This window comes from Pseudomonas sp. FG98 (assembly GCF_057808595.1).
On sequence record NZ_JBMDIJ010000028.1, the window covers coordinates 1 to 56551 of the forward strand.

Genomic DNA, 56551 nt, shown 5'->3' on the forward strand with positions numbered 1-56551 from the left:
ATCCACTACCGCAATCGCGGGTAAACCCGCTCCCACAGGGGGAGATGCAAGGCTTACAGTTCGCGGATCACGCGGAAGCCGATCCAGTCGCCACGGGCATCGATGTACACGTTGTTGCGGTTGCCGGAGCGGGAGAAGATCGGTGCTTCGCCCCAGTCGTTGCCGCGGATCTGCACCTTGTTGCAGCCCGCTTCCTTCCAGGCGCTGCCGTCGGTCGGCGCGCCGACATAGCTGTCGTGATAGCAGTCGGCGACCAGCTCGTAGACGTTGCCATGCATGTCGTAGACGCCGAAGTCATTGGGCGGATAGCTGCCCACCGGCGAGGTGAAACTGTAGCCGTCCTTTGGCCCGTAGACGTTGGCGTGGCGGCTGATTTCGTATTCGGCGTCCGGGTCCAGGGGGAACGGGAAGGGGCCGGTGCTGCCACCTCGGGCGGCGTATTCGCGCTCGGCCTCGCTGACCATGCGGTAGTGCTTGCCGGTCTTCTTCGACAGCCAGGCCACGTAGGTCTCGATGTCGTGGTAGCTCATGCACACCGCCGGCTGCTTCGGCCCCTGTTTGTAGCGCGGCTTGCTGGCCTTGCATTCGCGGCCAGGGCGGGTGTCGCCATCGGCGATCTTCACCCCGGACTCGCGGATATAGGCGTCCCATTCCCCGGCGGTGACCTGGAAGCGGCTGATGGCGAAGGGTTTGGCGAAGGTCACCTGGTGCAGCGGGCCTTCATCCGGTTGGCGACCCAGTTCGTCGTCCGGGGTGCCCATCATGTAGCTGCCGGCCGGCAGCACGACCATCTCCGGGCAACTGCTCTTGCAGTCGCGAAATACCGTGCCGGGTTTGTCGCCCGCCGCCACGGCGGGCAGGCTGGCGGCACCGAGCAGGGCGGCGATCAGGCCGGTGAGTTTCAGGCGGGAAAGGGTAGGGGTCATCGCAAGGCCTTCTTTCAGAGTTTCTTGATCAGCAGGGCCATGGCCCGATCGATTTCCTGCTCGTTGTTGAGCAGGCCCGGGGCCAGGCGGATCACCGGGCCGACGTCGCGGTTGACGGCATCGGACATCACCTTGTTGTCCGCCAGGTAGGCGGCGACGGCATCCGGGTCGCGGTCCTTGATCCGGAAGAAGGTGAAGCCTGCGGAAAACTCGCGACTGCGCGGGGTCACCAGTTGGATCTGCTTGTGCTCCAGCAGGCGTTCCTTGAGGCGGTCGTTGAGCTGGTGGATGCGCTCCTGCACCTCGGCCTTGCCCAGTTGCAGGTGCAGCTCGAAGGCCTTGCCCATGGCCCAGCGGTGCTCGAAGGCGTGGTAGCCGCCGGGGGTCATGATGGTGGCGAAGTCTTCGTCCTGGGAGAAGGTGGCGATGGTCGGGGTCAGCGGGCCCATCTGCTCCGAGGCGGCGCAGATGATCCCGGTGCCGCGCGGGCCGAACATCCATTTGTGGGTGCCGGAAATGAAGTAGTCGCAGTTGAAGTCGGCGAAGCGCTTGTTGTCGACACCGAAGCCGTGCACGCCGTCGACCACGTAGATGATCCGCCGCGATTCGTCGCGGTCGCGGTTGTGCCGGCGGACGATTTCGCCGATTTCGCCCACCGGCAGTTTCACGCCGCTGCCGGAGTGCACCCAGGTCATGCCGAGCACGCGGGTTTCCGGGCGGATGGCCTGGTCGATGGTGGTCAGCACCTGGTCCTTGGAGATTTCCCACGGGTGCTTGAACAGGCGCAGCTTGCGCACCTGGGTGCCCTGGTGGCGGCTGCGGAAGCCCAGGGTCTTGTGGGTGGAATAGTGCTCGTGTTCGGTGGTGAGGATTTCCTGGTCGGCGGCCACCTGCAGGCCACCGTAGATCATGCCCAGGCCCTCGGTGGTGCTGCCGGTCAGGGCGATCTGCCGCGGGCGCACTTCGAGATAGCGCGCGGCCCAGTCGCGGACCTCGCCTTCGCGCTTCCATTCGTACTGGCTTTCCCAGTCCATCAGTGCTGCCGGGTTGCGGTCGATTTCATGGCGGTAGAAGTCGATGGCCTCCTGCACCGGCCGCGGGTGGGCGGTGATCAGGAAGTTGGCGAAGTGCGCGGTATCGCGGTCCAGGGGGAACAGTTCGCGCAACTGGCGCCATTTGTCCGGTCCCTTGAACAGTGGTGTGGCGCTGCCTGCTTCGGCGGCGCTGGCCAGGGAGTTGACCAGGGGCAGGCCGGCACCAAGGATGGCGGCCTGCTTGAGAAAGGTACGGCGGTCGGTCATGGCGGGTGCGGTCCGGTTCAAGGCGTGATGGCAGCGACGGGGCGGGCGCTTTTCTGCACCTGTTCCCAGACCCGCAGGAAGTTGCCGCCCCACAGCTTGGCGATATCCGCCTCGCTGTAGCCGCGGGTGAGCAGTTCGGCGGTGATGTTGCGGATCTCGCTGACATCCTTCCAGCCGGCCAGGCCGCCGCCGTCGTTGAAGTCCGAGGCGATGCCGACGTGGTCGATGCCGATCTTCTTCACCGCATAGTCGATGGCGTCGCCGAACTCCTTGAGCCCGGCCTTGGGTTCCTTGTCGACGATGCCGTAGAGGTTGCTGGCGTAGTCGCCGAAGCGCGCCTCGGGCCAGATGGCGATCACCGCGTCGCCGGGCATCAGGGCGTTGGCCAGGCCTTGCAGGGGCTGCAGGTCGAAGCGCGCGCGCAGGGCTTCGAGCTTGTCCAGGGTCGGTTGGCTCAGCGGCCGCAGGTAGGTCGGGAAGCCGACGATCTGCACCACGCCGCCGCTGTCCTTGATCAGTTGCAGTTCCTTGTCGCTGAGGTTGCGCGGGATATCCACCAGCGCCCGCGGCGCCGAGTGCGAGGCCACCAGCGGCGCGCGGCTGAGCCGGGCGACCTGCTCCAGGGCCAGGGTCGACATCTGCGACACGTCGATGATCACCCCGAGGTCGTTGAGCCGGGTCACCGCCTGCTTGCCGATCGGTGCCAGGCCGCCGAGGGCGTCGGCGGTGTCGTTGAAGAACGGCAGTGGCCGCGACGAGTCGGACCAGGCGTTGTTGCCCACGTAGTTGAAGCCGAACATGCGCATGCCGCGGGCGGTCCACAGGTCCAGCTGGCTGAGGTCATCGCCCAGCGGGTAGGCATTGAGCATGCTGATGAAGATGGCGAACTTGCCTTCGCCGTGCAGGCGGCGGAAATCGTCCGGGGTGTAGGCGATGCCGACCTGGTTGGGGAAGTCGCGGACCATGCCGGTGATGATCTTGTAGCGGACTTCCTGCTGGTGGCGCGCCTCGTCGACGAAGCCCGGGGTCGGCCGGTGCGGCGCGTTGGGGCCGTTCCACAGTTCCGGCCAGCCGAAGACGGTCAGCGCTGCGCCGGAGAGGCGCCCGCGCCCGGCCTTGACCAGGTCGAACTGGCCGGGCCCGTCCTTGTCCGCTTCGCGCCCGGCACTGCCGAAGTCCAGCGGCACGGTGATATGGCTGTCGAAGGAAATCATGTGCTCGTGCAGGGCATTGGCCTGCTCGACGATCTTGCGCGGGTAGCCGGCATCGTTCTTCCAGTACAGCCAGCCGGCGGCAGCGGCGCCGATGCCGAGCGCCAGGGCCAGCGGCAGGCCGATGTACAGGGCTTTGCGGGAGCGGGGTTTGGTCATTGCCATCTCGGTCCGTTTCCAGGAGGACGATCCTGCCGGGACACGGGCAGAGATCGGTGTCAGGGGAAGGACGAAGACGGGGCGGGGAAATTTATCCCGGGATGCACGCCTAAAGTTTTATTTGTAACGGCCGATGTCCTGTTCAGATCCCTTATCTCAGGACGTTTTTTCTCATGGCCGATTACCTCAGCGCACTGGCATCGAATCTGTCGATCAACGGCACCCACAGCAACGTGACCAACAAGACCAACGTCGATGGTCAGGCGGTGGCCGCCGAAGGCAGTGTGAAGGCCGATCTGTCCACCGTGCGCAGCGACGGCAAGCCGGCCGCGACGGCGTCGGACAGCAGCGAGTCGAGCGAGTCCCAGGAAATCAAGCAACTGCGCGAGCAGGTCAAGAAGCTCCAGGAGCAACTGGCCGAGCGGCAGAAGGAGCTGCAGGAGGCGATGTCGAGCAAGGGCGACGAGCAAGCCAAGGCCGTGCGCGTGGCGGCGGCCCAGGCGGCGGTAGCGACCGTTACCGGGCAACTGCTGACGGCGACCTCGGCATTGCTGCAGGCGCTGACCGAAGCGGGCGACAGCAGCGCCGGCAGCACGGTCAACACCACCGCCTGATCTGGCGCGCAAATAAAAAGGCCCGGCTTGCATGCCGGGCCTTTTCGTTTCAGTCCACCTGCGGCCGGTTCTGGCTGCGTTCGGCCTTGTAGCGTGCCGCCACCGCCGGTGCCGGCTTGGTCGCGCCGGTCTCCAGCCACTGGCGCATGCGGCTGGCATCGGCGAAGTGGGTGTACTTGCCGAAGGCATCGAGGATCACCATCGCCACCGGACGATTGTCCATCTTCGTCAACAGCACCAGGCAATGGCCGGCATCGTTGGTGAAGCCGGTCTTGGTCAGCTTGATATCCCAGTTCGGCTTGTTGACCAGGTGGTCGGTGTTACGGAAGCCCAGGGTGTAGTTGGGCTTGCGGAAGGCCACGGTCTTCTCGCGGGTGGTGCTCAGCTCGCTGAGCAGCGGGTAGTTGCGTGCGGCCAGCAGCAGCTTGGTCAGGTCGCGGGCGGTGGAGACGTTGCTCGGCGACAGGCCGGTCGGTTCCACGTAGCGGGTGCTGTTCATGCCGAGGGCCTTGGCCTTGGCGTTCATCGCCTTGATGAAGGCACCGTAGCCGCCCGGATAGTGGTGGGCCAGGGTCGCGGCGGCACGGTTTTCCGAGGACATCAGGGTGATCAGCAGGGTTTCCCGGCGGCTCAGCTCGCTGCCCAGGCGCACCCGCGAGTACACGCCTTTCATTTCCTTGGTCTGGGCGATGGTCATGGTCAGCATCTCGTCCATCGACTGCTTGGCATCGAGCACGACCATGGCGGTCATCAGCTTGGTCACCGAAGCGATCGGGCGAACCATGTCGGGATGGCTGGAGTAGAGCACCTGGTTGGTTTGCAGGTCGACCAGCATGGCGCTGCCGGAGGCCAGATGCAGTTTGGACGGGTCACGCTGGGCCTGGGCGGCGGGTTGAGCGACGGCGTTGGCAGTGACGCCGGCGGTACCAGTGAGCAACAGCAGCAGACTCAGAATCGAAAGGGAGGTTTTCACGTAGGTGCTCACTAAAAGAAGGTATGTCGTTGGCTATGCAAGGATTTTTATTTTTCTAAGCGTGACATTGTGGAGTATGGCTTATGCAGTGTCGAATGCCTTATGAATAAAGGGCGCAAGGTGAAAGATGTTTAATCCTCCGGCAACTCTGTCTTTTCCCGGGTGCTGTCGTTTCGCAGCGATGACCGGGTTTTTGGCAGTGGCAGCGCCGGGCGGCGTGGGAGCTAATATGAAAAGCCCTGCTATAAGCAGGGCATTTCATTCAGATTCCGTATATTGAATTGAGAACCGCTTCGGCAATGACTTTGTGAACATAATCATTGGGAGTCTGAAGGCCGTTTCCAGTGAGATCGTAGAATCTTTTGTTTTTCGATATCCCGTCCCACACCGATGTAGTGTCGACAGTGGTGATGTTCTCGTTCGATATGGCTATGTCTTTCAGGGCGGCGGTGTAGCGATTGATGTATTCGTTGTGATGGATTTTCGAACTTGGATTTGCCCGGATAGGACTCACCAGCACGAATGCGGTGGCAGGATTTTTTGCCCTGACGCTCTTGATGACATTTTCGATATTGGCCTTGTACTTTTCTGGCGCAATGTTGTAGCTGTCGGTCATCCCGAATGCCAGGACTATCAGGTCGGAGCTCTGGTCATTGAGCCTGGTGTCAACCCACCAACCGGCATGCGAGGAGTTGATTTGCGGTTCGGAGTTGTTTCGATACAGATATTTGCCGGGACGTGTTTTCTCCACGCTCGACATCACAAGATTCACATATCCATGGGTACTGTTCGTGCCATAGGTGATGGCGTCGCCGAAGAACGTGATGCGGATCTTTCGGTTCGGGTATTTCTTTTCCAGGTTCTTTACGAAGCCGGTGGTCTTGATGTAGTAGCTTTCTGTCTTCTTGTAGTTGATGGAGTACTGGTATTTCTTGAACTCTTCGGTGATTTTTACGCCGGTTTTAGCGCTGTCCGCGAGTGAGGGTGCAGTAAAGCCGTAGGGCGCGCCCTTGATCTTCGACCCCGGCAGGATGGTTATTCCACGATCCGTCACCGAATAATCCTTGCCTTCTACATAGGTCTGCCCCAAGGGTTGGCTATAGACGGACTCAATCGACGCGGGCTTGAACGATGTCCTGTACTCGCTGGGGAAGTCATCGCTCACGAAAATGGTTTCGCCGATCACCTGGTCGCCCCGGAGCGGCAGTTTATCCAGCCTTTCCTTTTCTGATATTTGCTTGTTGCAGTACGGAGTATTGCACTCCTCGAACGCCTTCCCTTTTTTTACGTCCTCGCTGTGTGCCGACGTGCAGAATGTCAAGGCCAGGAGAAGTGCTATCGATTTATTTCGCTTCATGCGCTACCTGCAAATTAATCAGCGTTTCTTTCAGAAAAACTCGCGGATTCTATCAGGGCGCGGTCGGGCGTGGCGAGTTGGGTTCAGGGCTGAACGGGCAATAAAAAGCCCCGCCATGAAGGCGGGGCAAGGGGAGGTGTGCGGAGCAACGCACAAGGGAAAGTCGGGGGACCTAGGCCTCGAACGACTCGGCGGCGATATCGCGCGCCTTCGCTTCGGCATCCGGGAGCGACAGGATCGGACCGCCGATCTTCTCGCCATCGCGTACCAGGTACCAGCAGACCAGCAGTCCGACATCCCTCAAGGCGGATGGAACGGCGCTGCCGACGACGGACATGATGCTGATAGTGGCCATGGTGAGTGCTCCCTCTGGGGTCATGGCTGCTACCTTACGTTCCGCTTCGGCTGCGGTGAAATCAGTGTTCTCAATAGTGTTCATTGATGAAATCCACTACCAGCGCGGCGGTCCGTAATAGACCGGTGGCGGGCCGTAGTAGCGACGGTAGTGCGGCGGCGGCACCGGCACATAACGCTCTACCACCGGGTACGGTTGGTAGTACACCGGTTGTGGCGGCGGCTGGTAATACACCGGAGCCGGTGGTGGCGGTGGGTAGTAGGCCGGGGCCTGTTCGACGACCACGGTACGGTCGCGGCCACCGGAGACGGCGGCACCGACCACGGCACCCACTACGGCTGCACCGATGACCGGACCCGCGCCCCAGCCACCGCCGCCATGGGCGGAGGCTTGTCCGGACAGGGCCAGGGCACCGATCAGCAGGGCGATACCGGGGATATGACGATTCATGATGACTCCTCGCAGGGCATAACACCGCCCGTAGAACGGGTCGGGGATACCACTATGACCACTATTTCAAAAGGTTTCGCCGGGGTGTTTGGTAAAGGTTTTGTAAGGGCCGATCAGCGGTCGTGAGCCGGCTTGGGCATACTGTGCGCTTTCGTGGTTTTCCGGAGTACGTCATGACCCCCAGCAAAGACACCGTCCTGTGCATGTCCCTGGCCGGCCGCCCCGGCACCTTCGGCGTGCGCTTCCACAATCACCTGTATGAGCAACTGGGGCTGGATTACTACTACAAGGCCATGACCACTGCGGACCTGCCGGGAGCCATTGGCGGGATCCGCGCACTGGGAATCCGTGGTTGCGGGGTGTCGATGCCGTACAAGGAGGCCAGCATCGCCCTGGTGGACGAGCTGGACCCGTCGGTAGCGGCCATCGATTCGCTGAACACCATCGTCAACACCGACGGCCATCTCAAGGCCTACAACACCGACTACATCGCCGTGCGGCAATTGATCGACGAGCATCGGCTGGATCCGCGGCAGCCGTTTGCCTTGCGCGGCAGTGGCGGCATGGCCAAGGCGGTGGCCTGTGCGTTTCGTGATGCCGGGTTTGCCTCGGGCACCATCGTTGCCCGCAACGAAACGGCGGGGCGGCGGCTGGCGGAGCAGTGTGGTTATGAGTGGTGCGCCGAGGTGGGGGACTTGCGTCCGGCATTGCTGGTGAATGTCACGCCGATCGGCATGGCGGGCGGAGCGGAGGCCGAGCAACTGGCCTTTGCCGAGGAGGTGATCGAGGCGGCCGGGGTGGTCTTCGACGTGGTGGCAATGCCGGCCAGGACGCCGCTGATCGCCGCCGCCGAGGCGCGGGGCAAACCTGTGATCACCGGTCTGGAGGTGATTGCCTTGCAGGCGCTGGAGCAGTTCGTGCTGTACACCGGAGTGCGGCCGAGTCGGGAGCAGGTGGAGCGGGCTGTGGTGTTCGCCCGGGGTTAGGCGCCGCCAAGGCAACGCGGACCTTGTGGGAGCGGGTTCACCCGCGATTACGTCGGTGAATCCACCACCGCTATCGCGGGTGAACCCGCTCCCACAGAGTGCTCATCGCTCGCTTACTCGAGCCGGGCCAGGCGCTCTTCCAGCGCCGCGATCCGTGCCTCCAGCGCTTCGATCCGCTCCGCCGAAACGCCACTGGCCGCCCGCTCGGGGCCCTGCTGGCGCGCCGCGAGAATCGCTTCGATCTCCTCCGCATCGCCCAGGGCATGGGTGTAGCGGTCTTCCCGCTGCCCGGCCTGCTTCGGCAGGTGCAGGGCAAGGTCGCGGGCGATCAGGCGCTCCAGTTGATGTAGAACCTCGTCGGTATCGGTGAATTCATGCATGCGCTGGCTGCGGGTCAGCAGCTCGTTGAGCGTCTGCGGCCCGCGCAGGAACATCAGCCCCATCAGGATCAACTGCGCTGGTACCAGCTCCAGGCCCTTGTCCACCCGCTGTTCCCAGCGGTCGGCGCGGCTGCCCATCTGCAGGCGCACCAGGCCCTGGCCTTCGAGGTTGCGCAGGCTCTGGCCGATCTGGCCCTGGGTCAGGTTCATCACCGGTTCGCGGCTGGTCTTCTGGTTGCAGGCCAGCATCAGCGCGTTGAGGGTCAGGGGATAGGTTTCCGGATTGCTCGCCTGTTTCTCGATCAGCGAGCCGAGGATGCGCACTTCGGCGGGAGTGAAGCGGGCAGTGGCGGAAGTATCGTGCTCGTCGGACATGGCCCTGTCTCTTTACGGGAAAAGGGTCCTAGCCTAGGGGCGCAGGCGGGTAAAACACAAGCGACCGATGGCGCGTGGCCACCGGTCGCTATCGGTATCAGGCGCGGCGTGCTTCGGCCTGGCAGGCGGCGGCGGTGAAGAGCACGTCGGTGGAGGAGTTCAGCGCGGTTTCCGCCGAGTCCTGCAGGACGCCGATGATGAAGCCCACCGCCACCACCTGCATGGCGATCTCGCTGGGGATGCCGAACAGGCTGCAGGCCAGCGGGATCAGCAGCAGCGAGCCACCGGCCACGCCCGAGGCGCCGCAGGCGCAGACAGCCGCGACCACGCTGAGCAGCACGGCGGTCGGCAGGTCGACGGCGATGCCCAGGGTATGGACCGCGGCCAGGGTCAACACGGTGATGGTGATCGCCGCACCGGCCATGTTGATGGTGGCGCCGAGCGGGATGGACACCGAGTAGGTGTCTTCGTGCAGCCCGAGTTTCTCGCTCAGGGCCAGGTTGACCGGAATGTTGGCCGCCGAACTGCGGGTGAAGAACGCGGTGATGCCGCTTTCACGCAGGCACATCAGGGTCAGCGGGTAGGGATTGCGGCGGATCTTCCACCAGACGATCAGCGGGTTCATCACCAGCGCGACGAACAGCATGCAGCCGATCAGCACCGCCAGCAGGTGCAGGTAGCCGAGCAGGGCATCGAGGCCGGACTGCGCCAGGGTCGAGGCGACCAGGCCGAAGATGCCCAGCGGGGCGAAGCGGATCACTACGCGAACGATCAAGGTCACGCCGTTGGACAGGTCATCCAGCACGGTACGGGTGGTTTCGCCGGCATGGCGCACGGCGACACCCAGGCCGATGGCCCAGGCCAGGATGCCGATGAAGTTGCCGCTCATCAGGGCGTTGACCGGGTTGTCCACTGCGCTGAGCAGCAGGCCTTGCAGTACTTCGGTGATCCCGCCTGGTGCACTCATCTGCGCTTCGCCGGTGCTCAGCACCAGGGTCGAGGGGAACAGCATGCTCCCCACTACCGCGACTACTGCCGCGCCGAAGGTGCCCCACAGATACAGGGCGAGGATCGGACGGATATGGGTTTCCTGGCCGTGCTTGTGGTTGGCGATCGAGGCCATGACCAGGATGAACACCAGGATCGGTGCTACCGCCTTCAGGGCGCTGACGAACACCTTGCCGACAAAGGCCAGGCTGGCGGCGGCCTGGGGCGCGACCAGGGCGAGGGCGATACCGGCCACCAGGCCGATGAGGATTTGCAGCACCAGGCTGGTGCGATTGAGCAGCTTCAGAACAGGGGTCATAGGTGGATGGCCGGACGAAAAAGGGCGGGACTGTACCACACCTGCACCACTCGGTACCCGGAGCCCGTCCGGCGGTAGTGGCCGGGTCAGGCCAGCGGCCAGTTGAACAGCTCGCGGCGTGCGCCCTCGGTGATGGCGACAATGCCCGGGTGCTTGACCTTGCGCTCCACCGAGATGGCGTAGAACGACTCGGTCACCGCATCGGTCTGGCCGATCAGTTCGACGTCGTATTGCCGGCAGACTTCCTCGGCAATCACGCTGGGGGCGATGAAGATGCCGCTGCCGGACTTGCCGAAGGCCTGCATCAGCGCGCTGTCATCGAATTCGCCGACGATCCGTGGCTGCAACTGCTGCTCGGCGAACCAGCGCAGCAGACGGTTGCGGACCATGGTTTCCTGGCCAGGGATCAGCAGCGGCGCATGCTGCAGGCAGGCGGGGAAGGGCAGGGGCTGGCGTGCTTTCAGCTCCGGGGTGGCGAGAAAGCTGATTCCGCATTCGCCGAGCTTCTGGCTGTAGCCCTTGATATCCAGGTGACCGGGCATCGGGCTGTCGGAGATCACCAGGTCCAGGCGCTGGATCGCCAGGTCGGCGAGCAGGCGTTCCAGCTTGTCCTCGCGGCAACTGATGCGCAGCGGCTCGGCCAGCTCCATGGTGGGAGCAATCAGGCGGTAGACGATGGACTTGGGCACCACATCGGCCACGCCGACGCGGAACAGCACCTGCTGGTCCTTGGGCTGGGCCCGCAGCATGGCCTCCAGTTCGCCGCCGATCTGGAACATCTGCTCGGCGTAGGACAGCGCCTGGCGTCCGGTCTCGGTCAACTCCAGCTGGCGACCGACGCGCTGGAACAGCTCGATGCCGTAGGTCTGTTCCAGCAGGCTGATCTGGCCGCTGATGGTTTGCGGGGTGAGGTTCAGCTGTTCACAGGCGCGGACAATGCTGCCGGTCTTGGCCACCACCCAGAAGTAATGCATTTGCCGGTAATTGAGCATGGCCGGTCTCTATTCGGAAAAACCGAAGTATAACCGCTGAAAATACGAATTTTTCTGAAGTTTTCCGCTCTCTAGAATGCCTGCCATTGCGGTGCCATCTGTCGTGGCACCGACGACATTCCAGTGAGGACGACATGCTCCATATCAAATCCATCGGTACACCCCTGGTCCTGGTGCTTGCCCTGTTCGCCATGAGCGGCTGCGAGCAGGCCGAGAAATCCGCCCAGCAGGTGCTCAACCAGGCCGCCGAGTCGGCCAAGCAGGCCATCGACAAGACCAACGAAGCGGCCCAGCAGGCGTTGAGCGAAGCCACCGGCTCGGAGAAATCCGAGAAGGAAGAAAGCAAGGACACTGACGGTCAGAAAATCTGACCTATTTTTTCAATAACCAATAATCAGGATCTGATTCATGGAATACCTGTTGGAACTCGCTGCAAGCCCGACCGCCTGGGTCGCCCTGGCCACCCTGGTGGCCATGGAGATCGTCCTGGGTATCGACAACCTGATCTTCATCTCGATCCTGACCAACAAGCTGCCCGTGGAGTACCGCTCCAAGGCTCGCCGCATCGGTATCTCCATGGCCCTGATCATGCGCCTGGCGCTGCTCAGCACGGTGGCGTGGATCGTCCAGCTCACCGAGCCGGTGATCGACATCCTCGGCAAGAGCTTCTCGTGGAAGGACATGATCCTGATCGCCGGTGGTCTGTTCCTGCTGTGGAAAGCCACCAAGGAGATCCATGAAAGCGTGGACCCGCGGGCCAAGGAAGAATCCGCAGCCTCGTCTACCATTACCCTGGGCTTCGCAGCGGCCATTGGCCAGATCCTGTTGCTGGACATTGTGTTCTCCATCGACAGCATCATTACCGCCGTGGGCATGACCGAACACCTGCCGATCATGATCATCGCCGTGATCAGCGCCGTGATCGTCATGCTGGTAGCTGCCGATCCGCTGGCCAAGTTCATCAATGACAACCCGACCGTGGTGATGCTGGCCCTGGGCTTCCTCATCATGATCGGCATGACCCTGATCGCCGAAGGCTTCGGCGCCCACGTACCGAAAGGCTACGTCTACGCGGCCATGGCCTTCTCCACCGCGATCGAGGTGCTCAACATCATGTCGCGCAAGGCTCGCCAGCGTCGCGAGGCGGCCGAGGGCTGATAACCGGATCTGTTGCGTGCTGTAGTTTGGGGGCTCCGTTTGGAGCCCCTTTTTTATGGGGCTGGATCAGTGCGCGTTGGCGTGGCGGCGAGGCGCCCGGTGATGCATCGCAGCGGCAGGCTTGACCGGTGCATGCGGGGCCTGGTGATGCAGGTGGTGACGGCGGGCGATGCGCAGCACGCCCCACAACATTGCAGCGGCTACGCTCAGCCAGGCTGCGATCAACATGAAGATAACCATGGTCAGGCTCATGGGTGCCTCCTTCTTCTCTACAGGCGGGACCTGTAACTCAGACACCTCATCAGTCTAGACGCTCAGTTATTTCAGGCTATTGACCGAAGGTCCAAGGCTCAGACCGCTTTGTTCCAAGCCGGGCGCGGGCTATACCGATGCCGTCCGTCGGCCTATGATCGCCCCTCAAGGCCGGGCGCTGTCTGCCTGGCGACCGTTCAAGCGAGGACTCATGCCGATCCTTTCCACCTCTTCGCGCCGCCTGCTGGCGGCCTGTCTCGTCGCTGGCAGCCTGGCCGGTTGCGCCAGCCAGCCGTCTTCCGATCTCAAGCAACTGCCGCAGCGGGTCGAACTCAGCGCGGTACCGTTCTTCCGTGGCAATGCCGAGCAGAGCGCGCCGATGGCCCTGGCCGCAGTGCTGTCCCAGCAGGGCGTGCGCATCACCCCGGGTTTGCTGGGCTTGCCCAAGCAGCCGGAAAAACTGCAGGCCGGCGTGGAAAACGCGGCACGCCAATACGGGATGGTGGTGTATCCGCTGGAGGCCCGCCTGTCGGCGCTGTTGAGCCAGGTGGCGGCGGGGTATCCGGTACTGGTGCGCTACCAGGAAGGTTCGGCGTTCTGGAGCGAGCCGCGTTACGGACTGCTGGTGGGCTTCGATCGTTATAAGGAACGGGTGCTGCTGAGGGCGGGCAATAGTCGGCGGCTGCCGATGGATTTCGACTCGTTCGAATCGGCCTGGAAGAAGGAAGGGGGCTGGGCGGTGCTGGTGCAGCAGCCGAAGCAATTGCCGGCCGGGGTGGATCGGCAGCGTTGGCTGAAGGCAGCCAATGAACTGGCGGCGGCGGGGCAGGAGCAGGCAGCGCGGCAGGCGGTCGAGGCGATCGGGCGCTGAGTCTTGAGGTGTTCTTGAGGGCCTCATCGCCGGCCACGCCGGCTCCCACAGGTTGCGGTGGGTGCCGGCGTGGCCGGCGATGCGGTGCCGGGTGCGTTAAACGCCCAGGCGATCGCGCAGGCTGTAGTACCAGGCACCGATGGCACTGAACGGCACACGGAACATCTGACCACCCGGGAACGGGTAGTGCGGCAGTTCGGCGAAGGCGTCGAAGCGCTCTGCCTGACCACGCAGGGCCTCGGCCAGGACCTTGCCGGCCAGGTGGGTATAGGTCACGCCGTGGCCGCTGCAGCCTTGCGAGTAATAGATGTTGTCGCCGATCCGGCCGACCTGCGGCAGGCGCGACAGGGTCAGGAGGAAGTTGCCGGTCCAGGCGAAGTCGATCTTCACGTCTTTCAGTTGCGGGAAGGCCTTGAGCATCTTCGGCCGGATGATCGCTTCGATGTTCGCCGGGTCACGGGCACCGTAGACCACGCCGCCGCCGAAGATCAGGCGCTTGTCGCTGGTCAGGCGGTAGTAGTCGAGCAGGTAGTTGCAGTCCTCGACGCAGTAGTCCTGGGGCAGCAGGGTGCGCGCCAGCTCGTCGCTCAGGGGCTCGGTGGTGATCACCTGGGTGCCGCAGGGCATGGACTTGGCCGCCAGCTCCGGTACCAGGCCGCCGAGATAGGCGTTGCCGGCGACGATGATGAACTTGGCCCGGACCCGACCATTCGGAGTGTGCACCACCGGGTTGGCACCGCGCTCGATGCGCACGGCCGGGGACTGTTCGTAGATCTTGCCGCCCAGGGATTCCACGGCGGCGGCTTCGCCCAGTGCCAGGTTCAGCGGGTGGATATGGCCGCCGCTCATGTCGAGCATGCCGCCGACATAGTTGTCGCAGGCCACCACTTCGCGGATGCGCTTAGCGTCCATCAGTTCCAGTTGGGTATGGCCGAAGCGTTCCCACAGGCGTTTCTGCGATTCCAGGTGACCCATCTGCTTGCTGGTCAGGGCAGCGAACACGCCACCGTCCTTCAGGTCGCACTGGATGTTGTACTTGGCCACGCGCTCGCGAATGATGCGTCCGCCTTCGAAGGCCATTTGCCCGAGCAGTTGTGCCTGGCGCGGACCGACGGTGCGTTCGATGACATCGATGTCGCGGCTGTAGCTGTTGACGATCTGCCCGCCGTTGCGGCCCGAGGCACCGAAACCGACCTTGGCGGCTTCCAGCACGGTGACGCTGAAGCCGTTCTCCAGCAGGAACAGGGCGCTGGACAGGCCGGTGTAGCCGGCACCGATGACGCAGACATCGGTTTGTACTTCTTCCTGCAGGGCAGGGCGCTGCGGCACCGGATTGGCCGAAGCGGCGTAATAGGATTGTGGGTAAGGAGTGGCGGCCATGGTGGCGGTACCTCGAATCTGTGGCTTTGTAATTGTGTGTTTTGTATTTTTTACGGATGCGCCAATCCTATCAACAATAATAAACACCCGCCAGCCGGGCTGACGAAATCGCTCCAGTGCCGGGTAGTAATTAAAAAAATTCTATTATTCAGTGGTTTAGCTGAAAAAAGCGGTTGACACACTTTGTCGAACGCGTAGAATGCCGCCTCACAGCAGGCACATAGCTCAGTTGGTTAGAGCACCACCTTGACATGGTGGGGGTCGTTGGTTCGAGTCCAATTGTGCCTACCAAATATCACGAGAAGGGCGATCCGCAAGGATCGCCCTTTTTGTTTTCGGCTTCAGCTGCGTGCCACTCAGGCAGTCATCTCGACCCACTCATGCTCATTGCGCCCGAACACCGCAGACTCGTCGGCTTTCGCGCTGGGCTCGACGATCACCGGGCCGAAGCGCACCTCGATGAACGCGCAGTAGCACGCCCGCATCGCCACATCCGCTGGCCCGGGCACGGCTTCCAGGCCTTTCTTTTCCCAGTTGGCAATGGTTTGAACATCGACCCGCAACAGGGCTGCCAGCTCGCTTTGGACAAGATCCTGCTCCTTTCTCAGGAAGCGGAACTGATGACCGGACATGGGCGTCCTCTGGCCGAGGATATCTGCGGCGATGGTCCGGTGCAGACCATCGATGTCTTCGATGACGATGCCGTCGCCATATGGGCTCTCGACCATCTTGTAGCCGTTTTTCAAGAAGATGCCGGTCAGGCCGCAGCCGGTGTATTCGTACATTTCAAACCTCTCACGCTACATGTCTCGAGCTGCTGGTTCGTCCGTCGAGGCTAGCGCCTCACTCCATGGACCTATAATTTTTATAGGTTGATTTATGCTAGCCCGCAATTGAGGGCCGTCAACTGCCAACTGATTGCCAGTAATTGCTTGTCTTCAGGAGAAGGTTCACCTTTAAGTTTTCGACAGATCTTTTGAAGTCGCTGATTCCTTTGCAGATTTTCTTCAAATGAAGTGTTGACAGCCTCAACCAGATGCGTAGAATGCCGCCCCACAGCAGGCACATAGCTCAGTTGGTTAGAGCACCACCTTGACATGGTGGGGGTCGTTGGTTCGAGTCCAATTGTGCCTACCAAACATCACGAGAAGGGCGATCCGAAAGGATCGCCCTTTTTGTTTTGGGCGATTTTTCCATCGCTCTCTTTCAAGGCGCCTCAGGGCGCCTTTTTTGTTTCCGTCTCCTGTCCCTTGCTTCATACATTTGTATAGCCAGGCCGACCCGCGCCCGGATTTTGTCGATGTTCACCCTCCTTGCACCTGCCTAACCTTCCGCCGAGGCAGCGTTGATTCAATAACAACAAGGAGACAACCAATGCCTGTACAAACCGAGCATGACCCGCGTTTAAAGCGTGCACTCAAGACGCGACATATCAGCATGTTGGCCCTCGGCGGCGTGATCGGCGCCGGCCTGTTCGTCGGCTCCAGTGCCGTGATCGCGTCCACCGGCCCTGGTGCCTTCATTACCTACGCCATCACCGGCCTGATCGTCGCCCTGGTGATGCGCATGCTGGGGGAGATGGCCGCGGCCCATCCGTCCCAGGGTTCCTTTGTCGACTATGCCAGGCTGGCCTTCGGCCGCCCCGCCGGCTATATGACCGGCTGGCTGTACTGGTATTTCTGGGTGATCGTCGTCGGCTTCGAAGCCGTGGTCGGCGGGCAGATCATCAATGGCTGGTTTCCCGACCTGCCGGTCTGGGTCATCGCCCTCGGCCTGATGGTCGGTATGACCCTGCTGAACCTGATGTCGGTGCATTCCTTCGGTGAGGCCGAATACTGGTTCGCCGGGATCAAGGTGGTGGCCATTATCGTCTTCCTTGCGGTCGCCGGTGCCTGGGCCTTCAAGCTGTGGCCGGGCTCCACCGCCAGCTTCGCCAACCTGACCGACCACGGCGGTTTCCTGCCCCATGGTATCGGCTCGCTGTTCACCGGCGTGGTGGTGGTGATCTTCTCCATGACCGGCGTCGAAGTGGCGACCCTGGCCGCCGCCGAATCGGAAGATCCGTCGCGCAATATCCGCAAGGCGGTCAACACGGTGATGATGCGCATCCTGGTGTTCTTCGTGCTGGCCACCTTCTTTATCGTCGTGGCCCAGCCCTGGACCGAGATCGTTCCCGGCAAGTCGCCCTTCGTCACCACCCTGGAGCGCATCGGCATCCCCGGCGCCGGCGACATGCTGACCCTGGTGATCCTGGTCGCGGTGCTGTCGGTGCTCAACGCCGGCCTGTACACCTCGTCGCGTCTGCTCTACGTGCTGGCCTCCAATGGCGAGGCGCCGCGCTGGATTGCCGCTACCAGCCGCCGCGGCGTACCGGTGCGCGGGGTGATCGCTTCGACCCTGGTCGGTTACGGCTGCGTGGTGATCGCAGCACTCTGGCCGGACACCGTGTTCCAGTTCCTGATCAACTCCTCGGGCACGGTGTTCCTCTTCGTCTACCTGATGATCTGCCTGTCCCAGCTCAAGCTGCGCCGCCGCTGGGTCGCCGAAGGCTCGCTGAAGTTCGCCATGTGGGCGCACCCGGTGCTGCCGCTGCTGGTGACCGCGACCATCATCGCCGTACTGGTGAGCATGGCCTTCGACCCCTCGACCCAGATCAGCCTGCTGCAATGCGTGATCGCCATCGTCGCCATCGCCGCCTCCTACCTGGTGTTCCGGGTCTCTGCGGGCAGCTCCGCGGCGACCATCCAGCCCGCGAAAAACGCTTAACCACGCCGTATCGGACAGCGCCCCCGAGCCTGGGGGCCGTCAATGGGAAGCCAACAGCATGTCAGCGAAACTTGATTTGACCCATCTGCCCAACAAACCGCTCTGGTTCGAAGCAGGCCCGTCCCGCGAGCGCCTCGGCAGCGCGGTGGAGGCCGACATCGCCATCGTCGGCGCCGGCTACACCGCACTGTGGACCGCCTACTACCTGCTCAAGAGCGACCCGTCGCTGCGCGTGGTCCTGGTGGAAAAGCGCGAAGTCGGTTTCGGCGCTTCCGGGCGCAACGGTGGTTGGGCGTCGGCGATCTTCCCGATCTCCCTGACCCGAGTGGCCGAGATGTACTCCCATGGCGCGGCCCTGGAACTGCAGGAAGCGATGAACCAGACCGTCGACGAGATTGGCCGCGTACTGGCCCTGGAAGGGGTCGAGGCGGACTACGCCAAGCAGGGTTTCCTGTCCCTGGCCCGCAGTGCGCCACAGATGAACCGGGCACGGGCGGCGGTTGAGGCTTCGGCGCGGTTCGGCCTGCCGCAGCAATGGCGGACCTTGGAGGCCGGTGAAGCCTTCACCAGGGTCGGTGCCCAGGATGTGCTTGGTGGCCTGTACACCGAACACTGCGCGCTGATCCACCCCGGCAAGCTGGTGCGCGGCCTGGCCAGGCTGGTCGAGAGCATGGGCGCGAAGATCTATGAAGGCTCCGAGGTCACCGAGCTGAGCCCGGGCCTGCTGCGCACCGCCCACGGTTCGGTCAAGGCCGAGACCCTCGTGCGCGCCACCGAGGCCTTCACCTCGCAGCAGCCGGGTCACTCGCGCTTCGTCATCCCGCTGTACTCCCTGGTCCTGGCCACCGAGCCGCTACCTCTGGAACTGCGCCAGCGCCTCAACCTCGACCAGCGCCTGGCCTTCAACGACATGCGTCACCTGCGGGTCTACGGCCAGGTCACCGCCGAGGGCCGGCTGGTCTTCGGCGGGCGTGGTGCCCCGTACAAATGGGGATCGGGCATGCCGGAACAGGCGGACCTGGTGGACAGCACCCACGCCAAGATCCACGAGACGATGCTGGAGTTCTTCCCGGCCCTGGCCGACACCCGCATCACCCATCGCTGGGGCGGTGCCCTGGGGGTGTCCCGCGACTGGTGCCCGACGGTCAGCATCGACCGCGACAAGCGCATGGCCTGGGCCGGCAACTACGTGGGTGACGGTGTCGCCACCAGCAATCTGGCCGGGCGCATCCTGCGCAACCTGATCCTCGATCGCGACGAAAAGATCAACCATCTGCCCTTCGTCAACCACCGCTCCCCGCTGTGGGAGCGCGAGCCGCTGCGCTGGCTGGGTATCAACAGCGGACTGGCTGTCGCCTCGCTGAGCGATATCGAAGAGCGCTTGACCCATCGACCATCCCGCACCGCGATGCTGCTGGAAAAGCTCACCGGCGCACACTAAGAGGAGAATCCCGTGACTGCTTTCACGATCATCAAAGGCACCACCCTGCAGGCCATGCCGCTCAACCCGGCGGGCCAGCGCGCCGGCGCCGACCAGGGCGACCCGCAGATCGCCACCCAGCGCCTGGCCCCCGAGGCCGTGGGCAGCCTCGGCGTGTGGGAGTGCCAGCCGGGTGGCTGGCCGGTAGTCAACCGGCCTGATACCGAGTTCACCTACATCCTGTCCGGCCGCGCCAACCTCACCGACGACGCCAGCGGCGTGGTGGTCGAGGTGAGCGGCGGCGACCTGATCATCCTGCCGCCGGGCTGGACCGGGCGCTGGGATGTGCTGGAGACCGTGCGCAAGGTCTACGCGATCTACTGATCTTCCTTTTCACCCGGCTGGCGGGCCACGGGCCACGCACCCTGGTCCGCCGGCCACTTGCAGAGAACAAAAAGCATGACTTCGACCATCGCAAACTGGATTTCCGGCGCTATCGCCACCACCACCAGCGGCCAGCAACTGCCGGTCTACAACCCGGCCACTGGCGTGATCAGCGCCCAGGTGCAGCTGTCCGCACAACAGGACGTGGAGGCCGCCGTAGCCTCGGCCAAGGCCGCGTTCCCGGCCTGGAGCAACCTGCCGCCGCTGCGCCGCTCGCGCATCCTCAATAAATTCCTCGCCCTGCTCAACGAACACCGCGACGACCTGGCCCGGCTGATCACCGCCGAGCACGGCAAGGTGTTCACCGATGCCCAGGGTGAAGTCACTCGCGGTATCGAGATCGTCGAGTTCGCCTGCGGTGCGCCGCAGTTGCTGAAGACCGACTTCACCGACCAGGTCAGCACCAATATCGACAACTGGACCCTGCGCCAGCCGCTCGGCGTGGTCACCGGTATCACCCCGTTCAACTTCCCGGTGATGGTGCCGATGTGGATGTTCCCGGTGGCCCTGGCGACCGGCAACACCTTCGTTCTCAAACCGAGCCCGATCGATCCGAGCCCGAGCCTGTTCATCGCCGAACTGCTCAAGCAGGCCGGCCTGCCGGACGGCGTGTTCAATGTGGTGCAGGGCGACAAGGACGCGGTCAACGCGCTGATCGAGCACCCGGACGTGCAGGCGATCTCCTTCGTCGGCTCGACCCCGATCGCCAACCACATCTACGAGACCGGCGCCCGCCACGGCAAGCGCGTACAGGCCCTGGGCGGGGCGAAGAACCATCTGGTGGTGATGCCCGATGCCGATATCGACCAGGTCGTCGACGCTCTGATCGGCGCGGCCTACGGTTCGGCCGGCGAGCGCTGCATGGCGATCAGCGTGGCGGTGTTCGTCGGTGAGGAAACGGCGGAAAAGGTCATGCCCAAGCTGATCCAGCGCACCCGCGAGCTGAAGGTGCTCGACGGCACCAACCTGGATGCCGAGATGGGCCCGATCGTCACCCGCGCAGCCCTTGAACGCATCACCGGCTACATCGAGCAAGGCGTGAAGGAGGGTGCCACGCTGCTGGTGGATGGTCGCGGGTTCAATGGTGAAAGCGCCGGTGAAGGTTGTGGTGACGGCTTCTGGCTTGGCGGCACGCTGTTCGACAACGTCACCCCGGACATGCGCATCTACAAGGAAGAGATCTTCGGCCCGGTGCTGGCGTGCCTGCGGGTCAAGGATTTTGCCGAAGCGGTCGAGCTGATCAACGCCCACGAGTTCGGCAACGGCGTCAGCCTGTACACTCGCGACGGCCATATTGCCCGCGAGTTCGGCCGGCGCATCCAGGTCGGCATGGTCGGCATCAATGTGCCGATCCCGGTGCCGATGGCCTGGCACGGTTTCGGCGGCTGGAAGAAGAGCCTGTTCGGCGATATGCATGCCTACGGCGAAGAGGGGGTGCGCTTCTACACCAAGCAGAAGAGCATCATGCAGCGCTGGCCGCAGGGCACCGAGAAGGGCGCCGAGTTCGCCATGCCGACCAGCAAGTAAGCTGCAGGAAGCAGCAGGCGGTCAGTTAGTCCTCCATTTGGGGCTGCTTTGCAGCCCTTCGCGAGCAAGCTCGCTCTCACCGATTCCGTGGGAGCGAGCTGGCTCGCGAAGGGTCGCAGAGCGGCCCCAAATCGCTCAGATCAGCTCGGTATTGCGCCCGGCCTGGATGGCAATCCAGAAGCGGGCGATGCCCTGGGTGGTGGTCGGCTTGATGGCGGTGAGCTGCTCCACCAGCTTGAGCCGGTAGACCAGGGTCTGGCGGTGGATGCCCAGGTCGAGGGCGGTGGCTTTCCAGTTGCCGTCGTTGTCGAGGAAGGTGATCAGGGTGCTCAGCAGTGCCGCACCCTGGGTGCGGTCGTGCTCGATCAGCGGGCCGAGATAGCGACCGACCAGGGCGCGGGCTTCGGCCAGGGACTTGGGCGCCATGATCAGTCCGGTTTCCGCCTCGCCGTAGCGCAGTACTCCATTGCCGGTCTCACGTGCCTGGGTCAGGGTCAGACGCGCCTGGCGCACGCTTTCGCGAAAACCGGTGGCGGCGGCAATGGCACCGCTGACGCCGACGACGGTGCCGTCGCCCAGGTGGCTGCGCAGGGTTTCCAGCAACGCATTGTCGTCTTGGCAGATCGCCAGCAGCAGTCCCTTGTCTTCCAGTAGCAGCGGGCCAGCCAGGTGCAGGGCAGGGGCCTGATGCAGTTCGGCGGCGCTCCAGGGGCCGCTGTCGCCTGGCTGGATCGCCACGGTCACCAGGCTGCCGCCAAGGCCGCGTCGCTCAAGAATCGGTCGGGCCAGGCTGAACTCCGTCTCGTTCTCCAGCAGGCTGCGCAACAGCGCCGCGCCTTCCTCGCGCTGTTGGTCGCGGTGAATCATCAGGCGTTCCAGCTCGACGCCGAGCAGACCCACCAGGGAACGCACCAGGATCGAGTCGTCGGCGCTGCGCTGGGCCTTGCGCGTCATCAGCAGGTTGGCCCGGGCGCGTCCTGGAATCGGGATGCGTTCGAGCGGCCCGCTGGCCTTGCTGGCGGTGGCAACGATGGTGGCGCCGCTGACCGCGTCTTCAAGGCTCAGGCCAAGGCCGAGGGCCTCGCCGAGAAGGTTCAGGCGCCCGGCCATGTCCGGGGCCTTGCGCAGGGCTTCGGCGTAGGTCTGGAACAGCCGTTCACTGGCATTGAAACGCTCGCGCTGGGCCTGCAGCACGCTTTCGATCACATGGTGGGAGAGCTTGACGAACTCCAGCTCGAAGCTGGCATGCAGCACCGGGAACAACAGGCGGTCTGCGGCCTCCAGCAGGCGCCCGCTGAGGGCCGGCGCGTCGGCGCGGGGGGCGACTACCAGGGCGCTGGGGTTGCTCTGCACCAGTTGCTCCAGCCAGGCCACCTGATCGTCTTCACCGGCTGGCAGGCCGAGGCCGGTGGTCATCACCAGGTCGCCGGGGGATACCCAGCGCCACGGGTCGGGCAGGTCCACGGTATGCGCCCAGGTGATCAACCGGCCGGTGCCGCCCAGGCCGGCGACGGCCTGCAGCTTGAGCAGTTCGATATCGATCAGGTCCTGTACCGTGAGCATGTTCTGTCATCCGCGGTGCCGAGGCGCGGCATGCGCTCGAAAGGCCTGCGCATGATCGCAGATGTGCTGTGGCATGGCGTATTGGGCGAGGGGATTTTTTGCGCGGAAAAAAAGGGGCGACTCACCAACGAGGCCGCCCGCAAAGGGAAATCAAGGGACGCGGATCAGTTCCACGCCACTCTGCACCAGCTCGAAGCGATCCTCGCCGAGGTGGTTGACCCGATCGCCGATAGCCAGGCGATAGGTGGTAATCGGCAATGAGGCGGCACTTCCATCGGCCTGCAGGGTGGCTTCCTGAAACTCATGCACGGGATAGATGCGTCCTTCGGCGTCCCGTGCATGAAATTGCCCGACCAGTACTGCTGTCATTTCGGTTATGACCTCTGAAAAAGATAATCTGCGTGGTTCATAGACCCTGTTGCCCTGTAGGAAGTTTTGTAGGAACAGGAAAAAAACCTGACGCCCAGTTCCCATCATCTATAACTGTCTATTCCCTTATTCACGCAGGTGGTGGTGGTCATGAGTCAGGTTTATACGGTCGCGGTGCTGGTTGGCAGTCTGCGCAAGGCGTCCCTGAATCGCAAGGTGGCCCAGGCGCTTGCCGAACTGGCGCCGTCGAGCCTGAAGTTGAAGATCGTCGAGATCGGCGACCTGCCGCTGTACAACGAAGACATCGATGTGGATCCACCAGCGGCGTACAAGACTTTCCGCGAACAGATCAAGGGCACCCAGGGCCTGCTGTTCGTCACCCCGGAATACAACCGCTCGGTGCCGGGTGCGCTGAAGAACGCCATCGACGTCGGTTCGCGGCCTTACGGGCAAAGCGTGTTCAGTGGCAAGCCGGGGGCGGTGATCAGCGTATCGCCGGGGGCGGTGGGTGGTTTTGGCGCCAACCATCATCTGCGCCAGTCGCTGGTGTTCCTCGACGTGCCGTGCATGCAGCAGCCGGAGGCGTATGTCGGCGGGGCGGCGAGCCTGTTCGACGAGCAGGGCAAGCTATCGGAGAAGGCACGGCCGTTCTTGCAGGGGTTTATCGATAGTTATGCCAAGTGGGTGGCCAGGCACCAAGGCTGATTTTGGGGCAACACTGACCCTGTGGGAGCTGGCTTGCCAGCGATAGGGCCGGCGCAGACGAAATCCTTGTCAGCGCCGGCCCTATCGCTGGCAAGCCAGCTCCCACAGGGGCCAAGGTGGGCCAGAGAACGCTTTATACCGACTGCGGCATTTCCCCCGCCGCCAGGCGCCGGTTGATATCCGCCACCACCTCCGGCAGCTCGTTGATGGTGTCGATCAGGTAGTGCGGGCGCGAACTTTCGAACAAGGCGTGAATGCGCTTGCGCTCGCTGGCCAGCTTCTCGCCATCAAGCGCTTTGTAGCCTTCGTAGGTCAGCCCCAGGGCATTCCCCGAGCACACCAGCGCCACCGTCCACATTCCGGCACGACGCCCTTCGAGGATGCCCGGCACGGTGTCGTCGACCTTCACGCAGGCCGCCACGTCATCGATACCCAGGGCGATCACGTTGGCCAGGGCCTGGGCCGGCCAGGGGCGGCCATTCGGGGTTTCGTCGGTAGCCACCACATGGTCGGCGACGTAGCCATTCTTCTCGGCCAGTTCCACCACCTTGTCCATGACCACCTTCGGGTAGCCGGAGCAGGAGCCGATCTTCAGGCCGTCGCCGCGCAGCCGGGTGATGGTGTCGAGGGCGCCGGGAATCAGCGCCGAGTGGGTGGCGATCTTTTCGATCTGCAAGGGCATGAAACGGTTGTAGATGGCGGTGACGTCATCGTCGCTTGGCGTCCGGCCGAACACCTTGCGGTAGCGTTCGGCGATCTGCGGCTGGTCGCACAGGGTGCGGATATGGTCCCACTTGCCCATGCCCATCGGCCCGCGGGCTTCGTCGATGGAGACCTGGACGTCGAACTCGGCGAAGGCCTCGACGAAGATCTGCGTCGGGGCGAAGGAGCCGAAGTCGACGACGGTGCCGGCCCAGTCGAGGATCGCGGCTTGCAGCTGTTGCGGGTTGCTGTAGTTCATTGCTGGGTTTCCTGTGCGAATTCGAGTGGGGACTTCAGATTTCCGTGACATTCATTTCGTGCAGCACCTGCGCCACCGCATCCACCGCGGCGTGCATGCCACCCTCGCCGACGCAGCCAATGCAGCCGACGCGGAAGGTTTCCACCTGGGTCAGCTTGCCCGGGTAGAGGATGTAGCCCTTGGCCTTGACCCGCTCGTAGAACTCCTTGAACTGGTAGCGGCTGTCCCGCGGGGCATGGAAGGTGACGATGATCGGCGCCTGTATTGCCTCCGGCAGGAAGCTGCGAAAGCCCAGCTCGGCCATGCCGGCCAGCAGCGCCTGGCAGTTGTCGGCATAACGCTGGTGACGGGCCGGCAGGCCACCTTCCTCGTGGTATTGCAGCAAGGCTTCGTGCAGCGCGGCGACCACATGGGTTGGCGGGGTGAAGCGCCATTGGCCGGTCTTGTTCATGTAGGCGTGCTGGTCGTGCAGGTCCATGGCCAGGGAGTGGCTGTTGCCTGCGGCGGCGGCCAGGGCGGCGTTCTCGGCGAAGACGAAGCCCATTCCCGGCACGCCTTCCAGGCACTTGCCGGAGGCGGCGATCAGCGCGGTGAAGGGCACTTCGGCGGCATCGATCGGCAGCGCGCCGAAGGAGCTCATGGCGTCGATGATCAGGCGCTTGCCGTGGCGGGCGACGACCTGGGCGATCTCTGCCAGCGGGTTGAGGATGCCGGTGCTGGTTTCGCAGTGGATCAGGGCGACGTGGGTCACGCTCGGGTCGGCCGTCAGCAGCTCATCGACATTGGCGGCGGTGGTCGGCTGGTCTTCGCCGGTCTGGAAGGTGCTGAACTCGCGACCGAGGACCTGGCAGATCTTCGCCAGGCGCTGGCCATAGGCACCGTTGATCAGCACCAGGACCTTGCCGTCGCGGGGCACCAGGGTGCCGATCGCCGCTTCCACGGCGAAGGTGCCGCTGCCTTGCAGGGGCACGCACTGATGAGTGGCATGGCCGTTGACGATGCCGAGCAGTTGCTCGCACAGGCTGGCGGTCAACTGGTTGAAGTCGCGGTCCCATGAGCCCCAGTCGGTGAGCATTGCACGGCGGGTGCGCTCCGAGGTGGTCAGGGGGCCTGGGGTCAGCAGGAGCGGGGCTTTACTCATTGCGGTGTTCCTCACGGCGTTGGCAGAAAGCTGATGGCGCTAGGTTGCAATTCCTCGATCCATCAATCAAATTGCTTGTCGTTATGCCAGCCATAAGTCAGGCCGATAGATATGAACCTGTTCCAGCTACGCGCCTTCGATGCCGTTGCCCGTGAAGGCAGCTTTACCCGTGCCGCCGCGCGCCTGTTCATCAGCCAGCCGGCGGTGACCGGGCACGTCAAGGCGCTGGAGGAGCACTACCAGATCACCCTGTTGCGGCGTACCGCCCGTCGGGTCGAACTGACCGAGGAGGGCACGCGCCTGGCGGCGATCACCCGGGCGCTGTTCGGCCTGGCCGAGGAAGCCCAGGCCATGCTCGAAGCCAACCGCCAGTTGCTCACCGGGCGCCTGGAGGTGGCGGCGGACGGCCCGCACCGGGTCATGCCGATGCTGGCGCAACTGCGTGAGCGCTATCCGGGCATCACCGTCAACCTGCGCCTGGGCAATGCCCAGGAGACCCTGGCGGCGCTGCTTTCCGAGCACGCCGATGTCGCCGTGCTGACCGAGGTGGAACCGCGCAAGGGCCTGTACCTGCAAGCCCTGGAGCCGTCGCGGATCTGCGCCTTGCTGCCGGCCGGGCATCCTTGGGCGCAGAGCTCCGACGAACTGCCGCTGGCTGAGCTGGACCGGCAGATCATGGTCCTGCGCGAGCCAAGTTCGATCACCCGGCGGACCTTCGACCAGGCCTGCGTCGATGCCGCCGTGCAACCGCAGGTGGTGCTGGAACTGGACAGCCGCGAGGCGGTGACCGAAGCGGTGGCGGCGGAGCTGGGCATCGGCATCGTCTCTTCGGCCGAGCTGGGCCACGATCCGCGCGTGGTGGCGCGGCCCATCGCCGCGACCGGGCTGGTCAACCAGCATATGCTCGGCTGCCTGGAGCGGCGCCGCGAACTGCGCCTGATCCAGGCCTTCCTTGGCCTGGCGCCGCAGGCATGAACCTGGCTTTTTCCCACGGTGGGCCTAACATGGCCGAGACCGGCACGACCCAAGGCGAATTTCTGTTGAACACGGCGAAAGACACCATCTCCATGCAACTGGTGCGCGAGGCGCTGCTGCAAAGCTGTGCGCCCGGAGCGGCGACCCTGGAGGTGCTGGGCCGGGCCGGCATCGATGCGACGCAACTGGAGCAGGCCGAAGCCCGCGTCCCCGCCAGCGCCTACGCCCGGTTGTGGCGCTTGCTCGCCCGGCGCTGCAACGACGAATTCTTCTGCATGGACCCGCGCGGCCTGCGCAGCGGCAGCCTGGCGTTCCTGTGCCGTTCGTCCATGGCCCAGCCCACGGTGGGCGCGGCACTGGCCTCGGCCCTGGAATTCCTCGGCCTGATGCTGGAGCACCTGCAACCGGTGCTGGTGCGCCAGCAGAGCCTGGCCGAGATCGTGATCGGCGAGCCGCACCAGGACGCCCGCCGCCCCTTCACCTACTTCACCTTCTGGATGATCGTGCACGGCGTGGCCTGCTGGCTGGCCGGGCGGCGCATCCCGATCCTGGCCATCGACCTGCGCTGCGCCGAGCCGGATTTCTGCGATGACTACCGGGTGATGTTCTCGCAGAACCTGCAATTCTCGCGGCCACGCACGCGGATGATCTTCGCCGCTGATTGCCTCGGCCTGTCGGTTCGCCGCAGCGCCGAGGAATTGCAGCGGTTTCTCGCCCAGGCGCCGGGCAACATCCTGGTCAAGTACCGCGACCCCGACAGCCTGGCCCGGCGCATCAAGGACGACCTGCGCCAGCAGCCCGCCGCCGAGTGGCCGGAAACCGAGGCCCTGGCCCAGCGCCTGTGCATTTCCGCCTCGACCCTGCGCCGTCGTCTGTCAGAAGAGGGCCAGACCTACCAGGCGCTGAAGGACAGCGTGCGCAAGGACCTGGCCATCGGCTGGCTGGCCCAGCCCGAGCTGAGTTTCGCCGAGATCGCCGAACGCCTCGGTTTCGCCGATACCAGTTCGTTCCACAAGGCCTTCCGCAAATGGTCCGGGAGCAACCCGGGGCACTACCGCAGCCTGGTCCTGGCCAACGCCTGATCCCGCTGCGGGGACGGGCTTCCCGCTGCTCGCCGGCAAGGAAGCTTGCCTAGGCTGCCGGCTCTTCAATCCGAGGAGCCTTGCTCATGACCGACGCCACACCTTCCGTTGTTTCGCTGCCCCTGGACGATCACCAGGCGCTCGACCGCTTTATCGTCCACACCTCGCCGGACTGGCTCAAGACGGCTTCCTACGATGAGGTGGAAGGACTGCGCAGCAGTCTTCTGCATCACCATCAACTCCAGGTTCAGGTCAGTACGCTGCTGGCGCAATTGCAGCCGGTGGAGGCGTTCGCCGTTTCGCGTCTGGCCGAGGCCCTGCGCGAGCTCTGCGGCTGCGATCCGCAAGTGCGCCGCGCGGTGTGGCGCGATGTCCGCCTGCAGGTCGAATACCCGGTGTTCCGCATCACCGACATCGACCTGCCGGTGTTCCGCCATTACCCGCGCGACAGCGATCTGTTGCAGCGACTGTTGCAGAACTTCGGCGCCGACCAGGCCAGTGCCGGCTACTACTATCCCGGCGCCGGCATCGTCGACCAGGGCCGGTTGCTGAAGATCGGGCCGGAGCGGGTCGCCGCTCGTTGTCGCGAGCTGGATGTCGGCGGCCAGTACCAGGCCCATCTGGACGAGGTGCTGACTCCGGCGGATCCGGCCGCGCGCCGGCAAGTGCTGCAACTGCTCGGCGACGACAAGCGCGCGACCCTCGCCGCCCATGCCTGGTGCAGTCGTCTCAAGGGCCAGATCGAGGCAGCCGCATTGCCGTTGCTGCTGGAGCTTGCCAACGCCGGACCGGCCGCCGCCAGCGCCCGTGGCCTCCAGTTGCTGGGCTGCAAGGTGCCCGATGCCCTGCTTCTGGAGGTCCCCGTCGCCGACCAGAGCGGTCTGGCCCGACAGCTGTTGCTGTACCTGCCCAACGATTCGCTGCGACCGCTGCGCCAGTATGGTTCCTGGAACGAGCTGAACGACGGGCTGGTCGCCGACCTGCGCGACGAACGCTATGTGGTCGCCTTGGCCCTGCGCCTCAAGCGCGACGAGCGTCTGGGTTTTCTGGGCAAGCTTCGCGCGAGCCTGGCGCAGGCGAGTCCGCAACTGCAGGCCAAGGCCCTGGTCATCGCCAGCGATCCCTTTGCCGCCCTGGCCGAGGAGCAGATCGAGCGGATCAAGGGCGAAGCTGCGGCGCTGGTCGTGCCGACGGCGGCGGTGGACCAGCAAGCCCATCGCCGCTGGGTCCAGGCCCTGGAGTCGGCCGGGCTGAGCGTGGCCGGCGTGCTGGCGTCGTTCATCCCGGGGGTTGGCGAGTTGATGCTGGCCGGATTGGTCAAGGACCTGCTCTCGGAAGTCTATGAAGGCGTCGTCGACTGGAGCCATGGGCAGCGCGAGGAGGCTCTCGAACACCTGCTGGGCGTGGTGAGCAACCTGGCGGCCACGGCGCTGGTCGCCGCTGGTTCGGTGGTGGCAATTCACGCGTTGCGCCGCAGCGGTTTCGTCGATCGCCTGGTGCCGGTGCTGCGCGGTGATGGCAGTCGCCGCCTGTGGTCGGCGCAGCTGGAGGGCTACCAGTCGACCGTGAGCTTGCGCGGCCAGGCCGATGCCGACGGTCTGACCCGCGAGCAGGGGCGCCACTGGTGGCGCAGCGCCGGGCAGTTGTTCGAGGTCCGTCAGGATCCGCACAGTCAGCGCTGGCGTCTCGTCGATCCCTTGCACGGCCAGGCCTGGAGCCCCGAACTGGTGGGTAACGGTGATGGTGCCTGGTGGACGGTCGGCGAGCATCCACTGCAATGGCAGGGCGTGGCCACTCTGCTGCGCCGCCTCGGCCCGCGCAGTGCCAACCTGACGGACGCCGCCTGCGAGCAGGCGGCGCTGATCTGTGGCTACGACGAAGCGCGGTTGCGTGCCTTGCTGGTGGAGCAGCGCGCCATGCCGGTGGCGCTGCGGCAGGTGCTCGCGGATTTCGATCTGGAGACGCGGATCCAGGGGTTTTTCCGTCAGTTGGACGAGGGCGTGGCGCTGGACCGGCTGGATGATGAACTGTGTCGTAGCTGCCGTGAACTTGTGCCTGGCAACCCGACCGATGCCGACGAGGCGGCGGCCTGGCGCGCTGATGCGCCGTCGTTGCGGGTGCAGTTGTTCGAGCAGGTGGCAGGGCGCTCCAGGCCCACCCTGGGAGTCCCCGGGCAAGCGCTGCAACGGGTGTTCCCAGGCTTGCCGGGACCTTTCATCGAGGCGCTGCTGGCGGATGTCGCTGCCCCGCAGCTTGCGCGAATGGAGAGCGGCGGACGCATTCCCCTGGCGGTGCAGGAGCAGGCCCGCGACACCCTGCGTGAAGTCCGCGTGATGCAGGCCCTGGAAGGCCTGTATCTGGATCCGGTGTGTGGCAGCGACAGCGTGCGCCTGGTTTTCGCCCTGTTCCGCCGCCTGCCCCGGTGGCCGCGTGGCTTGAGTTTCGAATTGCGCGAGGCCCACTTCGCCGGCCCGCTGCTGGAGCGCCTGCTGCCGGCCTTCGAGGCCCGGGAAACCTGTGTGCTGGTGGGCGACCGCGGACGCTTCGAAGTGTTCGACGAGCGCGGTGTGCCATTGGCCGGGACCACCGGGCGGCCGCTGGGGCTGTACCAGGCGATCCTCGAAGGCCTTGGACCGCAGCGCAGCGAGCAACTGGGCTATGGCGGCCAGGGGGGCAAGGAGGTGCTACGCAATCTGCTCTGCACCCAGGCCACCGGCGATCGCCAGCAACTGCCCGGCCTGCTCGGCATGAGTCCGCGCCCGAGCTTCTTCCGTACTCCACAGCGGCTCGTCGACGGCCGCCTGGGCTATCCCCTCAGCGGCCGTGGCACGCCGGGGCGGGTCACCCTGACCGGCATGGTCCGCACCCTGTATCCCAGCTTTGACGACCTGCAGGCCAGTATCTGGCTCGATGAGTTGCAGCAGCGCAACCTGGAGCCGATGAGCGAGCTGTTGCGTGGCCTGGAACACCTGCGGCTACTGGACGACAGCCTTGCTGGCTGGTTACGTGAATCCCCTGTATTCCGGCGTAGTGCACGGCGCCGGGTCGCCGACGAGATCCGCCGTAGCTGGTGCAGGCAATCCCCGGCGGTGCGCACGGTCGAAGGTCGGGTCATCGGCTATCGCTTGCGTCTTGAATACTCCAACGGCGGGGACTTGCCCGAACTGCCGGCAGACGTCGATTTCTCCCATGTGCTGGACCTTGGCCTGGCCGGCGCCGGGCAGGCCGGCAGGGTCGACGCTTTCCTGCGCAGTTTTACGCGGCTGCGCTGGCTCGACCTGGGCCACAACGGCTGCCGCGATATTCCTCCGGCACTCTCGAACATGACCGACCTGCGTGAGCTGCACCTGGGCGATAACAGCATCCAGTTGAGCGACGCCGGCCAGGCGACATTGTCCACCCTGACCCGCCTTGAGGTGCTGGACCTCGATCGCAACCCGCTCGAGCGCACGCTCGATGTCAGCCAGTTGCCGCGCCTGCGCCGCCTGAGCCTGCGTGGTACCGGGATCAGCAGCTTGCCCCGGGGCCTGCTGCGCCGCCCCTTCCTGGAGCTCGCCGACCTGCGCGGTAACCAGTTGCGTTCGCTGCCCGAGGATTACTTCACCGCGCCAGTGCGTTTGCGGGTAGCAACTATCCTGTTCGGCAACCCGCTGCCGGCGGCCGTGCGCGAGCGTCTTTGGACCCTGGAGCATGGCGTGCAGTTGCAGGAGACCAGTCCCGATGCCGTTCGCGAGCAATGGCTGGAGGGGCTCGGCGATATCCTCCTGCAACAGCGCAGCGAGCAGTGGCAGAGCCTGCGCGACGAGTCCGGTTCGCAGGCGTTCTTCGATCTGCTGGCGCGCCTGCTCGACACCTCCGAGTTCCGCCTGGTGCCCAGTCATCTGCGCGAGCGGGTGTGGCAGATGATTGCTGCCGCCGTGGAAGACAGCGAGCTGCGCGAGTCGTTGTTCCAGGTGGCCAATGCCCCGACTACCTGCGTCGACAGCGTCACCTCAAGCTTCAGCCAACTGGAGGTGCGTCTGCTGGTCAGCCTCGCCCGCGGCCGGGCGCTGAGTGGCGACCAGGGCACGGCCTTGCTGGCGCTCGCTCGCCGACTGTTTCGCCTGGATCGCCTGGAACAGCATGCGCGCGAGGTCATCGCCCAGCGCCGGCTGCTGGGCGACACGGTGGACGAGGTGGAGATGAGCCTGGCCTTCCGCGTACGCCTGGCGCAGGACCTGGACCTGCCGGGGCAACCCCGGACCATGCAGTTCGGCTACCTCTCCGGCGTCTCGCCCATGGACCTGACGGAAGCCAGGCGCACGGTGGATAGCGCCGAAGCGGGGCCGCAACTGGCAACCTTCATCGCCCGTTGCGATTTCTGGATCGACTACCTGCGCGAGCAGCATGGACGGGACTTCCGCAAGGTCGAAGGCGATTTCTGGGCGCGCCTGGAATCCCTGAGCGAGCAGCACGAGCAACTGCCGGAAGGGGACTATCTGCAACGCATGAACCAGCTCGGCAGTGATCGCGAGACGGCGCTTGACGCACTCGCGCTGAGCCTTACCGAGCGGGCGCTGGAGGACGCCGGGAAGCCCTGATCCAGATGCCGGCAATGGCCAAAGCAGTCAGCCAGATTGACAGCTTTGACCATTGCCGCACCGCGGCACCGGGGTGACTATTTCCAGACCTTCGAATTCCTTCCAAAAATAACAACGGGGAGTCTGGCGAATGCGTGAGTACAGCGCGGCGGCACGTTCTTTCAATTATCAGCAGGCGGCCGGGGCGGCCCTGGCCGGCAGCCTCGACGCGGTCAACGCCTGCGTCGAGTGCTGCGACCGGCATGCCGAAGGCGACGCCGTTGCCCTGTACTGGGAGGGCCGTGACGGCCAGAGCGCCAGCTACCGCTTCAGTGAACTGCGCGAGCGCGCCGCGCGTTTCGCCAATGTCCTCAAGGCCCAGGGCGTCGGCCCGGGTGACCGGGTGGCCGGGCTGCTGCCGCGCACGGTCGAGCTGCTGGTTACCGTGCTTGCCACCTGGCGCCTCGGCGCCGTCTACCAACCGTTGTTCACCGCGTTCGGGCCCAAGGCCATCGAGCACCGCCTGCACGCCTCCGGCGCCCGGGTGGTGGTTACCGAGCCGAACAACCGGGCCAAGCTGGACGAGGTCGAGCAATGTCCGGCCATCGTTTGCGTCAATGCCCGCGCGGACAGTGGCGACCTGGATTTCCACGCTGCGCTGGAGGCTGCCGACGCCGAGTGCGAGCCGCTGCTGCTGCCCGGAAATGCGCCATTCCTGATGATGTTCACCTCCGGCACCACCGGCCCGGCCAAGCCGCTGGAAGTGCCGCTGCGCGCCATCGTCGCCTTCCAGGGCTACATGCGCGACGCCATCGACCTGCGTCCCGAGGATGCCTTCTGGAACCTGGCCGATCCGGGCTGGGCCTACGGCCTCTACTACGCGGTCACCGGCCCGCTGTCCCTGGGCCATGCCACCACCTTCTTCGATGGGCCGTTCAGCGTGGAAAGCACCTGCCGGGTCATCGATAAATACCGCATCAACAACCTGGCCGGTTCGCCCACCGCCTACCGCATGCTGATCGCTGCCGGTGCGGCATTCTCCGACCCGATCAAGGGTCGCCTGCGGGTGGTCAGCAGCGCCGGCGAGCCGCTCAATCCGGAGGTGATCCGCTGGTTCCGCGAGGAGCTGGAAGTGACCATCCACGACCACTACGGACAGACCGAGCTGGGCATGGTCCTGTGCAATCACCACGGCCTGGAGCACCCGGTGCTCCTGGGCTCGGCCGGCTATGCCATTCCCGGGCACCGCATCGTCGTGCTCGACGAGCAGCACCGCGAGCTGCCGGCCGGACAGCCGGGGATTCTCGCCGTGGACCGCGAGCAATCGCCGCTGTGCTGGTTTGGCGGCTACCACGGCCTGCCGACCAAATCCTTCGTTGGCAAGTACTACCTCAGCGGCGACACCGTCGAGCTGAACCCGGACGGCAGCATCAGCTTCGTCGGGCGCAGCGACGATGTGATCACCACCTCGGGCTATCGGGTCGGGCCTTTCGATGTGGAAAGCGCACTGATCGAGCACCCGACGGTGGTCGAGGCGGCGGTGATCGGCAAGCCGGATCCGGAGCGCACCGAGCTGATCAAGGCCTTCGTCGTCCTTGGCGCCGGCCAGCAGGGCAGCGCCGAGCTGGAGGAAACCCTGCGCCAGCATGTGCGCCAGCGCCTGTATGCCCACGCCTATCCCCGTGAAATCGAATTCGTCAGCGAGTTGCCCAAGACCCCGAGCGGCAAGCTGCAGCGCTTCATCCTGCGCAACCAGGAAATAGCCCTTCAACAAGCGGCGCACGCCCACAAGGCCAGCGCCTGAGGAAACCGAAAATGCATATCGCCAACCACAACTTCATCGTCACCGGTGCCGCCTCCGGCCTGGGGGCTGCCACCGCAGAAATGCTGGTCGAGGCCGGCGCCCGGGTCATGCTGGTGGATCTCAATGCCGAGGCCGTCGCGGCCAAGGCCGCCAGCCTCGGCGAACAGGCTCGCCATGCAGTGGCCGATATCAGCCAGGAGGCAGCGGCCAAGGCCGCCGTCGATGCTGCCGTCGCCGCCTTCGGCAGCCTGCACGGGCTGGTCAACTGCGCCGGTATCGTCGGTGCCGAGAAAGTCCTCGGCAAGCACGGCCCCCATGGTCTGGACAGCTTCAGCCGGGTGATCAACGTCAACCTGATCGGCAGCTTCAACATGCTGCGCCTGGCCGCCGCGGCCATGGCCGAAGGGCCGACAACGGAGGAGGGCGAGCGCGGGGTGATCATCAACACCGCGTCCATCGCTGCCTTCGATGGCCAGATCGGCCAGGCCGCCTATGCCGCGTCCAAGGGCGCTATCGCCAGCCTGACCCTGCCAGCGGCTCGCGAACTGGCCCGTTTTGGCATTCGCGTGATGACCATCGCTCCGGGCATTTTCGAAACCCCGATGATGGCCGGCATGACCCAGGAAGTCCGCGATTCCCTGGCCGCCGGGGTGCCGTTCCCGCCACGCCTGGGCCGCCCGACCGAATACGCCGCCCTGGCCCGCCATATCATCGAAAACAGCATGCTCAACGGCGAAACCATCCGTCTCGACGGTGCCCTGCGCATGGCTGCGAAGTAAGGAGTGAAGAACATGAGTCTTGCCAACGATCCGATCGTTATCGTCAGCGCCGTGCGCACCCCCATGGGTGGCCTGCAGGGCGATCTGAAAAGCCTGACCTCGCCGCAACTGGGTGCTGCGGCAATCCGCGCGGCGGTCGAGCGCGCCGGCATCGCCGCCGGCAGCGTCGAGCAGGTGCTGTTCGGCTGCGTGCTGCCCGCCGGCCTCGGTCAGGCCCCGGCGCGTCAGGCAGCCCTCGGTGCCGGCCTGGACAAGGGCACCACCTGCACCACCCTGAACAAGATGTGCGGTTCCGGCATGCAGGCGGCGATCATGGCCCATGACCTGCTGCTGGCTGGCAGCGCCGAGGTGGTGGTGGCCGGCGGCATGGAGAGCATGTCCAACGCTCCGTACCTGCTGGACAAGGCGCGCAGCGGCTATCGCATGGGCCATGGGCGGATTCTCGACCACATGTTCCTCGACGGTCTGGAAGACGCCTACGACAAGGGTCGATTGATGGGCACCTTCGCCGAGGATTGTGCCGAAGCCAATGGCTTCAGCCGCCAGGCCCAGGACGACTTCGCCATCGCCTCCCTGACCCGCGCCCAGCAGGCGATCAAGGACGGCAGCTTCGCCGCCGAGATCGTTCCGGTCGAGGTCACGGTCGGCAAGGAAAAGGTGCTGATCAGCGATGACGAGCAACCACCGAAGGCGCGCCTGGACAAGATTCCGCAACTCAAGCCGGCCTTCCGCGACGGCGGCACTGTGACGGCGGCCAACTCCAGCTCGATCTCCGACGGCGCGGCGGCGCTGGTGCTGATGCGTCGTTCGCATGCCCAGGCCCAGGGGCTCAAGCCGCTGGCGGTGATCCATGGTCATGCTGCCTTTGCCGACACCCCGGCACTGTTCCCCACCGCACCCATCGGTGCCATCGAGAAACTGATGCAGCGCACCGGCTGGAACCTCGGCGACGTGGATCTGTTCGAGATCAACGAAGCCTTCGCCGTGGTCACCCTGGCGGCCATGCACAAGCTGGAACTGCCCCACGACAAGGTGAATATCCGCGGCGGTGCCTGCGCCCTCGGTCATCCGATCGGTGCGTCCGGTGCGCGGATCCTGGTCACGCTGCTGTCCGCCCTGCGCCAGAAAGGCCTGCGCCGTGGCGTGGCGGCGATCTGCATCGGCGGTGGCGAGGCCACGGCCATGGCTGTCGAGATCCTGGACTGAGGTGCACCATGCTGGTTAACGACGAGCAACAACAGATCGCCGACGCCGCCCGGCAGTTCTCCCAGGAGCGCCTGCGGCCGTTCGCCGAACAATGGAGCCGCGAGCATCGTTTCCCGAAAGAAGCGATGAGCGAGATGGCTGACATGGGCTTCTTCGGCATGCTGGTGTCGGAGCAGTGGGGCGGTTGCGATACCGGTTACCTGGCCTACGCCATGGCCCTGGAGGAAGTGGCCGCCGGTGACGGTGCCTGTTCCACCATCATGAGCGTGCACAACTCGGTGGGCTGCGTGCCGATCCTCAAGTTCGGCAACGACGAGCAGAAGCAGCGCTTTCTCACCCCGCTGGCCAGCGGCGCCATGCTCGGCGCCTTCGCCCTCACCGAGCCCCAGGCGGGCTCCGATGCCAGCAGCCTGAAGACCCGTGCCCGCCGCGACGGCGACCACTACGTGATCAATGGCTGCAAGCAGTTCATCACCTCCGGCAGCAACGCCGGGCTGGTGATCGTCTTCGCCGTGACCGATCCCGCCGCAGGCAAGCGTGGCATCACGGCGTTCATCGTGCCCACCGACAGCCCCGGCTACCAGGTGGCGCGGGTCGAGGACAAGCTCGGCCAGCACGCCTCCGATACCTGCCAGATCGTTTTCGATGATGTTCGCGTGCCGGTGGCCAACCGCTTGGGCGAGGAGGGCGAAGGCTACAGGATCGCCCTGGCCAACCTCGAAGGCGGCCGCATCGGTATCGCCGCGCAGTCGGTGGGCATGGCCCGTGCGGCCTTCGAGGTGGCCCGCGACTACGCCCGTGAGCGCGAAAGCTTCGGCAAGCCGCTGATCGAACACCAGGCGGTCGCCTTCCGCCTGGCGGATATGGCCACGCGGATTGCCGTGGCCCGGCAGATGGTGCATTACGCTGCGTCACTGCGCGATGCCGGGCGCGCGGCGCTGGTCGAAGCGTCCATGGCCAAGCTTTTCGCCTCGGAAATGGCCGAAAAGGTCTGTTCGGATGCCTTGCAGACCCTCGGCGGATATGGCTATCTGAGCGACTTCCCGCTTGAGCGGATCTACCGCGATGTGCGGGTCTGCCAGATCTACGAAGGCACCAGCGACATTCAGCGCATGGTCATTGCGCGCAATCTTTGAAGGGAGCAGCTCATGACATTCGAAACCATCCTCGTCGAGAACCGTGACCGGGTCTGCCTGATCACCCTGAACCGGCCGCAGGCGCTCAATGCCCTGAACCGCCAGATCATCGGCGAGCTGAACCAGGCGCTGGACGCCTGCGAGGCCGACGCCAACATCGGTTGCATCGTCATCACTGGCTCAGCCAAGGCCTTCGCCGCCGGTGCCGACATCAAGGAAATGGCCGAGCTGCAATATCCGCAGATCTATATCGACGACCTGTTCAGCGACTGCGACCGCGTGGCCAACCGGCGCAAGCCGATCATTGCCGCCGTGTCCGGCTTCGCCCTGGGCGGCGGCTGCGAACTGGCGCTGATGTGCGACTTCATCCTTGCCGCCGACAACGCCAAGTTCGGCCAGCCGGAAATCAACCTCGGCGTGCTGCCGGGCATGGGCGGCACCCAGCGCCTGACCCGTGCGGTAGGCAAGGCCAAGGCCATGGAGCTGTGCCTGACCGGCCGTTTGATGGGCGCCGAGGAAGCCGAGCGGGCCGGCGTAGTGGCGCGCATCGTGCTCCAGGCGGAACTGCTGGATGAAGCGCTGAAGGTGGCGGCGGTGATCGCCAGCAAGTCGATTCCGGTATCGATGATGGTCAAGGAAACGGTGAACCGCGCCTTCGAGGTCAGTTTGGCCGAGGGTGTGCGCTTCGAGCGCCGGGTGTTCCATGCTGCCTTCGCCACCGCCGACCAGAAGGAAGGCATGGCCGCGTTCATTGCCAAGCGCGAGGCGCAGTTCAAGGATTGTTGATGGGCGGGTGGGGAGGCTCGCGGCGAATGCGCTGGTGAATTCACTGACGCATTCGCTAGCAAGCGGCTCTCATGGCACACCGCATGACCTATTGATTTAGTGGAACCCTGTGGGAGCGGGTTGACCCGCGATGGCGTCGGTTAAGCCTCCATCGTAATCGCGGGTAAACCCGCTCCCACAGGGTCCGCGCCGCCCTGTAGGGCAGTGGCAACTGCTCCAGCAAGATGTACCGCCCGCCGCAAACCCTTCACCGCTGAAATGCCGCTTCCATTCAATGCAAGGAAGCGCCCTCATGACTCCTACCCCTTCGCCCCTGGGCCAGTTGGCCATCGACTCTCCCTTCTGCGGCCCCATTGCCCAGCGCTTCGCCAGGCGCCCGTCATTGCGCGATGTGGCCTGGTGCCTGATCTTCGAACAGTGCTTCCTGCACGGCCTCACCGAACCGGATCCGTCGGCGCTGCTGCTTTATCGCACCGACGCCAAGGGCGTCCAGCATGTCGAGGAACTGGCCGATGTACTGATCGAATGCTGTGCCCAGGGGACATCACTGAGCCTGGATGCCGACAGCGATTACCTGAGCTTCTACAAGGGTGCGGAAACACCATTCCGCAGCAAGGTCCCGGTTGCCGAGATACAGCTGCTGATCAACGAAAGTGCGCGCTCCCTGCTCTCCACCTATCAACAGGCGTTGTACGAGTACTGGAATTTCTCCGGTGATGGCGAGGGCAGCCCTTTGCGCTGGTTGGCCGACCACCTGCAACAGCAATGCAGCGCAGTCCTGAACCAGTCCTTTACCGATGGTTCCCTGGACAGCCTGGAGGCGGCGACGTTGCGGGTGATCGCCAGCTTCCCGAAGGCCAGCGACAGGGCATTGCTGAACAACCTGGTCGAGGTCAAGGTCAGCCTGCTCGGCCTGACGCCCTGCGTCGAACAGGGGCTGGATCCGCAGCTGTCCAGTGCGATCCTGCTGGAGCGTGACATCGTTCAGTTGCAACGCCGCATGGCCCTGGTGTTCACCCTGAGCGGCGCGCTCCATCGCTTCGACTCGCGCAATGCCTTGCACGGTGCGCTGGTCGATCGTTGCACCAATACGACTACGTCGCGGTTCCTGCATCAGTACAGTGCGCCGGGCTCGGTGTTCATCGACCAGGCCTTGTTGTTGCGCGAGCAGCAACAGACCCTGATCAGCGCGCTGGCCCGTTTGCCGGTGCTGCCGGGAATGAGCGCCGGACAGTCGTTGCAGGCACGCCTGGACGAGGCCAGTTCGTTGCTGGAGATCTGCCAGGCCAGCCAGCGCGAGATGCGCCAGCGTTTCCGTCAGCAGTTGCCCGACTGGCTCGGCAAGGCTGGCGAGGAGCAGCGGCGTGACTATGCCGCGCGCCTGCTGCGCTTGGCGCAGATGCAGCGCGAGGGCGAGGACAAGTCGTTCCTCGACGGCGTTCCGGACGCCATCGAGTTTGCCGGCGAGCAGTTGCGCGACGCCATGCGCAAGGATCATCCGCATGATCCGCTACCTGACCTGGACGACCTGGAGCTGGTCAACAAGCAGGTCACCGCCGCCGCTGGCGGCACTGGCGGCAGCGTGATTCCAGTGGGAGAAGAACAGACCGTGCGGATGACCCCGATGCAGTTCGCCCTCGGTAACCTGGCGTTGCTGCAGGCCGGCACGGTCACTCTGCACAGCCACTCCGGCGCCACGCTGCCGGAATGGTTGACGGTGGATTATCTGAAGGAGGTGGTGACCCGCGAAGATGTCGGCGGGCACTATCCGTCGCTGTTGCAGCGTCATCTGCTCGACGACGCCAGCGAGCGGGAAGTCCGTCAGCAACGTTTCGCCCGGCAGATCCGTGAACAGCTGCCACTGCTGGCCCTGGAAACCCGCCTGCGCGACCCGGCCAGGCTCAGTGCCGAGAGCCTGGCGCGGATCGACAGCCTGTTGCGTCCGCTATTGCTGAGCCAGATATCGGTGGCCCTGCGGCCGCTGTCCTTTATCGCGCGCTCCGGGGCCAGTCCGGATGTCGCGGTCAATGCCTGGCTGATCGAGGCTGCGCGGATCGGTGAGGGTCCTTGCCTGCTGTATCGCCCATTGCAGCGTGAGCCGTTGCTTGAGTTCAGCAGTCGCGAGGCGTTCTTCAAGGCCCTTTGCGAGCCCGGTCCGCTGCAGGACGACATCCTCCAGCGCCTGCCCGCGAACCGGCAGCCGGTCTATGCTCGGGGTGGTTTTGCCGAGCCCCATGTCGTGCGCTTCTTCCCCGGTGACGAGTTTTCCATGATCAGCGTGCCGGCACTGGCCAAGCTGGGCGAGGCGAGCCTCGACGGCGATGTGACGATGGCCTTGTACGAAGCCTGCGCCCGGGAGCTGATCGAGCGTGCACAGCGGCAAACCCTGTCCACCAGCGCCAGTCGCTGGCTGGGTTACCAGGAGCTGGGCTGGCTGATGCTCAATACCGTGCTGCCGTTCTTCGATGGTCCGCTGGTCAGGGCGACGTGGATGCTGCCGCTGTTCGCCGGCTTGCGCGGTGTGCTTTCCGATGCCCATGGCGGTGGGCAACCGGGCGAGTTGCAGCAACTGCTGCTCAGCCTGGCGTTGCTGTTGCTGCCGGAAGGCGAATCGGTGTTGCCGCGGGAGGTCACTCCGCCGCCAGTGGCGGGGAGCGGCGAGCCGCTGAGCATCGAGCCGGCCGTGGTCGAGTTGCCGCAAGCGCCGGCTTGGTCGCGGTTCGGCTGGGGCAGCAGCGAACTGACTGCGGCCCAGCGCCAGGCCCTGGCCAGCTTCCGTCGCGAGCTGACGCCACAGCAGTTGGGCACGGCGCAGGTCGAGGGTGACTACCAGGGGCTGTACCAGTACCAGCAGCAGTGGTGGGCATCGATCGAAGGCGTCACCTACCAGTTGTCCTTCACTGCGGACGGGCCTCGGTTGATCGATGCCGATGGCAAGCTCGGGCCCTGGGTACGCAGCAGCGCCGACGGTACCTGGCAACTGGACTTCGGCCTGCGCCTGCGCGGCGGCATGCCCGCCAACCGGCGCATCGCGCAACTGCGGGAGAGCAATCGGCAACGCATCGTGCAACTGGAGGAAAACCATGGCCGGTTGCTGTCGCGCCGGATCGCCACGGCGGAACAGGTCCAGGCCGACCTGGAGGAGGCCGCCCGCCAGCAGTATCCGGTCGAGGCGCATCTGCAAACCTATGCCGCGCACCTGCGCGAGCAGGACCGCGTGCTGGTGGAGTTCGACGACAACCTGAGTCAACTGCACCAGCTCAAGCCGCAGTCGGAGTTCAAGCGCATGCATGCGCGCAATCTCTACGACCGGGCCGGGGTGCAGGCGCAACTGTCCTATGTGCTGCATTCGTTGTTCAGCGACAACCAGGTGATCATGCGCGATCTGCGCCCCGCCTCTTCGCCCCAGGAAGAACAGGCGCCGCAGCATGTGGAGAAGTTCAAGCGCATGATGGAAGCCTGTCGCAAGGCCAAGGAGGAAGTGGACGGTCTGATCGCCTGCCACCAGGTGATCGCCGAGATGAGCCGCTTGCTGCGCGAGATCCTGCCCGGTGGTCCGCAATTGGCGGACAAGGCTGCGCAGTTGCTGGACAAGGAGCCGAGCCTGCGCTCGTGGACCTCGGTGGACCTGAGCCTGCGCGCGGCGAACATCCTCGATACCGAGCAGAGCAGTGACTACAAGGTGCTCTACAGTGCGTTGCTGGCGGCGCGGACCGGCTTGAGCATGCGCGATTCCATCGAGGTCAAGGACGCGTTCAGCGACGCCGAGCAGGTGGAGGTCCTCGACAGTGTGGTCGGTCGCCTCGGCGTTGCGCTGGACACTACCCGCCTGTACCAGGCGCTGCCGCGTCAAGCGGGTGGCAAGGAGCAGCTCGATGCCTTCGTCGCAATTCTCGAATCGCTCCAGCAAGAGGCCCAGGGTGAACTGGCCGCGCGCTTGCAGATGCTGCCCAGCCAAAGCGAAGCGCCGCCGAAGACGGTGCCGGCCAAGCGCAAGCAGGTACTGATCCGCACCCGCAACCGCGGTGTCGTGGTCGGTGCGCGGCGCAAGGCCGAAGGCGATCGGCCGGAGACCGTGGTGGTGGTCGACCCTATCGACAACACCGAACTGGCCAGCTACGAGGAAAGCTCCGAGCCGGGCGTGTGGCAGCCTGTGGCGGACACCCGCAACGAGCCGCCAGCACCGACGCCGGCCAGCCTGGCCACGCTGATCAAGCGCTCCACGCCGCTGCTCAACAACGCCGAGCGGCGGATCGCCAAGGTGCGCAGCCAGGCGAAGACCGCCACGGTGGGTGCCGATATCGAGGAGATCCTGATCCAGGAAGCGCGCCCCCTGGACGTTCTGGTGCAGCAGATCCAGGAGGCACTGACCCGGGAAAACGCCACCGATGACTCCGTCGATGGCCTGGATGCCGCTCGCCAGATTGCCGCGCTGACCAGCAAGGCCCAGTCGATGCGCGACGAGGGGCGGCGCCTGCGGGTGGACATCCTGAAGAAACAGGCGCCTACCGTGGGGCATGTGTCGTGGCTGCTCGATCAGCACGAGGTCAGCATCGCCAGGGAAGGCGAGCGGGTCGCCCTGGCGAAGCGCAAGGGTTTCCCCCAGGACTACCTGCAGGAGTTCGTGATTCGCGACAAGGACGCCACGCCGCTGTGGTATGCACATTTCCATTACGCCAGCGCCGACGCCGTGGACGCCGAGTTCACTGCCGCCCACCTGAAGACCCGCGAGCAACGTTTTGAGCGTGGCCCGCAAGTGGTGGCCACGCAGAGCAACCAGGCGATCATCGAGGTGTATCGCAGCCGGATCGACAGGAGCAGTGCGTTGCAGTTGTTCCTGAGCCTGTAGAAGCATCGCTGGCAAGCCAGCTCCCACAAGGGCCCGGAGCCGGCTTGCCGGCGATGGGCCCTTACTACCAAATGAGTAGCGCTTCCCTGCCAAGGGCTGATTCGTTGCCCCGGCGCGGCTGACTAAGATCCAGTCACTGCCCGTCATCCACGACGGGCGCCGCTCAGCAGAGGCCCTGAACCATGATCTACGCAGCTCCCGGCAGCCCGGATGCCATCGTTTCCTTCAAACCGCGCTACGGCAACTACATCGGCGGCGAGTTCGTCCAGCCGCTGAGCGGCCAGTACTTCAGCAACACTTCGCCGGTCAACGGCCAGTTGATCGCCGAATTCCCCCGTTCCAATGCCCAGGACATCGACAAGGCCCTGGACGCTGCCCACGCCGCCGCCGACGCCTGGGGCCGCACGTCAGTGCAGGACCGCTCCAACATCCTGCTGAAGATCGCCGACCGCATCGAGCAGAACCTGGAAGTCCTGGCCCTGGCCGAGACCTGGGACAACGGCAAGGCGATCCGCGAAACCCTCAACGCCGACGTGCCCCTGGCCGCCGATCATTTCCGTTACTTCGCTGGCTGCATCCGCGCCCAGGAAGGCAGCGCCGCCGAGATCAACGACAACACCGCCGCCTATCACTTCCACGAGCCGCTGGGTGTGGTCGGGCAGATCATCCCGTGGAACTTCCCGTTGCTGATGGCCGCCTGGAAACTCGCCCCGGCCCTGGCCGCCGGCAACTGCATCGTGCTCAAACCGGCCGAGCAGACCCCGCTGTCGATCACCGTGTTCGTCGAGCTGGTGGGCGACCTGCTGCCGCCAGGCGTGCTGAACATCGTCCAAGGCTTCGGCCGTGAGGCCGGCGAGGCCCTGGCCACCAGCAAGCGTATCGCCAAGATCGCCTTTACCGGCTCGACTCCGGTCGGCTCGCACATCATGAAATGCGCTGCCGAGAACATCATTCCGTCCACCGTCGAACTGGGCGGCAAGTCGCCGAACATCTTCTTCGAAGACATCATGCAGGCCGAGCCGTCGTTCATCGAGAAGGCCGCCGAGGGCCTGGTCCTGGCCTTCTTCAACCAGGGTGAGGTGTGCACCTGCCCGTCCCGCGCGCTGGTCCAGGAGTCGATCTATCCGCAGTTCATGCAGGAGGTGCTGAAGAAGGTCAAGCAGATCAAGCGCGGCAACCCGCTGGACACCGAGACCATGGTCGGCGCCCAGGCCTCCGAGCAGCAGTACGACAAGATCCTCTCCTATCTGCAGATCGCCCGCGACGAAGGTGCCGAGATCCTCACCGGCGGCGACGCCGAGCAACTGGCCGGTGACCTGGCCAGCGGTTACTACATCCAGCCGACCCTGCTCAAGGGCCACAACGGCATGCGCGTGTTCCAGGAAGAGATCTTCGGCCCGGTGGTCGGCGTCACCACCTTCAAGGACGAAGCCGAAGCCCTGGCCATTGCCAACGACACCGAGTTCGGTCTCGGCGCCGGGGTGTGGACCCGCGATATCAACCGCGCCTATCGCATGGGTCGGGGGATCAAGGCCGGCCGCGTATGGACCAACTGCTACCATCTGTACCCGGCACATGCCGCGTTCGGTGGCTACAAGAAATCCGGTGTCGGTCGCGAGACCCACAAGATGATGCTCGACCACTACCAGCAGACCAAGAACCTGCTGGTCAGCTACGACATCAACCCGCTGGGCTTCTTCTGATTGCCCGGATAGCTGCAGCAAAACGCTTCCAAAGTAGCATTCGCCACGCACCGGAAACGGTGTATCACTAGACGCACCGCCAACCCGCGGTGCCAGAAGAGGATGGACCTATGTGGAAAAAGCCTGCGTTCACTGATCTGCGTATCGGTTTCGAAGTGACCATGTACTTCGCCAACCGTTGATCCCTCTGGCGCCGGCCGGTTCTCCAGCGGCCGGCGCTGCTTCTCGATGGTCGCATTGCATTCCCCCCTCTTTGCTTTACGCTGGCGCTAACTTAAAAAAACAAGAAGGCGTTGCATGAGCCCGACTCTCAGCCCGTTGCGCAAGTTCGTCTCCCCCGAAATCATCTTTGGCGCCGGCTGCCGCCATCACGTCGCCAATTACGCCCGCACCTTCGGCGCGCGCAAGGTGCTGCTGGTCAGCGACCCCGGGGTGATCGCCGCCGGCTGGGTCGCCGATATCGAAGCCAGCCTGCAGGCCCAGGGCATCGACTACGTGCTGTACAGCCAGGTGTCGCCCAATCCGCGGATCGAGGAAGTGATGGACGGCGCCGAACGTTATCGCGCCGAGCAGTGCGACGTGATCGTCGCGGTCGGCGGCGGCAGCCCGATGGACTGCGCCAAGGGCATCGGCATCGTGGTCGCCCACGGCCGGCACATTCTCGAATTCGAAGGGGTCGACACCATTCGCGTGCCGAGCCCGCCACTGATCCTGATCCCGACCACTGCCGGCACCTCGGCAGACGTTTCGCAGTTCGTGATCATTTCCAACCAGCAGGAGCGCATGAAGTTTTCCATCGTCAGCAAGGCGGTGGTGCCCGATGTGTCGCTGATCGACCCGGAAACCACGCTGAGCATGGATCCGTTCCTCTCCGCTTGTACCGGGATCGATGCGCTGGTGCATGCCATCGAGGCCTTCGTTTCCACCGGCCATGGCCCGCTGACCGATACCCACGCCCTGGAAGCCATGCGCCTGATCAACGGCAACCTGGTGCAGATGATCGCCAACCCGAGCGATATCGCCCTGCGCGAGTCGATCATGCTCGGCAGCATGCAGGCCGGGCTGGCCTTCTCCAACGCGATCCTCGGCGCGGTGCACGCCATGTCCCACAGCCTTGGCGGTTTCCTCGACCTGCCCCACGGGCTGTGCAATGCGGTGCTGGTGGAGCATGTGGTGGCCTTCAACTACAGCGCCGCGCCAGACCGCTTCAAGGTGATCGCCGAGACCTTCGGCATCGACTGCCGCGGGCTCAACCACAACCAGATCCGCCAGCGCCTGGTCGAGCACCTGATCGCCCTCAAGCATGCCGTGGGCTTCCACGAAACCCTGGGCCTGCACGGGGTCAGCGGCAGCGACATCCCGTTCCTCTCGCAACATGCCATGGACGACCCGTGTATCCTCACCAACCCCCGTGCCTCGAGCCAGCGTGATGTCGAGGTGGTCTATGGCGAGGCCCTCTGACCCGGGCAACGAAGCCCTGGCCGGGCTGCTCGGCCTGAGCAATCACACTGTACGCAAGAGCCACTACCCGGAGCTGGCGGCGCGCCTCGACGAGCTGGAAACCGAACGCAATCGCTACACCTGGCTGTTCGAGCACGCGGTGCACGGGATCTTCCAGGCCAGCCTGGAAGATGGCTTGCGTGCGGCCAACCCGGCCATGGCGCGGTTGCTCGGCTATGCCGACCCGCAGCAGCTGCTGCTGGCCCGTACCGACCTGGCCGGGCATCTGTTCGTCGGTGGTGAAGAGGAGTTGATGGCGATCGCCCAGCAGCTCCAGCGCGAGCGCGCCCTGCTCGGCTACGAGACCCAATTGCAGCGCAAGGACGGCACGGCAGTGGACGTGCTGATGAACCTGCTACTGCGTCCGGACGAGGAGGGCGTGGTGGAAGGCTTTGTCGCCGATATCACCGAGCGCAAGCAGCATCACGCCCGCCTGCAGCAGCTCAACGACGAGCTGGAGCAGCGGGTGGTCGAGCGCACCAATCAACTGATCGAGGCGCGGGACGCCGCCGAGGCGGCCAACCGCAGCAAGGACAAGTATCTGGCGGCCGCCAGTCATGACCTGCTGCAACCACTGAATGCCGCGCGCCTGCTGATCTCGACCCTGCGCGAGCGCAGCCTGCCGGCCGCCGAGCAGGTGCTGGTGGAGCGCGCGCATCAGGCGCTGGAAGGCGCCGAGGACCTGCTGACCGATCTGCTCGACATTTCCCGTCTCGACCAGGCGGCGATCAAGCCGGATCTGGATCTGTATCACCTGGACGAACTGCTCGGTCCGCTGGCCTCGGAATTCCAGCCGGTGGCCGAGGCCGCCGGGCTGCACCTGCGGGTACGCAGCGGGGCGTACATGATCCGCAGCGATATCCGCCTGCTGACGCGGATCCTGCGCAACTTCCTCAGCAACGCCTGTCGCTATACCGAGCAGGGCGGCATTCTTCTCGGTGCGCGGCGTCGTGGCCAGGTGCTGCGCCTGGAGGTGTGGGACAGTGGCCGGGGGATTGCCGCCGATCGGCTGGAGTCGATCTTCCTTGAGTTCAACCAGCTCGATGTCGGCCGCGCCGCCGACCGCAAGGGGGTCGGCCTGGGCCTGGCGATCGTCGAGCGTATCGCCCGGATTCTCGACTGCCGGGTGCAGGTGCGTTCGTGGCCAGGACGCGGTTCGGTATTCAGCATCGATGTGCCGCTGTCGCGCGAGGCCCCGCGTCCGGTGGTCGCACCCGGCGTGGTGCTGCCGGTCTTGGGCGACCCGCTGCCCGGGCGACGCCTGCTGGTGCTGGACAACGAAACCAGCATCCTGCAAAGCATGGCGGCGCTGCTCGGGCAGTGGGGCTGCGAAGTGCTCACCGCCACCGATCGCGAGGCGGCCCTGGAAGCCTTGCAGGGACGGGCGCCGGAGCTGGTCCTGGCGGATTTTCACCTCGATCATGGTGTAACCGGATGTGAGGTCGTACGCGACCTGCGCAAGCACTTCGGGGTGGCCATACCGGCGGTGATGATCACCGCCGATCGCAGCGACCAGAGCCGTCGCGCTATGCAGCGGCTGGGCGCGCCGTTGCTGAACAAGCCGGTCAAACCCGGCAAGTTGCGTGCGGTTTTAAGTCAATTGCTCGGATAAGCGGGCGTTGCCGTGCTTCACCCGCCCGAGGGTTTTTTGTTATAAACGCTGCCCTTGCACCCAGCTTGTGCGGGATAAGGGGCTTTTCGGACAAAACCGCAGTCATTTCTGTTGCCCGCCATGAGGCTCGGCCTTAGACTGCCGCCCCCTGTAAATTGAGTACCGGCTGGTGCTTGAAGAATTCCGCTGCTGGCGACGCGCTCGCCGCGGCACCCGATTCGTCTAAATGCACGTACATTTTTATTAGAGATATCAATGACAAAGGAAAAGTTGCTGGCCATGCCGGCCGATGACTACATGAACGCCGAGCAACAGGCTTTCTTCTCCAATCTGCTCAAGCAGATGAAGGTGGAGACCCAGGAGCGCATCGAGCAGAGCCGTGTAACCATCGAAAGCCTGGACTCGCCTGCCGATCCTGCCGATGCCGCCTCGGTCGAAGAAGAGCGCCACTGGCTGGTCAACGCCATCGAGCGTGACCAGCGCCTGCTGCCGCAGCTGGAAATGGCCCTGGGCCGCATCGCCGACGACAGCTTCGGCTGGTGCGACGACAGCGGCGAGCCGATCGGCCTCAAGCGTCTGCTGATCAGCCCGACCACCAAGTACTGCATCGAGGCGCAAGAGCGTCACGAGCAACTGGACAAGCACCAGCGCCAGGTCTGATCCGGCGCGGTACCACGAAAGCCCCGGGCCACGCGCCCGGGGCTTTCGTTTTCGCGCGCGCGAAAATCGCGGAAGTTGTCCTGTATCAAGGCCGGGTCGGCTTACGCCGAAGGAAGCATGGCTAATGGCGTTGTAGTGGCGTTTAATGACACCACAATAACAACGGGGAGCCACAGTCATGATGCGAGACGGATCTCTGCCAGCCAGCCTGGCACAAGCGGACCCGGCACCCAAGGTCGGCCGCGGCTGGTCGGGCGTGGTACTGCAGAGCCTGGTGCTGGTGGTACTGCTGGCGGCCATGGCCTTTGCCGATATTTCCTTCTGGTTCTGCCTGCCACTGGCGTTGCTGGTGTTGTGGCTGCCCCATCTGCGCAGCCGGCCGCGCCCGGCGCCGGTGGCGGTGCATGACCCCCTGGCCGAACTGACCCGCGACCTGGCCCAGGTCACCAGTCACAACGCCCTGTCGGCGGCCGGCGTGGCCTATTCGGTCAAGCAACTGGCGGACAAGCTGCAATCCCAACTGTCCTCGGCGGCGCGTATCGTCAGCAGCGCCGAAGTCATGATCGGTACCGAGAAAGTCACTTCCCAGCTCAGCCGCGACGCCCTGGTGGCGGCCCAGCAGGCCCACGAGAGCAGTGCCGCCGGGCGTTCGGTGCTGGCCGAGTCGATCCAGTTGATGCACCTGCTCAGTTCCCGCGCCAATGAAAGCCGCGAGCTGATCGAGGCCCTGCACCAGCGCAGCGAGGATATCGCCCGGGTAACCCTGGTGATCCAGGCCATCGCCAGCCAGACCAACCTGCTGGCCCTCAACGCCGCCATCGAAGCCGCCCGCGCGGGTGAGCACGGGCGCGGCTTCGCCGTGGTTGCCGACGAGGTCCGTGGCCTGGCCGGGCGTACCGCCAGTGCCACCGAGGAAGTCGGGCAGATGGTCGCGGAAATCCAGCAGCGCACCGCCCAGGTGGTGGAGCAGATCCGCGCGCTGTCGGATGACCTGCACAACGGTGTCGGCCAGGTGGAGCACACCGGCGAGCAACTGGACAGCATCGCTGGCCTGGCGGCGAATGTGGAGCAGCAGATCACCGAGATCGCCGGCGGGACCGAAACCACCCGCACCCAACTCGATAGCCTGTTCCAGGCCGTGGAGCAGATGCGTGGCGACCTGGCCATCAGCGACCAGCAGACCCAGCGCCTGGCCGAGGCCGCGGTGCAGATGGAAGGGCAGGCGGAAAACATCAGCGAGCGCCTGGCCGAGGTTGGGCTGGATGAGTATCACCAGCGGGTGTTCGATCTGGCCCTGCGCGGCGCTCAGCAGATCGCCGAGCGTTTCGAAGCGGATATCCGCGACGGGCGGATCAGTCATGACGACCTGTTCGACCGTCAGTACCAGTTGTTGCCGGGTACCCGGCCGGCCCGTTATCGCACTCGTTTCGACCACTACACCGACCAGGTCCTGCCGGGAATCCAGGAGCCGTTGCTGCGCGAGCACGAAGGGTTGATCTATGTGATCGCCTGCACCCAGCAGGGCTATGTGCCGACCCACAACAACGCCTTCAACCAGGCGCTCACCGGTGACGAAGCCACCGACACTGCGCACAACCGTAGCAAGCGCAAGTTCGACGACCGAACCGGGATTCGTTGCGGTAGCCATCAGCAGCGGGTCTTGTTGCAGACCTACACCCGCGATACCGGGGAACTGATGCATGACCTGTCGGTGCCGATCAAGGTCAATGGGCGGCATTGGGGCGGGCTGCGGTTGGGGTACCGGCCGGAGAAAATGCCGGGAGCTCGTTAGTTGTTCTTGAGGGCCTTGTCGCACGCAATACCTGTGGGAGCTGGCGTTGCCAGCGATAGGGCCCGGAAGAACAGCACCTGAATCAAATCCTGTAACAGCCCTCGGAACAGAAATTTCTCACCTGCAAACAGCACACACCCCTCGACGGGTTTCCGTGTTTTCGTGCATATTCGCTTCCCTGTGCGGTGGGCCATCAGCTTCCCGACGCAACGGGGCGATCTTTTACGGATCGCCTCGCGCCGCGAGGAAGCGGTGAAACACGGAATTTTCACCGCGCAATGTCGGTCAGACGTTCGCAACTACGCCAATTCAGGCATGGGAAAGTGCAATTTCCCACAATGTGCGACGCCTCCGGGCCGCTACTTATTGGTTCCAACTCATTAGTCTTTCGGACTTCGAATTAATGAAGTACGGCATGCCCGTGGGACATTTTCGTCACGGGCGTCAGTGTGATCTCGGTTTTTGAGGAATTTTCATTTGGCAGTCAGCAATCTGGATATGCACGCCCTGTTCGTGCTGGGAGATCTTCGCGGCAAACTGGTCAAACAGTTTCAGTCGCCTTTCGTCTATATCACCGAGCAAAGCCCCGACGGCCTGTACATGGCCGAGGTCGAGACGGCGGACACACTGGTGGTGGACGACAAGCAACGTCTGGAACTGAAGGTCGGAGATCATTTCCGTGCCGCCGTCTTGCCAAGCCGGGAAGGCGGCAAGTTCGAAATTCGCTTCCGCGACATCAAGCAGACCATCTACGGTCTGGGCGAATACGCCTTCGTCAGCATGCCGGAAGGCGAGGGCATCGTCTTTCGCGAAGGGCGCGCGGTGATGATGGTGTTCGCCGCGCACGAGCGTATCAGCGAGGGGCTGTCCAAGACCCTCAAGGCCGCCACCGCCAAGGTTGCCAAATGGCGCAAGGGCGAGCTGACCTTCAAGGCCAGCGAGTGACCGGGCGCCGCGCCTTCCATGAGCGCCACCAGGCCCGCGCCGAAGAGCAGGCGCGCCAGTGGCTGGCGCGGCGGGACGAGTTGCAGGGGCAGTGGCTGAACTGGGTCGCCGGGCAGTTGTATCAGCTCGAACCTGCGGAGTACGCGGCAATGGTCAGGCGCGAGCTGCAGCGCCTGAGCGAAGGGGCGTGACGGGCTTCAGTCCTGTTCGCGACTGCTGACCTCGCCCGGTACATCCTCGCCGGCCATGCGCTTGCGGAACAAGGCGGTGCGGGCCAGCAGCAGGGTGGTCACCGGTACTGTGATCGACAGCAGTATCGGGATCAGCCAGGCATGTAGCACCGGGGTTTCCTTCAATCCCGAGAAATACAGGATCGAGGCCAGCGCCACGCACCAGGCGCCGAGCGTCGAGGCCAGCGCCGGCGGGTGCATGCGCTGGAAGAAATCCTTCAGGTGCAGGATGCCGATGGCACCGGTCAGGGCGAACAGGCTGCTGATCAGGATCAGCGCGGCAACCACGATTTCCAGCCAGAACGGCAATACCGGAGCGGTCATTCGATTACCTCGCCGCGCAGAAGGAATTTGGCCAGGGCGAACGAGCCGACGAAGCCGAACAGGGCGATCAGCAGTGCCCCTTCGAAATAGGTGTCGCTGGCGTAGCGGATACCCAGTACCAGCATCATCAGCATCCCCAGCATGTACAGGTAGTCCAGGGCCAGCACCCGGTCCTGGGCGGAAGGGCCGCGGAACACACGGACCAGGGTCAGGGCCATGGCGATGGTGAAGATGAACAGGCTGGCGATGATGGCGTTGGCGAGCAGGCCGGTCATTCGAAGATCTCCATCAGCGGACGTTCATAAGTGCTCTTGAAGTGCTCGATGAAGGCCGCTTCATCGTCCAGGTCGAACACATGCAGCAGCAGGACGCTGCGGTCCAGGGCCAGTTCCGACCATACCGTGCCCGGTACCACCGTGGTGATCATCGACAGCGCGGCCAGGCCATGGGCATCGCGCAGGTCCAGCGGGATGTGCACGAAGCGCGAGCGCGGCGGCTTGCGTTCGAGGCGCCAGATGCTGCGAAACACCTGCAGGTTGGACACCAGTACATCCAGGCCGACCCGCAGGATCAGGCGGATGATCGCCAGCGGATTGCGGATATGCGCGGCCTGCGGGCGCAGTGGCGACATCAGCAGCGGTGCGATTATCCCCAGCAGCAGGGCAAGCAGGATGTTGCCCGGGCTGATCGACAGGTTCAGCACCAGCCAGAGGACAAACAGGGCCAGGGACAGCAGCGGGGCGGGGAGCAGTCGTTTCATGGTTGCACCTGTCCGACGTTGCCCAAGGTGGTGCCCTCAAGGGTGGCAGGACCGGGAATCGGCCGGGTGCCCAGTACCGCTTCGACATACACCCCAGGGTCCTGGAGGCTGGCGGCGGTGTCCTGGGCATAGCGCATCAGTGGCTCGGCCCACAGGCTGAGCACGACGCAGAGGCTGAGCAAGGCCACGATCGGCACGCATTCATACAGGCGCAGCAGCGGTGAAGGGCGTTCCTCGGGTTTCCAGAAGCGCTGCACGCCCAAACGGACCATGGCGATCAGCGACGCCATGCCGGAGAGAATCAGCAGCGTCAGCAGGGCCCAGCCGCTGGCGGGCAGGGCCTGCTCGTTCGGCATGCCCATGCCGAGCGGATTGAACAGGGCGGTGATCAGGCTGAATTTGCCAACGAAGCCGGACAGCGGCGGCATGCCGATGATCAGCAGGGCGCAGGCGATAAAGCTGAAACCGAGGAAGGCCATGGTCCAGGGAATGACCTGGCCGACCACGGCCTTCTGTTCGTCGTCGAGGTTGATGCCCTTGGGCGGTTGCAGCGACTCCAGCGGCGACGGCAGCACGTCGGCATCGTCGTCCAGCGGCAGCTCGTTGGCCGAGCGCGAACGTTCGATCAGTTCGGCCAGGAGGAACAGCGCACACAGGGCCAGGGTCGAGCTGACCATGTAGAACAGCGCCGCCGAGGTCAGGGCCGCCTGGCCGAAACCGATGGCCGCCAGCAGGGTTCCGGCGGACACCAGGATACTCAGGCTGGCCATGCGTTCCAGGCGCTGCGCGGCGAGGATCGATACGGCGGCGCAGGCCAGGGTGGCCAGGCCGCCGTAGACCAGCCACTCGCCACCGAAGAACGCCGAGGCGCCGGCCTGGCCGGAGAACAGCAGGGTCCACAGGCGTAGCACGGTGTAGAAACCGACCTTGGTCATGATCGCGAACAGTGCCGCGACCGGCGCGCTGGCCGAGGAATAGGCCGGCACCAGCCAGAAGTTCAGCGGCCAGATCCCGGCCTTGGCCAGGAAGGCGATGGCCAGGATCGCCGCGCCGGCATGCAGCAGGCCGCGGTCGGCCTCCGGTACCAGGGGAATCTTCATCGCCAGGTCGGCCATGTTCAGGGTTCCGGTCACGCCGTAGAGCATGGCCGCACCGATCAGGAACAGTGACGAGGCGAACAGGTTGATGGCGATGTAGTGCAGGCCGGCCTTGACCCGCGCACGTCCCGAACCGTGCAGCAGCAGGCCGTAGGACGCTGCCAGCAGCACCTCGAAGAACACGAACAGGTTGAACAGGTCGCCGGTCAGGAAGGCGCCGTACAGGCCCATCAGCTGGATCTGGAACAGCGCGTGGAAGCTGGCGCCGGCACGGTCCCAGCGGGCCAGGGCGAAGAGCAGGGCGCTGGTGCCGACGATGCCGGTGAGCACCAGCATCAGCGCGGCCAGGCGGTCCAGCACCAGGACGATGCCGAACGGCGCCGCCCAGTTGCCCGGCAGGTACACGCCGATGGAGGTGGCCTGGCCCTGGTCCTTGACCCACAGTAGCAGGCTGATGGCGATGCCCAGTCCGGTCAGGGTCGACAGCAGGTTGATCCGCGCTTTCAGTGGCCGGCGTTTTTCCCCGAGCAACAGCAGCAGGGCGGCGGTCAGCAGCGGCAGGAGGATCGGTGCGACGATCAGTTGTTGCATCCCGCTCATTCCTGGGGCTCCCGTCCGTCAACGTGGTCGGTACCGGTGAAACCGCGGGAGGCCAGCAGCACCACGAGGAACAGCGCGGTCATGGCGAAGCTGATGACGATGGCGGTGAGGACCAGGGCCTGGGGCAGCGGGTCGGTGTAGTTGAGCAGGTCCTGGGGCACGCCGTCCTTGATGATCGGTTCCTTGCCGATGAACAGGCTGCCCATGCTGAAGATGAACAGATTGACCCCGTACGACAGCAGGCACAGGCCCATGATCACCTGGTAGGTCCGCGGGCGCAGGATCAGCCAGACCCCGGAGGCGGCGAGAACACCGATGGCGATCGCGATGACTTCTTCCATCAGGCGGCTCCTCCTGTAGTGGATGCAGTAGTGGTGGCTTTCGGCTGCGGTCGGTGTGCCCGTACCGACTGGTGGGCGAGGGCAGTGAGGATCAGCAGGGTCGAACCGACCACCACGGTGAACACGCCGATATCGAAGAGCAGCGCGCTGGCGATATGCAGGTCACCCAGCACTGGCAGGTGCAGGTGCGCGGTATGGGTGGTGAGGAAGGGGTAGCCGAACAGCAGCGCGCCGACTCCGGTCAGGGTCGCGCAGAGCAGCCCGGTGCCCATCCAGCGCAGCGGCCGCAGGCTCATTTGCGCCTCGACCCACTGGGTACCGGCGACCATGTACTGGAGGATGAACGCCACCGACATCACCAGGCCGGCGACGAAACCGCCGCCCGGCTGATTGTGGCCGCGCATGAACAGGTACATCGAGACCAGCAGGGCCATTGGCAGCACCAGCCGCGCCAGCACCGCCGGCACCATCATGAAGCCCAGCGCGGTGTCTTCGGCGTGGCGCGGGTTGACCAGGTCGGTGACCATGTCCGGGGCCAGCGAGCGCTGTTGCGCTGGCAACTGGATGCTCTCGCGTGGAGGGCGGAAGCGCCGCAGCAGGGCGAACACGGCCAGGGCCACGGCCACCAGCACGGTGATCTCGCCGAGGGTGTCGAAGCCGCGGAAGTCCACCAGCATCACGTTGACCACGTTGGTACCCCCGCCTTCCGGCAGCGCGCGGCTGAGGTAGAAGGACGAGATGAAGTTGGGTGTCGGCCGGGTCAGCATGGCGTAGGACAGCACCGCCATGCCACCGCCCACCAGCACGGCCAGGACCAGGTCGCGCAGGCGGCGCAGGCGCGCCCGCTCCTGGGAGCCGGCCAGTGGCGATACGCCTTCGATCCGCCGTGGCAGCCAGCGCAGGCCGAGGAGGATCAGCACCGTGGTGACCACTTCCACCACAAGCTGGGTCAGGGCCAGGTCAGGGGCGGAGAACCAGACGAAGGTGATGCAGGTCATCAGGCCGCAGACACCGACCATGATCAGCGCCGCGAGACGGTGGTACTTGGCCTGCCAGGCGGCGCCGATGGCGCAGGCAATGGCGATCAGCCAGAGCATCACGAACACACCTGAACCCGGGATTTTCGGGCGATCGCCCCAGCTCAGGCCGTGGGCCAGCAGCGGCAGCATGCCCGCCACCAGGGCGGCCAGGACCAGCATGAACAATTGCTTCTGCAGGCGCTGGGTGGTGAAGATCCGCTCGATGCGCCGGGCCAGTCGCATCATCACGACTTGACCCCGCTCGAACAGGCGCTTGCCGTTGAAGCGCTCGATCAGCGGCGGATAACGGAAGCGACCGTGCTGGAACTGCTTGCGCAGCGCCAGGTAGAGCAGGATCCCGCCGCACATGGCGATCAGGCTCATGATCAGCGGTGCGTTCCAGCCGTGCCAGACCGCCAGGCTGTATTCCGGCAGTTCGCCGCCGACCACCGGCAACGCCGCAGCGGCCAGCAGCGGACCGACCGACTGCGCGGGGAAGATGCCGACCACCAGGCAGGTCAGTACCAGCAGCTCGACCGGTGCGCGCATCCAGCGTGGCGGCTCGTGCGGGGTGTGCGGCAGATCGGTAGCGGTGGGGCCGAAGAACACGTCGACGGTGAAACGCAGGGCATAGGCGACGCTGAAGGTCCCGGCCAGGGTGGCGATCACCGGCAGGGCCGCTTCGACCCAGGCGGTGGAGGAGATGAACACGGTCTCGGCGAAGAACATTTCCTTGGACAGGAAACCGTTCATCAACGGCACCCCGGCCATCGCGGCGCTGGCCACCATGGCCAAGGTCGCGGTGAACGGAATCAAACGGAACAGACCGCTGAGTTTGCGGATATCACGG

General features: G+C 64.7%; 50 protein-coding genes and 2 tRNA genes (1 of these 52 cut by a window edge). 29 read left to right on the forward strand and 23 right to left on the reverse strand.

Annotated elements, in window-relative coordinates; genetic code table 11:
* Positions 1 to 53: 53 nt before the first annotated feature.
* Genes pvdO through pvdM form a run of 3 tightly spaced genes read right to left on the reverse strand, consistent with a single transcriptional unit; the run spans position 54 to position 3597 of the window.
* Positions 54 to 926 carry a dihydropyoverdine dehydrogenase gene (pvdO, locus tag ACODSK_RS17305; RefSeq protein WP_489017836.1) on the reverse strand — a complete coding sequence of 291 codons (873 nt, stop codon included), beginning with the start codon at positions 924 to 926 and terminating at the stop codon, positions 54 to 56.
* A gap of 14 nt (positions 927 to 940) precedes the next feature.
* Positions 941 to 2227 carry a pyoverdine-tailoring periplasmic protein PvdN gene (gene pvdN, locus ACODSK_RS17310; protein ID WP_489017837.1) on the reverse strand — a complete coding sequence of 429 codons (1287 nt, stop codon included), beginning with the start codon at positions 2225 to 2227 and terminating at the stop codon, positions 941 to 943.
* Between the two features lie 17 nt (positions 2228 to 2244).
* A complete protein-coding gene (gene pvdM, locus ACODSK_RS17315; protein WP_489017838.1) occupies positions 2245 to 3597 on the reverse strand; it encodes a pyoverdine-tailoring dipeptidase-like protein PvdM in 1353 nt (450 codons plus the stop codon).
* Between the two features lie 173 nt (positions 3598 to 3770).
* Between pvdM and ACODSK_RS17320 the strand changes: the two genes are divergently transcribed.
* Positions 3771 to 4211: a hypothetical protein gene (locus ACODSK_RS17320; protein ID WP_489017840.1), complete on the forward strand. Its 441-nt coding sequence runs from the start codon at positions 3771 to 3773 to the stop codon at positions 4209 to 4211.
* 49 nt (positions 4212 to 4260) lie between these two features.
* Here the strand turns inward: ACODSK_RS17320 and pbpG are convergent, their stop codons facing one another.
* The 4 genes from pbpG to ACODSK_RS17340 all read right to left on the reverse strand — a co-directional run bounded on the left by pbpG (position 4261) and on the right by ACODSK_RS17340 (position 7346).
* Positions 4261 to 5184 (reverse strand): D-alanyl-D-alanine endopeptidase, encoded by a 924-nt coding sequence (pbpG, locus tag ACODSK_RS17325; RefSeq protein ID WP_489017841.1) that lies wholly within the window; start codon positions 5182 to 5184, stop codon positions 4261 to 4263.
* Between the two features lie 262 nt (positions 5185 to 5446).
* Entirely contained in the window at positions 5447 to 6541 is a 1095-nt protein-coding gene (locus ACODSK_RS17330) for an SGNH/GDSL hydrolase family protein (protein ID WP_489017843.1), read from the reverse strand.
* Positions 6542 to 6713: 172 nt separating this feature from the next.
* A complete protein-coding gene (locus tag ACODSK_RS17335) occupies positions 6714 to 6896 on the reverse strand; it encodes a hypothetical protein (protein ID WP_489017844.1) in 183 nt (60 codons plus the stop codon).
* Between the two features lie 96 nt (positions 6897 to 6992).
* Positions 6993 to 7346, reverse strand: a complete 354-nt coding sequence (locus tag ACODSK_RS17340) for a hypothetical protein (RefSeq protein WP_489017845.1) — start codon at positions 7344 to 7346, stop codon at positions 6993 to 6995.
* Between the two features lie 173 nt (positions 7347 to 7519).
* Between ACODSK_RS17340 and ACODSK_RS17345 the strand changes: the two genes are divergently transcribed.
* Positions 7520 to 8332 carry a shikimate 5-dehydrogenase gene (locus ACODSK_RS17345; protein WP_489017846.1) on the forward strand — a complete coding sequence of 271 codons (813 nt, stop codon included), beginning with the start codon at positions 7520 to 7522 and terminating at the stop codon, positions 8330 to 8332.
* A 113-nt stretch (positions 8333 to 8445) separates the two neighbouring features.
* Here ACODSK_RS17345 and ACODSK_RS17350 read toward each other — a convergent pair whose 3' ends face one another.
* From ACODSK_RS17350 to nhaR, 3 genes are all read right to left on the reverse strand, one after another.
* Positions 8446 to 9087, reverse strand: a complete 642-nt coding sequence (locus ACODSK_RS17350; RefSeq protein WP_489017848.1) for a YceH family protein — start codon at positions 9085 to 9087, stop codon at positions 8446 to 8448.
* A gap of 97 nt (positions 9088 to 9184) precedes the next feature.
* On the reverse strand, positions 9185 to 10393 hold the full coding sequence (gene sstT, locus ACODSK_RS17355) for a serine/threonine transporter SstT (RefSeq protein WP_489017849.1): 1209 nt from the start codon (positions 10391 to 10393) through the stop codon (positions 9185 to 9187).
* An 86-nt stretch (positions 10394 to 10479) separates the two neighbouring features.
* Positions 10480 to 11385: a transcriptional activator NhaR gene (gene nhaR, locus ACODSK_RS17360; RefSeq protein ID WP_489017851.1), complete on the reverse strand. Its 906-nt coding sequence runs from the start codon at positions 11383 to 11385 to the stop codon at positions 10480 to 10482.
* 134 nt (positions 11386 to 11519) lie between these two features.
* Between nhaR and ACODSK_RS17365 the strand changes: the two genes are divergently transcribed.
* The gene (locus tag ACODSK_RS17365) at positions 11520 to 11756 is read left to right on the forward strand and encodes a hypothetical protein (RefSeq protein ID WP_489017853.1); all 237 of its coding nucleotides are present in this window, start codon (positions 11520 to 11522) and stop codon (positions 11754 to 11756) included.
* A gap of 37 nt (positions 11757 to 11793) precedes the next feature.
* The gene (locus tag ACODSK_RS17370; protein ID WP_489017854.1) at positions 11794 to 12543 is read left to right on the forward strand and encodes a TerC family protein; all 750 of its coding nucleotides are present in this window, start codon (positions 11794 to 11796) and stop codon (positions 12541 to 12543) included.
* Positions 12544 to 12609: 66 nt separating this feature from the next.
* Here the strand turns inward: ACODSK_RS17370 and ACODSK_RS17375 are convergent, their stop codons facing one another.
* On the reverse strand, positions 12610 to 12795 hold the full coding sequence (locus ACODSK_RS17375) for a hypothetical protein (protein ID WP_489017855.1): 186 nt from the start codon (positions 12793 to 12795) through the stop codon (positions 12610 to 12612).
* Between the two features lie 154 nt (positions 12796 to 12949).
* Here ACODSK_RS17375 and ACODSK_RS17380 point away from each other — a divergent pair, with 154 nt between their 5' ends.
* Positions 12950 to 13666 carry a peptidase C39 family protein gene (locus tag ACODSK_RS17380; protein WP_489017856.1) on the forward strand — a complete coding sequence of 239 codons (717 nt, stop codon included), beginning with the start codon at positions 12950 to 12952 and terminating at the stop codon, positions 13664 to 13666.
* Between the two features lie 96 nt (positions 13667 to 13762).
* Here ACODSK_RS17380 and ACODSK_RS17385 read toward each other — a convergent pair whose 3' ends face one another.
* Positions 13763 to 15046 carry an NAD(P)/FAD-dependent oxidoreductase gene (locus ACODSK_RS17385; RefSeq protein ID WP_489017858.1) on the reverse strand — a complete coding sequence of 428 codons (1284 nt, stop codon included), beginning with the start codon at positions 15044 to 15046 and terminating at the stop codon, positions 13763 to 13765.
* A gap of 214 nt (positions 15047 to 15260) precedes the next feature.
* Here ACODSK_RS17385 and ACODSK_RS17390 point away from each other — a divergent pair.
* Positions 15261 to 15337 (forward strand) — tRNA-Val (locus ACODSK_RS17390).
* A 65-nt stretch (positions 15338 to 15402) separates the two neighbouring features.
* Here the strand turns inward: ACODSK_RS17390 and ACODSK_RS17395 are convergent.
* The gene (locus ACODSK_RS17395; RefSeq protein ID WP_489017859.1) at positions 15403 to 15831 is read right to left on the reverse strand and encodes a helix-turn-helix domain-containing protein; all 429 of its coding nucleotides are present in this window, start codon (positions 15829 to 15831) and stop codon (positions 15403 to 15405) included.
* Positions 15832 to 16106: 275 nt separating this feature from the next.
* Here ACODSK_RS17395 and ACODSK_RS17400 point away from each other — a divergent pair.
* The 5 genes from ACODSK_RS17400 to ACODSK_RS17420 all read left to right on the forward strand — a co-directional run bounded on the left by ACODSK_RS17400 (position 16107) and on the right by ACODSK_RS17420 (position 21203).
* Positions 16107 to 16183, forward strand: a tRNA-Val gene (locus ACODSK_RS17400).
* Between the two features lie 237 nt (positions 16184 to 16420).
* Positions 16421 to 17812, forward strand: coding sequence for an amino acid permease (locus tag ACODSK_RS17405; RefSeq protein ID WP_489017860.1), 1392 nt, complete (start codon positions 16421 to 16423; stop codon positions 17810 to 17812).
* A gap of 58 nt (positions 17813 to 17870) precedes the next feature.
* The gene (locus ACODSK_RS17410; RefSeq protein WP_489017861.1) at positions 17871 to 19253 is read left to right on the forward strand and encodes an NAD(P)/FAD-dependent oxidoreductase; all 1383 of its coding nucleotides are present in this window, start codon (positions 17871 to 17873) and stop codon (positions 19251 to 19253) included.
* A gap of 12 nt (positions 19254 to 19265) precedes the next feature.
* Positions 19266 to 19616 (forward strand): cupin domain-containing protein, encoded by a 351-nt coding sequence (locus ACODSK_RS17415; protein ID WP_489017862.1) that lies wholly within the window; start codon positions 19266 to 19268, stop codon positions 19614 to 19616.
* A gap of 75 nt (positions 19617 to 19691) precedes the next feature.
* Entirely contained in the window at positions 19692 to 21203 is a 1512-nt protein-coding gene (locus ACODSK_RS17420; protein WP_489017864.1) for a CoA-acylating methylmalonate-semialdehyde dehydrogenase, read from the forward strand.
* A 135-nt stretch (positions 21204 to 21338) separates the two neighbouring features.
* On the opposite strand, the gene ACODSK_RS17425 is transcribed toward ACODSK_RS17420, so the two are convergent.
* Together ACODSK_RS17425 and ACODSK_RS17430 are read right to left on the reverse strand one after the other, a co-directional pair.
* Positions 21339 to 22766, reverse strand: a complete 1428-nt coding sequence (locus tag ACODSK_RS17425; protein WP_489017865.1) for a PucR family transcriptional regulator — start codon at positions 22764 to 22766, stop codon at positions 21339 to 21341.
* A gap of 150 nt (positions 22767 to 22916) precedes the next feature.
* Complete coding sequence (locus ACODSK_RS17430) at positions 22917 to 23135, reverse strand: hypothetical protein (RefSeq protein WP_009394644.1); 219 nt, start codon at positions 23133 to 23135, stop codon at positions 22917 to 22919.
* A gap of 150 nt (positions 23136 to 23285) precedes the next feature.
* Here ACODSK_RS17430 and ACODSK_RS17435 point away from each other — a divergent pair, with 150 nt between their 5' ends.
* Positions 23286 to 23840, forward strand: coding sequence for an NADPH-dependent FMN reductase (locus tag ACODSK_RS17435; protein ID WP_489017866.1), 555 nt, complete (start codon positions 23286 to 23288; stop codon positions 23838 to 23840).
* Between the two features lie 133 nt (positions 23841 to 23973).
* Here ACODSK_RS17435 and phnX read toward each other — a convergent pair whose 3' ends face one another.
* Both phnX and ACODSK_RS17445 read right to left on the reverse strand, forming a co-directional pair.
* A complete protein-coding gene (gene phnX / locus ACODSK_RS17440) occupies positions 23974 to 24801 on the reverse strand; it encodes a phosphonoacetaldehyde hydrolase (protein WP_489017868.1) in 828 nt (275 codons plus the stop codon).
* A 34-nt stretch (positions 24802 to 24835) separates the two neighbouring features.
* Entirely contained in the window at positions 24836 to 25942 is a 1107-nt protein-coding gene (locus ACODSK_RS17445) for a 2-aminoethylphosphonate--pyruvate transaminase (protein ID WP_489017869.1), read from the reverse strand.
* A gap of 111 nt (positions 25943 to 26053) precedes the next feature.
* Here ACODSK_RS17445 and ACODSK_RS17450 point away from each other — a divergent pair, with 111 nt between their 5' ends.
* The 17 genes from ACODSK_RS17450 (at position 26054) to ACODSK_RS17530 (ending at position 51521) form a co-directional block, all read left to right on the forward strand.
* Positions 26054 to 26917, forward strand: coding sequence for a LysR substrate-binding domain-containing protein (locus ACODSK_RS17450; RefSeq protein ID WP_489017871.1), 864 nt, complete (start codon positions 26054 to 26056; stop codon positions 26915 to 26917).
* A gap of 29 nt (positions 26918 to 26946) precedes the next feature.
* Positions 26947 to 27999 (forward strand): AraC family transcriptional regulator, encoded by a 1053-nt coding sequence (locus ACODSK_RS17455; protein WP_489017908.1) that lies wholly within the window; start codon positions 26947 to 26949, stop codon positions 27997 to 27999.
* Positions 28000 to 28085: 86 nt separating this feature from the next.
* Positions 28086 to 32579, forward strand: coding sequence for an NEL-type E3 ubiquitin ligase domain-containing protein (locus tag ACODSK_RS17460; RefSeq protein ID WP_489017872.1), 4494 nt, complete (start codon positions 28086 to 28088; stop codon positions 32577 to 32579).
* Between the two features lie 130 nt (positions 32580 to 32709).
* The gene (locus tag ACODSK_RS17465; protein ID WP_489017873.1) at positions 32710 to 34362 is read left to right on the forward strand and encodes an AMP-binding protein; all 1653 of its coding nucleotides are present in this window, start codon (positions 32710 to 32712) and stop codon (positions 34360 to 34362) included.
* A gap of 11 nt (positions 34363 to 34373) precedes the next feature.
* Entirely contained in the window at positions 34374 to 35141 is a 768-nt protein-coding gene (locus tag ACODSK_RS17470) for an SDR family NAD(P)-dependent oxidoreductase (RefSeq protein ID WP_489017875.1), read from the forward strand.
* A 12-nt stretch (positions 35142 to 35153) separates the two neighbouring features.
* Positions 35154 to 36347 (forward strand): acetyl-CoA C-acyltransferase, encoded by a 1194-nt coding sequence (locus tag ACODSK_RS17475; RefSeq protein ID WP_489017876.1) that lies wholly within the window; start codon positions 35154 to 35156, stop codon positions 36345 to 36347.
* 8 nt (positions 36348 to 36355) lie between these two features.
* Positions 36356 to 37483: an acyl-CoA dehydrogenase gene (locus ACODSK_RS17480; protein WP_489017878.1), complete on the forward strand. Its 1128-nt coding sequence runs from the start codon at positions 36356 to 36358 to the stop codon at positions 37481 to 37483.
* Positions 37484 to 37495: 12 nt separating this feature from the next.
* Positions 37496 to 38269 (forward strand): enoyl-CoA hydratase, encoded by a 774-nt coding sequence (locus ACODSK_RS17485; protein ID WP_489017879.1) that lies wholly within the window; start codon positions 37496 to 37498, stop codon positions 38267 to 38269.
* Between the two features lie 292 nt (positions 38270 to 38561).
* The gene (locus tag ACODSK_RS17490; protein WP_489017880.1) at positions 38562 to 43118 is read left to right on the forward strand and encodes a dermonecrotic toxin domain-containing protein; all 4557 of its coding nucleotides are present in this window, start codon (positions 38562 to 38564) and stop codon (positions 43116 to 43118) included.
* A gap of 182 nt (positions 43119 to 43300) precedes the next feature.
* Positions 43301 to 44821: an acetaldehyde dehydrogenase ExaC gene (exaC, locus tag ACODSK_RS17495; protein ID WP_489017881.1), complete on the forward strand. Its 1521-nt coding sequence runs from the start codon at positions 43301 to 43303 to the stop codon at positions 44819 to 44821.
* A gap of 110 nt (positions 44822 to 44931) precedes the next feature.
* Positions 44932 to 45003, forward strand: coding sequence for a pyrroloquinoline quinone precursor peptide PqqA (gene pqqA / locus ACODSK_RS17500; protein WP_009394664.1), 72 nt, complete (start codon positions 44932 to 44934; stop codon positions 45001 to 45003).
* Positions 45004 to 45118: 115 nt separating this feature from the next.
* Entirely contained in the window at positions 45119 to 46282 is a 1164-nt protein-coding gene (gene ercA / locus ACODSK_RS17505; RefSeq protein WP_489017882.1) for an alcohol dehydrogenase-like regulatory protein ErcA, read from the forward strand.
* Positions 46266 to 47933: a PAS domain-containing hybrid sensor histidine kinase/response regulator gene (locus ACODSK_RS17510; RefSeq protein WP_489017883.1), complete on the forward strand. Its 1668-nt coding sequence runs from the start codon at positions 46266 to 46268 to the stop codon at positions 47931 to 47933. Before ercA ends, ACODSK_RS17510 begins: the two co-directional genes overlap by 17 nt.
* 255 nt (positions 47934 to 48188) lie before the next feature.
* A complete protein-coding gene (locus ACODSK_RS17515; protein WP_489017885.1) occupies positions 48189 to 48593 on the forward strand; it encodes a TraR/DksA family transcriptional regulator in 405 nt (134 codons plus the stop codon).
* 559 nt (positions 48594 to 49152) lie between these two features.
* Complete coding sequence (locus ACODSK_RS17520) at positions 49153 to 50385, forward strand: methyl-accepting chemotaxis protein (protein ID WP_489017910.1); 1233 nt, start codon at positions 49153 to 49155, stop codon at positions 50383 to 50385.
* Between the two features lie 477 nt (positions 50386 to 50862).
* On the forward strand, positions 50863 to 51330 hold the full coding sequence (locus tag ACODSK_RS17525) for a hypothetical protein (protein ID WP_489017886.1): 468 nt from the start codon (positions 50863 to 50865) through the stop codon (positions 51328 to 51330).
* On the forward strand, positions 51327 to 51521 hold the full coding sequence (locus tag ACODSK_RS17530) for a hypothetical protein (protein WP_489017887.1): 195 nt from the start codon (positions 51327 to 51329) through the stop codon (positions 51519 to 51521). The genes ACODSK_RS17525 and ACODSK_RS17530 overlap by 4 nt, the downstream gene beginning before the upstream one ends.
* A gap of 6 nt (positions 51522 to 51527) precedes the next feature.
* On the opposite strand, the gene ACODSK_RS17535 is transcribed toward ACODSK_RS17530, so the two are convergent.
* The 6 genes in view from ACODSK_RS17535 to ACODSK_RS17560 are tightly spaced (each overlapping or abutting the next) and all read right to left on the reverse strand, a layout consistent with a single transcriptional unit that may run on beyond the window.
* Positions 51528 to 51884 (reverse strand): Na+/H+ antiporter subunit G, encoded by a 357-nt coding sequence (locus tag ACODSK_RS17535; RefSeq protein WP_489017889.1) that lies wholly within the window; start codon positions 51882 to 51884, stop codon positions 51528 to 51530.
* Positions 51881 to 52159 (reverse strand): K+/H+ antiporter subunit F, encoded by a 279-nt coding sequence (locus ACODSK_RS17540; protein WP_489017890.1) that lies wholly within the window; start codon positions 52157 to 52159, stop codon positions 51881 to 51883. Before ACODSK_RS17540 ends, ACODSK_RS17535 begins: the two co-directional genes overlap by 4 nt.
* Positions 52156 to 52644, reverse strand: a complete 489-nt coding sequence (locus ACODSK_RS17545) for a Na+/H+ antiporter subunit E (protein ID WP_489017891.1) — start codon at positions 52642 to 52644, stop codon at positions 52156 to 52158. Before ACODSK_RS17545 ends, ACODSK_RS17540 begins: the two co-directional genes overlap by 4 nt.
* Positions 52641 to 54341: a monovalent cation/H+ antiporter subunit D gene (locus ACODSK_RS17550; protein WP_489017892.1), complete on the reverse strand. Its 1701-nt coding sequence runs from the start codon at positions 54339 to 54341 to the stop codon at positions 52641 to 52643. The genes ACODSK_RS17545 and ACODSK_RS17550 overlap by 4 nt, the downstream gene beginning before the upstream one ends.
* Positions 54338 to 54682 carry a Na+/H+ antiporter subunit C gene (locus ACODSK_RS17555; RefSeq protein WP_042128349.1) on the reverse strand — a complete coding sequence of 115 codons (345 nt, stop codon included), beginning with the start codon at positions 54680 to 54682 and terminating at the stop codon, positions 54338 to 54340. Before ACODSK_RS17555 ends, ACODSK_RS17550 begins: the two co-directional genes overlap by 4 nt.
* Positions 54682 to 56551, reverse strand: the 3' portion of a protein-coding gene (locus ACODSK_RS17560; RefSeq protein ID WP_489017893.1) for a monovalent cation/H+ antiporter subunit A. It continues 1055 nt past the right edge of the window; the window shows 1870 of its 2925 coding nt (coding positions 1056-2925); its start codon lies off the right edge, out of view; its stop codon occupies positions 54682 to 54684. Before ACODSK_RS17560 ends, ACODSK_RS17555 begins: the two co-directional genes overlap by 1 nt.

Coding starts and splice junctions, on each gene's coding strand:
- pvdN (WP_489017837.1), bottom strand. CDS start 2,227: ATGACCGACCGCCGTACCTTTCTCAAGCAGGCCGCCATCCTTGGTGCC.
- ACODSK_RS17330 (WP_489017843.1), bottom strand. CDS start 6,541: ATGAAGCGAAATAAATCGATAGCACTTCTCCTGGCCTTGACATTCTGC.
- ACODSK_RS17395 (WP_489017859.1), bottom strand. CDS start 15,831: ATGTACGAATACACCGGCTGCGGCCTGACCGGCATCTTCTTGAAAAAC.
- ACODSK_RS17420 (WP_489017864.1), top strand. CDS start 19,692: ATGACTTCGACCATCGCAAACTGGATTTCCGGCGCTATCGCCACCACC.
- ACODSK_RS17335 (WP_489017844.1), bottom strand. CDS start 6,896: ATGGCCACTATCAGCATCATGTCCGTCGTCGGCAGCGCCGTTCCATCC.
- ACODSK_RS17445 (WP_489017869.1), bottom strand. CDS start 25,942: ATGAGTAAAGCCCCGCTCCTGCTGACCCCAGGCCCCCTGACCACCTCG.
- ercA (WP_489017882.1), top strand. CDS start 45,119: ATGAGCCCGACTCTCAGCCCGTTGCGCAAGTTCGTCTCCCCCGAAATC.
- ACODSK_RS17475 (WP_489017876.1), top strand. CDS start 35,154: ATGAGTCTTGCCAACGATCCGATCGTTATCGTCAGCGCCGTGCGCACC.
- exaC (WP_489017881.1), top strand. CDS start 43,301: ATGATCTACGCAGCTCCCGGCAGCCCGGATGCCATCGTTTCCTTCAAA.
- ACODSK_RS17490 (WP_489017880.1), top strand. CDS start 38,562: ATGACTCCTACCCCTTCGCCCCTGGGCCAGTTGGCCATCGACTCTCCC.
- ACODSK_RS17425 (WP_489017865.1), bottom strand. CDS start 22,766: ATGCTCACGGTACAGGACCTGATCGATATCGAACTGCTCAAGCTGCAG.
- ACODSK_RS17465 (WP_489017873.1), top strand. CDS start 32,710: ATGCGTGAGTACAGCGCGGCGGCACGTTCTTTCAATTATCAGCAGGCG.
- ACODSK_RS17320 (WP_489017840.1), top strand. CDS start 3,771: ATGGCCGATTACCTCAGCGCACTGGCATCGAATCTGTCGATCAACGGC.
- ACODSK_RS17550 (WP_489017892.1), bottom strand. CDS start 54,341: ATGAGCGGGATGCAACAACTGATCGTCGCACCGATCCTCCTGCCGCTG.
- ACODSK_RS17375 (WP_489017855.1), bottom strand. CDS start 12,795: ATGAGCCTGACCATGGTTATCTTCATGTTGATCGCAGCCTGGCTGAGC.
- ACODSK_RS17450 (WP_489017871.1), top strand. CDS start 26,054: ATGAACCTGTTCCAGCTACGCGCCTTCGATGCCGTTGCCCGTGAAGGC.
- ACODSK_RS17485 (WP_489017879.1), top strand. CDS start 37,496: ATGACATTCGAAACCATCCTCGTCGAGAACCGTGACCGGGTCTGCCTG.
- ACODSK_RS17555 (WP_042128349.1), bottom strand. CDS start 54,682: ATGGAAGAAGTCATCGCGATCGCCATCGGTGTTCTCGCCGCCTCCGGG.
- ACODSK_RS17405 (WP_489017860.1), top strand. CDS start 16,421: ATGCCTGTACAAACCGAGCATGACCCGCGTTTAAAGCGTGCACTCAAG.
- ACODSK_RS17545 (WP_489017891.1), bottom strand. CDS start 52,644: ATGAAACGACTGCTCCCCGCCCCGCTGCTGTCCCTGGCCCTGTTTGTC.
- ACODSK_RS17480 (WP_489017878.1), top strand. CDS start 36,356: ATGCTGGTTAACGACGAGCAACAACAGATCGCCGACGCCGCCCGGCAG.
- pvdM (WP_489017838.1), bottom strand. CDS start 3,597: ATGACCAAACCCCGCTCCCGCAAAGCCCTGTACATCGGCCTGCCGCTG.
- nhaR (WP_489017851.1), bottom strand. CDS start 11,385: ATGCTCAATTACCGGCAAATGCATTACTTCTGGGTGGTGGCCAAGACC.
- ACODSK_RS17510 (WP_489017883.1), top strand. CDS start 46,266: ATGGCGAGGCCCTCTGACCCGGGCAACGAAGCCCTGGCCGGGCTGCTC.
- ACODSK_RS17340 (WP_489017845.1), bottom strand. CDS start 7,346: ATGAATCGTCATATCCCCGGTATCGCCCTGCTGATCGGTGCCCTGGCC.
- ACODSK_RS17365 (WP_489017853.1), top strand. CDS start 11,520: ATGCTCCATATCAAATCCATCGGTACACCCCTGGTCCTGGTGCTTGCC.
- ACODSK_RS17515 (WP_489017885.1), top strand. CDS start 48,189: ATGACAAAGGAAAAGTTGCTGGCCATGCCGGCCGATGACTACATGAAC.
- ACODSK_RS17350 (WP_489017848.1), bottom strand. CDS start 9,087: ATGTCCGACGAGCACGATACTTCCGCCACTGCCCGCTTCACTCCCGCC.
- ACODSK_RS17470 (WP_489017875.1), top strand. CDS start 34,374: ATGCATATCGCCAACCACAACTTCATCGTCACCGGTGCCGCCTCCGGC.
- ACODSK_RS17460 (WP_489017872.1), top strand. CDS start 28,086: ATGACCGACGCCACACCTTCCGTTGTTTCGCTGCCCCTGGACGATCAC.
- ACODSK_RS17520 (WP_489017910.1), top strand. CDS start 49,153: ATGATCGGTACCGAGAAAGTCACTTCCCAGCTCAGCCGCGACGCCCTG.
- ACODSK_RS17540 (WP_489017890.1), bottom strand. CDS start 52,159: ATGACCGGCCTGCTCGCCAACGCCATCATCGCCAGCCTGTTCATCTTC.
- pvdO (WP_489017836.1), bottom strand. CDS start 926: ATGACCCCTACCCTTTCCCGCCTGAAACTCACCGGCCTGATCGCCGCC.
- ACODSK_RS17435 (WP_489017866.1), top strand. CDS start 23,286: ATGAGTCAGGTTTATACGGTCGCGGTGCTGGTTGGCAGTCTGCGCAAG.
- ACODSK_RS17385 (WP_489017858.1), bottom strand. CDS start 15,046: ATGGCCGCCACTCCTTACCCACAATCCTATTACGCCGCTTCGGCCAAT.
- sstT (WP_489017849.1), bottom strand. CDS start 10,393: ATGACCCCTGTTCTGAAGCTGCTCAATCGCACCAGCCTGGTGCTGCAA.
- ACODSK_RS17370 (WP_489017854.1), top strand. CDS start 11,794: ATGGAATACCTGTTGGAACTCGCTGCAAGCCCGACCGCCTGGGTCGCC.
- ACODSK_RS17410 (WP_489017861.1), top strand. CDS start 17,871: ATGTCAGCGAAACTTGATTTGACCCATCTGCCCAACAAACCGCTCTGG.
- ACODSK_RS17345 (WP_489017846.1), top strand. CDS start 7,520: ATGACCCCCAGCAAAGACACCGTCCTGTGCATGTCCCTGGCCGGCCGC.
- ACODSK_RS17430 (WP_009394644.1), bottom strand. CDS start 23,135: ATGACAGCAGTACTGGTCGGGCAATTTCATGCACGGGACGCCGAAGGA.
- ACODSK_RS17535 (WP_489017889.1), bottom strand. CDS start 51,884: ATGACCGCTCCGGTATTGCCGTTCTGGCTGGAAATCGTGGTTGCCGCG.
- ACODSK_RS17455 (WP_489017908.1), top strand. CDS start 26,947: ATGGCCGAGACCGGCACGACCCAAGGCGAATTTCTGTTGAACACGGCG.
- ACODSK_RS17380 (WP_489017856.1), top strand. CDS start 12,950: ATGATCGCCCCTCAAGGCCGGGCGCTGTCTGCCTGGCGACCGTTCAAG.
- phnX (WP_489017868.1), bottom strand. CDS start 24,801: ATGAACTACAGCAACCCGCAACAGCTGCAAGCCGCGATCCTCGACTGG.